Source organism: Pseudomonas sp. NPDC007930 (assembly GCF_042958985.1).
In the GTDB taxonomy this organism is placed as follows: domain Bacteria; phylum Pseudomonadota; class Gammaproteobacteria; order Pseudomonadales; family Pseudomonadaceae; genus Aquipseudomonas.
Genome location: NZ_JBIBKC010000013.1, coordinates 54,100 through 108,982, shown reverse-complemented (window position 1 = coordinate 108,982; position 54,883 = coordinate 54,100). Strand labels below are relative to the sequence as shown.

Here is a 54,883-nt window from a genome sequence, read left to right as displayed (position 1 = left end):
GGCAAGGTGCGCGAGCTTGAGAGCTACCACGGCATCCTGGCCTGCGTCAGCGCCGGCAGCGGCCTGGCGATCATGCCGCGGAGCATGCTCGACAGCATGCCGGGGTCGGCGGCGGTGAGCGTGTGGCCGATGGGCGAGGGGTTCAGCCACCTGGCGACCTGGCTGGTCTGGCGCCGGGACGCGCGGTCGCGCTGCCTGGAGGCGTTGGTGCAGGTGTTGGCGGCACCGGGGGAGGCGCAGAGCGCGGCGTAGCCGCCGCTTGGCAGCGCGGTGCTGGTTGTGGTTGCGTGGTGCTTGAAATGTGAGTAATTATGCACATTAACTGGATGAGCCCCCTAAAAGTGCAGAATTATTCACATGCCGATGATTTATAACCCACTGGCGCTGGGCAGCCGCCTCGAGGCCCTGCGCAAAAAACGCAAGTTGAGCCAGGATGACCTCGCCAGCCAAGTCGACTGCTCACGGCGCACGATCATGAACCTCGAAGCCGGTGCCAACGTCTCATCGCACACGTTGTTCCGTGTGCTCGAGGTGCTGGGGCTGGCCTTGGACCTGGGCGATCGCCGGGTGGATATGCGCGCCTTGAAGGCCCTGCGCGAGCACGGCGAATGAAGGTCAAGCGCGTCGGCGTATCGGTACCCCAGGCGCCTGGCGGGCGCGAGGTGGGGTACCTGGCCAAAAAGGCCCAGTACATTTTTGATTATGCCAGCGGCGCCGGGCCCAGCGAAGAGATTGGCATCGCCTATCCAGGCATTGAAGCGCCCTTCGTCACGAACTACCTGCAGCCGATTTTCACGATGAACTTCCCGGAAGGGTACCTGGCTGAAAAAATCCGCCAGCGCATGGCGAAGACGCCCTACAACGATCTTTATGTGCTGTCTTTGATCGGCGATAACCAAATCGGCAGGCTCAGTTACAGCACCGACGAGCACGCGGCGATACAGCGGCCCGCGCAAGTGGGGTTGAAGGCGATCCTCAGCGCGCCCAAGGCCGACGACGTGTTCTCGTATCTGGTGGAAGAGTACTTTGCTTCCGGCGTATCCGGCGTGCAGCCAAAGGTGTTGGTGCCCGACAAAGACAACCTGGGCGACGGTGAGCGTAAAACGCTGATTGCCTCGAACTTGATCGTCAAGGCTGGGCTGGACGAATACGAAGGGCTGTCGCAAAACGAATTCCTCTGTATGGAGGCCGCCCGCTTTGCTGGTTTGTCCGTGCCGGACTATTACCTGTCCGATAATCGTGAACTGTTCGTGATGAAGCGCTTCGACTTGGAGGGCACATCACGGCTGGGCTTTGAAGACATCTCAGTGCTGCTCGACATCCCCAAAGACACCACCGGCAACTATAAGTACACCCAAAGCTACAGCACCATCGCCGATGTGCTCGCGGCGGTATGCCCGGAGGACCCGCGCCAGCCGGCGAGGTTTTTTGAATACTTGTGCCTGTGCGTGATGGTCCGTAACGGTGACGCGCACTTGAAGAACTTCGGTGTGCTCTACAACGACCCCAGTGATCCCACCGGGCGCAGGCTGTCGCCGATTTACGATGTCACCACGACTTCTATCTACCCCAGCTACGATGCCAAGCGCTTGCGTAATAGCTACGATCGCACCATGGCGTTGCCGTTGGTCACCGGGGGTGGCCGTGACAGGGCCTACCCTGACCGAAACACCTTACTGGAATTTGGCCGCCGAGCCTGCATGGTGTCTAACCCCGAGGCCGTGTTGGAGCGGGTAGCGGAGGGCATGGGCCAGGCGTTGCGGGCTAACAAAGACCGTGTAGAGCGCGCGGTGTTCGAGCAACTTCAGGCCGAGTGGGACATGGGGCGGTTTATCGCCCTGAACCCATCCACCGCGCGGTAAAACCCACGGCTAGCGCTGCGCGCTCTGGCGCATCGGCATCCGGTCAATGGTGTCGAACAACGCCTTGGGCTCCACATCCCCCTGCTGGCGCACCTTCACCCCGCCGTCTTTGCCCACCAGCAACACCTGGGTGGGCCCGTCGGCCTTGGCGTTGAGGGCGTGCAGCAGGGCCTGGGTCTCTGCAGGTGGCAATGGTTGGCCGTTGCGCTGGCCGCTGCCGGCCACCACGGTGTACAGCACCATTTCGCGCTCAGCGAAGGCCTCACGGTTGGCGGGCTGCTGCAGCGCGCGGTCGAGTTTGAGCAGGGTCGGGTCCTGGGCGTGGCTGGCGACCACCACCAGCGGGCGGCTGTGCCAGCGTTCGCCGTCGAGCGGGCTGGCGGCCTGGGCGGCGCCGGCCAGCAGGCAGGCGCCGAGTATGGCCAAGGGGCGGGTGCGCATGGGCGGCCTCCTTCATGGGTGTAGGCGGTAGACCGCTGCCGGCCGGTGCGGGTTGGGCCGCCACGACCAGCGGCGCAGCGTGCAGGTACCTGGCCTGGGCATAGCCCTATAACCCATTGGCATTTCGCCAGCGCTTGCGCATTGCCTACGGTGATGGCACACGGCAACCGCAGCGGGAGCCGCCCATGGTTTCGACACGGGCCGCCCGGCCCTCTGGAGTCTGATGTGAAATGGCTACACACCCTTAGCGCGCTGCCCCTGCTGGTGGCCTTCGCCGCCCAGGGCGCGGAACCGGTTACCCTGCGGGTGGCCGACCAGAAGGGCAACATGCGCGCGCAGTTGGAGGCCGCCCACGCCCTGGAGCACCTGCCCGGCTACCAGATCCAGTGGGCCGAGTTCCCCGCCGCCGCGCCGCTGGCCGAGGCCTTGAACGCGGGCGCGGTGGATGCCGGGATCATCGGCGACGGCCCGTTGCTGTTCACCCTGGCCGCCGGCGCGCCGGTCAAGGCCATCGCGGTAGACAAAGCCGACCCCTATGGCACCGCCGTGCTGGTGCCGCAAGGCTCGGCCCTGAAAGGCGCCGCCGACCTCAAGGGCAAGCGCATCGCCACCGGCCGTGGCTCGATCGGCCACTACGTGGCGCTCAAGGCGCTGGCCAGCGCGGGGCTGACCGCCAAAGACGTGGAATTCAAGTTCCTCACCCCGGTAGACGCCAAGATCGCCCTGGCCAACGGCTCGGTGGATGCCTGGGCGACTTGGGAGCCCTATACCGCCCAGGCCGAAACCGTCGACCACGCCCGTGTTCTGGTCAGCGGCCGTGGCCTGCTGGCCGGCAACAGCTTCCTTGCCGCCACCGACAAAGCCCTGGCCGACCCCGCCCTGCGCGCAGCGTTGCAGGACTACGTCAACCGCGTGACCGAAGCCCAGCGCTGGGGCTACCAGCACCTGGACAGCTACTCCCAGACCCTGGCCGGGATCATCGGCTTCCCGGTGCCGGTGGCGCGCTTGCAGTTCGAGCGCCGCCAGCAGCACTGGGAGGCCATCGGCCCCGAGGTGGTGCAGCAGCAACAGGAAGTGGCCGACTTTTACCACCAGAGCGGGTTGATCCCGGTGCAGGTCAAGGTGGCCGCCACCTTTGATCACGGCTTCAGCGTGCCGCCGCTGGCGCGGACCGCCGAGCGCTAGGCGAACAGGGTTCGAGGGCCTATCGCCCGGCACAGCCGGCCTCCCACCAGTTCTGTGTAAGCCATTGATTTTGGAAGCAACACAGACCCCGTGGGAGGCCGGCTGTGCCGGGCGAGGGGCCAGCCAAGGCGACTCAAGGCCGCTGCCACAACGCCGCCGGCCGTGGCGCCTCGTTCAACGCCCGGGCCCCCACTGCAACCCCGGCGCCGCGCAGCAGCAGGCCAAGCTTCTCGGCCTTGCTGGTGCCCTGGCGGCGGTCCCAGGCGTGGGGCCCGGCGTCGCGTACCTTTACCCCGATCTCACGGTACACCCCGCGCGCGGTGGCGATTGCCCAGGCTGAACGCAGCGGCAGCGCCGGCAAGCCGGCGCGGGCGGAGCGGTAGTAGGGCTCGGCGGCGTCCACCAGCCGCGCGGCCAGCCCGGCCAGCGCCTCGCGGTGTCGCGCTTCGGCCAGTTGTGGCGGCGCCAGGCCGGCTTCGGCCAGCCACGTTTCGGGCAGGTAGCAGCGCCCGGCCTGGGCGTCTTCAACGATGTCGCGGGCAATGTTGGTCAACTGGAAGGCCAGGCCCAGGTCGCAGGCGCGGTCGAGCACCGCGGCGTCGCGCACACCCATCACCTGGGCCATCATCAGGCCGACCACCCCAGCCACGTGGTAGCAGTAGCCGAGGGTGTCGTTCAGGGTAAGGTAGCGTGCGCCGCGCACGTCCATGGCGAAGCCTTCGAGATGGGCGAAGGCCAGTTCCGGGGCGATCTGGTGCTCCCGCGCCACGTACTGGAAAGCAGCGAAGGCGGGTTCCTCCATCACCTCGCCGGCATAGGCCTGGCGGGTTTGCGCGCGCAGGTAGGCCAGGCGCTGCTCAGGGCTGCGCGCATCCAGGCTGGCGCTGGCAAAACCCAGCGCCTGGCCGTCTACCACGTCATCGCAGTGGCGGCACCAGGCATACAGCATCAAGGCGCTGCGGCGGGTGGCCGGGGCGAACAGCCGCGAAGCGCTGGCGAAGCTTTTAGAACCCACGGCGATGGTCTGGGTGGCATGCTCGAGCAGCGCGGCGTCGTTCATCGGTGTGCCTCCAGCATCAACCCGGCGGTGGCCTTGGCCGAGCCGATCACCCCGGGCACGCCTGCGCCCGGGTGGGTGCCGGCACCGACCAGGTACAGGTTGGGGATCACCTCATCGCGGTTGTGCGGGCGGAACCACGCGCTTTGGGTGAGGATCGGCTCCATGGAAAACGCCGAGCCCAAGTGCGCGCCGAGTTCATCGCGAAAGTCGAACGGGGTGAAGATCCGTTGGGTCAGCAACTGGCTGCGCAAGCCCGGCATGTAGCGCTGTTCAAGGTAGCTGAAAATCCGCTCGCGCAGCTTGGGCCCTTCAACGGTCCAGTCCAGCGGTGCGTTGCCCAGATGCGGCACCGGCGCCAGCACGTAGTGGGCGCCACAACCGGGCGGGGCAAGGGAAGGGTCGGTCACGCAGGGCGCGTGCAGGTACAGCGAGAAGTCCTCGGCCAACTGGTCATGGTTGAAAATATCGTCGATCAGCCCACGGTAACGCGGGCCGAAGCACACGGTGTGGTGGGCCAGTTGGCTGTGCTGCTGGTTCAGGCCGAAATACAACACGAACAACGAATTGCTCGACCGCTTGCGCTTGAGCGCGGCGCCCTGGCGGATGCCGCGGGGGTGGTCGCCGAGCAGCCGCGCGTAGGTGTTGACCACATCGGCGTTGGACGCCGCCGCCTGCACCTCGATGCGCCGGCCATCGGCCAGGCGCGCGGCGGCGATGCGCCCCTGTTGCACCTCCAGGCGCTCGACCGGGGCGTTCAGCTCCAGCTCGCCGCCGAGGTCCTGGAACAGCCGCACCAGCGCCTGCACCAGCGCGCCGGTGCCGCCGCGGGGGAACCACACCCCCCATTGCCGCTCGAGGGCGTGGATCAGGGTGTAGATCGAAGACGTGGCGAAGGGGTTGCCGCCCACCAGCAGCGAGTGGAAGGAAAACGCCTGGCGCAGGTGGTCCTCCTCGATGAACTTGCTGACCATCCCGTACACGCTGCGCCAGGCCTGCAGCCGCGCCAGTTGCGGGCCGGCGCGGAGCATGTCGCGAAACGACAGAAACGGCACGCTGCCGAGCTTCAGGTAACCCTCGGCGAACACCGCCTGGGAGTACGCCAGAAACTTCCGGTAACCGGCCACGTCGGCCGGGTTGAAGGCATGGATCTGCCGCTCCAGGCGCGCCTGGTCGTTGTCGTAGTCGAACACCCGGCCGTCTTCCCAGCACAAACGGTAGAACGGCGCCACCGGCAGCAGCTCGAGGTAATCGGCCATCGGCCGCCCGGCCACCTTGAACAGCTCTTCGATGGCGCTGGGGTCGGTGATCACCGTGGGCCCGGCGTCGAAGGTAAAGCCTTGGTCCTGGTATACGTAGGCGCGCCCGCCGGGTTTGTCGCGGGCCTCCAGCAGCAGGGTGGGCACGCCCGCGGCCTGCAGGCGGATGGCCAGGGCCAGGCCGCCGAAGCCGGCGCCGATGACTAAAGTCCGTTTCATGTTGACGCCTTTAACCGGTCAGAATGCTTGAGCGCGGCGCGCAAGGCCTGGCGCACCGGCACCGGCGGCTTGCCGGTGAGGATGCGGGCCTTGTCGGCCAAGGTGGGCTGGCCGGCGTAAAAACGCTCGATCAGCCCTTGGGGCAAACGGTAGAAGCGCTGCATCACTTGCCAGCGCTGGGAGGGCTCACCGGCCAGAAACAGCATGCGGTTGAGCAACCGAAAGAACCGCTGCTGGCGCCACTGGCGCGCGGCGAAGCCTTGCACCTGGGCGAACAACGCCTCATGCCCCGGCAGCGGCGCGCTGGCGATCAGCTCGGCCAGGCGCACCGCGCTGGGCAGTGAATAGCCCGTGGTGGGGTGGAACAGCCCGGCGCGCAGGCCACTGCGCGGCACGCCCTGGGCGCTGGCCCAGAACGCCTCGAACTGGCCGTTGAGGGTGATCGGCAGCGTGCCGCTTTCTTCGCGCAGCAGTTGCCCGCCGTGCCAGCCGTGGCGTTCGGCGTAGGCGTGGATTTCCCGCCGCAGGTGCGCCGGGTCCAGCCAGGGCTGGTCGATGTAATGGGTGTCTTCGATCAGCAGGCGGTCGGCCGCCAGCGGCAGCACGTAGAAGAACCGGTAGCCTTCGCCCTGGTCGACGCAGGCGTCCATCAGCAGCGGCCACTGCACGCCGTGGGGTTCGGCGAACTTCCATTCCTGGCCAATGAATGCCTGGTAGCCCAGTTGCAGGTGCGCCGACGGCGCGGCGCCGCGGCCATCGATCACCGCGCCGGCGCTGAGGGTCTGGCCAGTGGCGAGTTGCACGGTGTCGGGGGTAACCCGGCTCACCGCCGTGGCGCACATCAACTGCGCGCCCAGCGTGCGCTGCAACACTTGCGCGAGGCGCTCGGAGGTGACGCTGCAGTACGCCCCGGGCAGGCGCCGTTCGAAGGCCGGGAAACGCACTGCGTAACCCGGCCAACGGTGGCTCACCAGCGGCGCCAGCCAGTGCTGCTGGGCGTGGGTGAGGTCCGCGGCGTGGAACGACCAGGTGTGGTTGCCGCCTGGCCGCGGCGCTTGTTCGATCAGCAACACCCGCGCCTGGGGTTGCACCTGGCGCAGGCGCAGGGCGATCAGGCCGTTGGCCAGGCCGGCGCCGATGAGGATCAGGTCCCAGTCGGGCCGGCGGCTCATGCGGCATGCTCCGCCAGCACCGGGCGCTGGCTGGCCAAGGCTTGCTCGGTGATCAGCGCGGCACCGGCGGCGCCAGGCAGTTGATGCAGTTGCTGGGCCAGTTGCTCGAGGGCGGCGGTGTGGCCGCCGGGCGCCAGCAACTGGCGCAGGTGCTCGGCCAGCGCGCCACCGCGGCTGAAGCGCGAGGCGCGCCGGCCAATGCCATGGTACGCCACCCGCGCGGCCACCCCGGGCTGGTCGAAGGCGATCGGCACTGCCAGCACGGGGGTGCGCGCGGCGATGGCGTCGATCACCGTGTTCAGGCCGCCGTGGCTGACCACCGCCTGGGCCTGGCGCAACGCCTGGCGCTGGTCGGCGAAGTCGGTGACCCAGGTCGCGCCCTGTTCGCGCAGCGCCTCGGCCTGGGCGGCGTCAAGGCCGCCGCAGTGGGCCACCAGCACTTGCGCGCCGACCTCGCGGCAGGCCCGGGTGATGCTGCGCAGCACGCCATAGCGCTGGCCTTGCAGGGTCCCCAGCGAAGCGAACACAAACGGCCGGGCCGGGTCCACCGGCCAGGCTGGGGCGCCGTCGAGGCGGGCCAGCGGCGGGCGCAGTGGGCCCACGGCATGAAAGCACGGCGGCAATTGCGCCCGCGGGAAGTCCAGCCCCAGTGGGGTCTGGCTCAACTGCGCCAACGGCGACAGGCACTCATCCAGCGCCCGCCGTGGGGCCAGGCCAAAGCCGTGGGCGTGGCGGGCGATCACATCGCCGTGGCCGCGCATCAGCCAGTCGTACACCCGCTCGCTGCTGCGGTACAGGTGGCGGGCGCGCTCGCTCTGCTCGAAGGCAAAGGGCATCACCGGCAGCGGCAAGCCGGGCTCGCGGTTCACTGGCAGCGCGCAGGCCACCGACACGAACGGCAGCCCCAGGCCCTCGGCCACCAGCCCGCCGGCGGCTTCCATCTGGTCGGCGATCACCCCATCGGCCTGCAAGCGGTCGAGCGCCGCGGGCAGCTCGCGGCAGAGCATGTCGGTAGTGGCGCAGAGGTCAGCGATCACCCGGCGGATCGACAACCCCGACGGGTTGGCGGCGTGGCGCAGGGTGCGCGCCAGGCTGCCGGCCGGGTGGCTGGCCAGGCCAACCGGTTCGAAGCCGATCCGTGGGTCGCTGAGCAGCCCGGCGGCTTCGAACTGATGAATGAACGTGACCCGGTGGCCGCGCTCGAGCAACGCCTGGGCCAGCGCCTGCAATGCGCGGAAGTGGCTGAACAGCGGCGGTGCGATCACCGCGTAATGGCTCACCGGGCGGGCCCTTGGGGCAGTAGCGTGGCGTGCTTGAGGGCGGCCAGGTCAGCGCTGCCGGTGCAGAAGCACGCCACCCGCAGTTGCTCGGTCAGGATATTGAAGTGCTCGACCACCGCGTCGCTGGAATCACACGCGGCGCTGAGCACCGCGGCGGCCTGGCCGACCAGCTCAGCGCCCAAGCGCAGCGCCTTGGCCGCCTCGATGCCGTCGCGGATCCCGCCCGAGGCGATCAGTGGCATGCCGGGCAAGCGCTGGCGCACCGCGTGCAGCGCCTGCGCGGTGGGGATGCCCCACTGGGCGAAGGCCATCGCCACCTGCGCCGCCTGCGGCCGCCGCGCGCGCTTGCCCTCGACTTCGGCCCAACTGGTGCCGCCGCTACCGGCCACGTCGAGCATGCTTACGCCCACCTCGGCCAAGCGCGCCGCCACCGCGGCGGACAACCCAGCGCCGACCTCCTTGACCACCACCGGCACTTCGCCGTGGCGCACCACCTCGGCGATGCCGGCGAGCACCCCGTGCCAGTTGCGGTCGCCTTCCGCCTGCAGGGCTTCCTGCAAGGGGTTGAGGTGGATGATCAGCGCGTCGGCGCCGATCATGTCGACTGCCCGCCGCGCGTAATCCAGGCCCTTCGGCCCGCGCACCTGGGCGCCGCCGAGGTTGGCCAGCAGCAGGATGTCTGGAGCGGCGCGGCGCAGTTCGCGGGTCAGGCCCCAGTCCGTTTCCCCCTCCAGCGCCACCCGCTGCGAGCCCACCGCCATCGCCAGGCCCAGGTGCTGGGCGGCTTCGGCCAGGTGGCGGTTGATGTCGCGGGCGCGGCTGGCGCCGCCGGTCATCGAGCTGATCAACCACGGCGCGCGCAGCGGCCGGCCCAGTACCGTAGATGCCAGGTCTATGGCGTCAAGATCGAGTTCGGGCAGGGCGCAATGCTCAAATTGCCAGTGTTCGAATCCATTGGCTGGCGTAACCCGTGCTTTTTGACGGTCTAGAACGATATCAAGGTGATCGTTCTTGCGGTGAACCAGGTCGAAATCCATGCTTGGGGTCCAGGGAGTATTTCGGTCGATCGAGCTGTCCGTTGTACACGGAGTTGTACAAGGCGGGCAGAGGTGCAAGGCTCGTACAACACACTCTAGTATGGCAACGGCGCGCCGCAGGCGTTCCGTGCCACGTGCAGGGCCAGGTGTAAACGCCGCTTCGGTGTTTCGCGAACAGGGAAGGGAACGATGACAGCCACCGCTCATCAGGCCTTGAGCCACGCCAGTGAACTGCTGGCCATCCGTGACGCTGTGCAACGCCGCCTCGATCAACTGCTGCCGCCCGGCAGCGAGCACGATCTGGTCAGCGCGGCGATCCGCGAGAGCGCGTTGGCCCCGGGCAAGCGCCTGCGCCCGTTGCTGATGCTGCTGACCGCGCGCGACCTGGGCTGCCAGGCCAGCGGCGTGCTCGACCTGGCCTGCGCGGTGGAGATGGTCCACGCCGCCTCGTTGGTGCTCGATGACCTGCCCTGCATGGACGACGCCGCGACCCGCCGTGGGCGGCCGACGGTGCACCGCCAGTTTGGCGAAGACGTGGCGATTCTCGCCGCGGTGGCGTTGCTCAGCCGCGCCTTTGGGGTCATCGCCGCCGCTGAAGGCGTGCGCCTGGGCTGCAAGGCCGAGTTGGTGGCGCAACTGAGCACCGCGATCGGCGCCCAGGGCCTGGTGGCGGGGCAGTTCCAGGACTTGCGCGAGGGCGCCGCGCAACGCGGCGAGGAAGCCATCGCACGGACCAACGAATTGAAAACCGGGGTGCTGTTTGGCGCCACCTTGCAGATGGCGGCCATCGCCGCGGGCGCCGGCCCGCGTGTGCGCGATGCCCTGGGCCATGTGGCCTGCGACCTCGGCCAGGCTTTCCAACTGCTCGATGACCTCGCCGACGGGCGCCCGGACACCGGCAAGGATTGCCACAAGGACCTGGGTAAATCGACCCTGGTCGCGCTACTGGGGGCCGACGCGGTGGCGCGGCGCTTGCGCGGCCACCTGCACAGCGCTGACCGCTACCTGGCGGCGGCCTGTGGCGAGCGGGTGCAAACCCGGCAGTTCATGCGGGCGTGGTTCGAGCAGCAGTTGGTGGGGGTGGCTTAGGGCCCTTCGCCCGGCACAGCCGGAGTGCCGGACCACGGCCTCCCACCAGATTTGTGTAAGTACTTGATTTACGGGGCAACACAGAACACGTGGGAGGCCGGCTATGCCGGGCGATAGGCCTAGAAGCTCATGCACAAAATCAGCAGAGCTCACAGATTCATCCCTTCTTTAAAGCCGTGAAATTGCTTAAGTGAACAGCATTACGGCACAGCCGGCCTCCCACGGGGCCTGTGTTGTCCCGTAAATCAAGTACTTACATAAATCCGCGAAGGGCCCTCAACCCAAGGTCACGGTAAAACAGCACCCCTGCGGTTCACGCCCGGTCAGCTCGACCCGCCAGCCTTGGTCGAGGCAGATCCTCTGCACCAACGACAGCCCCAGGCCCAGCCCTTCGCCGCGTTTTTCATCACCGCGCACGAATGGCTGGAACATCGCATGGCGTTTTTCTTCCGGGATGCCAATGCCGCTGTCTTCCACCTTGAAGCCGCCTTCCTGCACCGTGAGGCGGATAAACCCCTCGTCGGTGTAGTGCCAGGCGTTGCGCAGCAGGTTGCCCATCACCGACAGCAACAGCGTCGAATTGTAAGACTGGGGCCCGCTGGCCTCATGGTGGTACTCGAACGCCAGGCCCTTTTCACGGATCGCCGGGCCCCAGGTATCGACTGACTCTTCGCTGGCCACCTTGAGGGTGGTCACCTCGGTGCGCAGCGACGGCGCGTCGTAGTCCCGGGCCAACAACAGGAAGGTGCTGACCAACTGGTCCATCTGCTCGGTGGCACGGGCCATGCGGCTGAGCTGGCGGCCCATGCGCGGGTCGTCGCTGTGTTCATCGCCCAGCGCCCGGCACGCGGCCTCGAGGGTTTGGATTGGCAGTTGCAGCTCGTGGCTGACGTCGCTGGTGAACTGCTGCTCGCGGCGCAGGGCGTCGGCCAGGCGGGTTTGGGTCTGGTTGTACGAGGCGGCCAGTTCGCCGACTTCGTCTTGCGCCCAGTTGCCGCTGGCCGGCGGCGCTTGGTCCACCGGCAGGTTGCTGGCGCGGCGCACCTGGGTGGCGAGGGTGGTCACCGGGGCGATCACCCGCCGGGCGATCAGCCAGCCCAGCAGCACCGCCAGCGCCACGCTCAGGCTGAAACCGGCTACCGCCACCGAGTAAAGAATGCGTTGGCGCTGCATCAGGCTCTGCTGGTTGCGCAGCAGCACGTACTTGCGCCCGTCGACTTCCTCGACCGCGGCGTAGTAGCCGTCGTCGCCCGAGCCCACCTCATGGAAGCCCCGCGGCAGGGCCTCAAGGTTGGCCGGCAGGGCGAGGTCTTCGCGCCCGCCCTGCACGTAGAAGAGTTCGTCTTTTTCCGGGCGGTGCACCCAGGCATCCTGGTTGTCGAGCAGCAGTTGCCGGCGCAGGTTGCCCGACAGGCTGAGCTCGGTCAGGCGCCCTTCGACGACCTTTTCACTGACCACGATGCCGATGGCGAAGGTGCCGGCCACGAAGGCGCTCATCGCCGCGAAGGCAATGACGATCCGCTTGCTGAGCGTGTATTTGAAATCCATACAGCGGGTGATCACACAGTGCGCTGAAAACGGCGCGAAGCGTCGCTGCTCGGGCGTGAGGAGGAAGTGATACCTGTGTGAAAAATTTGTGAAAAACCGCCTGCAATCAGCGTATTGAACCTGTTACAGGCTTGATCGCTCAAACCCAGTAACCAGGCCTAGCAAGGAGCAACCCCCACGATGGCCCCCGCCCCGGAACCGTATGCGTTGTGGTTGCAGGCTTTTGCCGAGCGGCCCAACCCCCTGTGTGACGCCGCCCCGCTCAGGGCCCTGATGCAACAATGCCAACGCCAGGGCCTTGACCAACTGCCGCGCCCGGCCGCGGGCAACACCTTGCAGCGCTGGCGGGTGCTGGCCGAAGTCGCCGGTTTCGACCTGGCCTTGGTCAAGCTGTTCGAAGGCCACACCGACGCCCTGGCGATCCTCGCCGAGCTCGACGCCAGCAGCCTGGCCGGGGAGGGCATCTGGGCGGTGTGGGCCGCCGAGCCGCCGCAGGCGCGGGTGACCATTACCGAGCGCCACGGCAACCAGGTGCGCCTGGCCGGGCGCAAGGCCTGGTGCTCCGGCGCGCGGCAGGTCGACCATGGCCTGCTCACCGCCTGGGACGAACACAACCGCCCGCAACTGGTGGCGCTGGCCATGGCCCAGCCAGCAGTGGAAGCCACCGCTGACGGCTGGCAGGCGGTGGGCATGGGCCCGACGGCGAGCGTTGAAGTGATACTGGACGGCGCCCACGCGCAGGCGGTGGCCGGCCCCGGCGAGTACCTGTCGCGGCCTGGCTTCTGGCACGGTGGCGGCGGCATTGCCGCCTGCTGGTATGGCGCGGCGATGACCGCCGGGCATTATTTGCGTGAGCACTGCGCGCAGCGCCCCGGCGAGCCCCATGCGCTGGCCCACCTGGGCGCGGTGGACGCCCATCTGGGCGCGGCCAGGGCGGCGTTGCAGCACTGCGCCGAATGGATCGATGCCCAGCCGGCGCTCGATGCCCAGGTGCCGGTGCAACGGCTGCGGGCGATCACCGAGCACAGCGTCGAACAGGTGCTGCGCCACGTGGGCCGGGCGCTCGGCGCCACGCCGTTCTGCCGCGACCCACGCTTCGCCCGGCTGATGGCCGACCTGCCGGTGTTCGTGCGCCAGAGCCACGCCGAACGAGACCTGGCCGGCCTCGGCCAGGCCATCGCCGAACAACCGGCGCAGCGGTGGGCGCTATGAGCGCCGGCGCTGAAGAACGCCCGTTTGGCGTGGCCGGCACGCCCCTGGCCAGTTGGCACGCCAGCCCTGAGCTGGCCCAGGTGCCGGTGGTCAGCCTCGGCGAACTGCTGCCGCCCGGCGCCCGGCTGGTGGTGGCCGCGCCGCACCCAGACGACGAAGTGCTGGCCTGTGGCGGCTTGCTCGCCGCGCTGGCGCCACGGCCACAGGCGGTCACCTTGCTGTCGGTCACCGACGGCGATGGCAGCCACCCCGGCTCCAGCCTGTGGCCGCCGGCCCGCTTGCGCCACGAACGGCGCCAGGAAAGCACCCGCGCCTTGACCCGCCTGGGCTACGACACCCGGGTGCTCGACTGGCACCCGTTGAGCCTGCCCGACGGTGAGCTGGCCGCCTGCAAAAGCGAACTGCTCGAACACCTGTGCGCGCACCTGAACCCCAGCGACCGGCTGCTCAGCACCTGGCGCCACGACGGCCATTGCGACCACGAAACCCTCGGGGAGGTGGCGGCCCAGGCTGCGCGGCTGACCGGCGCGGTGTTGATCGAAGCGCCGGTGTGGGCCTGGCACTGGGCCAAGCCCGACGACCCGCGGCTGCCCTGGGCGCGCGCGCGCAAGTTCATGCTCGATGAGCACACCTTGGCGCGCAAGCGCCAGGCCATCGCCGAACACGCCACCCAACTGCACGCCGACCCCAGCACCCAGGCCCCGCCGGTGCTGGCCCCGGAAACCCTTGGGCGGCTGCTGCAGCCCTTTGAGCTGGTGTTTATATGAATACCCCCGCGGAATACTTCGAGCGCCTGTTCGAGGGCAACGACGACCCCTGGGCGTTTCGCCAGCGCTGGTATGAACAGCGCAAGCGCGACCTGACCCTCGCCAGCCTGCCGCGCCAGCGCTACGAACGCGCCTTCGAGCCGGGTTGCGCCAACGGCGAACTGAGCCTGGCCCTGGCCGGGCGCTGCGACGAGTTGCTGGTGATGGACCTCAACGCCCGCGCCGTCGAGTTGGCCAACCAGCGCTTGGCCGAGTTCCCGGCCGCCCAGGCGATGCAGGGCCACCTGCCCGGCGACTGGCCGGGTGGCAGTTTCGACCTGATCGTGCTCAGCGAGGTGGGTTATTACCTGGCCGAGGCGGCCTGGCGCGAGGTGATCGAACAGGTGCTGCGCAGCCTCAGCCCCGGCGGTTCGGTGCTTGCCTGCCACTGGCTGCACCCGATCGACGGCGCGCCACAGCGCGGGCGCCAGGTGCACCAGCTGCTGGATGAAGGGCTCGGGCTGCACAAGGCGGTGAGCCACCAGGAGGCAGACTTTGTGCTCGAGGTGTGGTGCGGGGTGCCTTGCGCGGTAGACCTGGATGAGCCAGTGCTGGAAGGTTGAGGGCCCTTCGCCCGCCTGTGCCGTAATGCTGTTCACTTAAGCCATTTCACCGCTTTACGGAAGAGATCAATCTGTGAGCTCTGCTGATTTTGTGCATGAGCTTCAGGGCCCATCGCCCGGCACAGCCGGCCTCCCACCAGATGTGTGTAAGTACTTGATTTAAGGGGCAACACAGAACTGGTGGGAGGCCGGCTGTGCCGGGCGAAGGGCCAGTCAGGTCATGCGCTCAGCAAAACCATTTGAAAAAATCAGGGCTTTTTAACCCCGATTTAGCGCTCTGATTGCTTAAGTGAACAGCATTACGGCTGTACCGGGCGAAGGGCCCTGAAGCGAACCCCTAGGCCACCCGCACCCCAACATCCCCCACCCCTGGCAGCGCCGCCATCAGCCGCACCGGGATCGCCTTCGCCGCCGGCACCTTGCTGCGCTCGGCGTGGTGCCACAGCGGCAACAGCGGGTTGCACTCGGGGTAATAGCCGGCGCAACTGCCCTGGGGGATGTCGTACGCCAGGATTTGCAGTGGCCCCACCTGGCGCGGCACTTCAGGCTCTACCGCAGTGTGCACGCTGACCCAATCGAGGGCGGCAAAGCCGAGCCGGGCGATGTCGTCCGGGTGCATCAGCAGCACCTTGCGCGTGCCTTTGACCCCACGAAAGCGGTCGTCATAGCCATAGATGGTGGTGTTGAACTGGTCGTTGCTGCGGATCGTCATCAGCGTGAGCACTTCCCGCCCGGGCACCGCCACGTCGTTGTCTTCGCCAAGGGTGGCGGGGGTGATGAACCGCGCCTTGCCGTGTTCGGTGTGCCACTGCCGGTCGCAGGCCGGCAGTGGCCGGCGAAAGCCCCCCGGTTGCGCCATGCGCGCCTCGAGGTTGGCGAAGATTGCCGGGTACACCTGGGCAATCGCCGCGCGGATCAACCGGTAATCCTCGCGCCAGGCGCCCCAGTCGAGCTTGGGGTTGGGCGCCAGGGTGGCCTCGGCCAGGCCGGCGATGATCGCCACCTCAGACAACAACTGCTCGCTGGCCGGGGTGCCGTGGCTGTGCCAGCCGTGGATGAACCCGGTGCTGTCTTCGGTGCTGTAGGCCTGGGCCACGCCACCTTGCAGGTCGAGTTCGGTATGGCCCAGGCACGGCAACAGCCAACTGTCGGCGCAGGTCACCAGGTGGCTGCGGTTGAGCTTGGTCGCCACCTGCACGTTCAGCTGCAGGCGGCGCCAGGCCGGCTCCATGCGCGAGGTGTCGGGGATGGCCCGAAGGAAGTTACCGCCCAGGCCAATAAAGGCCTGCACGCTGCCATCGAGAATGCCTTCACAGGCATCGACGGTGGCCAGGCCCATTTGCTCGGGTACCTCGATGCCCAGGTGCTCGGCGATCAAATGCTTCGGCACCTTGGCGGGGTCTTCAGTGATGCCCACGGTGCGCTGGCCTTGCACGTTGGAATGGCCGCGCACCGGGCAGATGCCAGCGCCGGGCTTGCCCAGGTTGCCACGCAGCAGCAACAGGTTGACCAGCATCTGGATGGCCTGCACGCCGAGGCGGTGCTGGGTCAGGCCCATGCCGTAGACCATGATCACCCGCTCGCTGCGCGCGTACACCGCGGCGCTGGCCTCCATCGCCGCGCGGCGCAGGCCACTGTGGCGCTCCAGCGCCGGCCATTCCCAGCGGCGCACGGCAGCGATGAACTCGACCATGCCTTCGGTGTGCTGGGCAATGAAACGCTGGTCGAGCACGCCCGCGCGGCCCTCGGCCAACGCCGCGTCGTCCAGCGCGAGCAGCGCCTTGGCGATGCCGGCCAGGGCCGCCAGGTCGCCGCCGGGCGCCACCTGGTGGTATTGGGTGCTGACCTGGGTGCTGTGCGGGCCGAGCATCTCGCTGGGCGATTGCGGGTTGACGAAGCGTTCCAGCCCACGCTCGCGCAGCGGGTTGAAGGTGATCACCGGCACCCCGCGCTGGCGCGCCTCCTGGATCGGGTGGAGCATCCGCGGGCTGTTGCTGCCCACGTTCTGGCCGAAGAACATCAGGCAGTCGGCCAGGGCGAAGTCGCCAAGGGTGACCGTGCCTACCGGTACGCCGATGCTTTCTTGCAGCGCCACCGAGGTGCTTTCGTGGCACATGTTGGAGCTGTCGGGCAGGTTGTTGTGGCCGTAGGCGCGGGCGAACAACTGGTACATGAACGACGCCTCCAGCGAGGCGCGGCCGGAGGCGTAGAACACCGTGCTGGGCGGTGCCAGGGTTTTCAGCCGGGCACCGATGGCGGCGAAGGCTTCGTTCCAGCTCACTGGCCGGTAGCGGTCAGTGGCCGCGTCGTAGCGCAGCGGCTCGGTGAGGCGGCCCTGTTGCTCCAGGTCATGGTCGGGCCACTGCAGCAGTTCGCTGACCGCGTGCTCGGCAAAAAAGCTCGCGCCGGCCCGGCGCTGGGTCAGTTCCCAGGCGGTGGCCTTGGCGCCGTTCTCGCAAAACTCCAGCGCGTGGGTATGCCCAGGCTTGGCCCAGGCGCAACTGACGCAGGCAAAGCCGCCGGGTTTGTTCTGCTTGTAAAGCGCCGCGGCGCCGTGGGCCATGGCTTGCTCGCGCCAGAGGATGGTCATCACCGAGCGCGCCGAACCCCAGCCGCCGGCCGCGTGGGTGTAGGGGCGAAAGCGGGGAGGGCTGGGCATGGGCAGGGCGCCTGTAGGGGTGTTGAGTTTTGACGCCGGGGGCTTGGGAGGAGTTCGAAAGGTTTGCCGGCCCCTCGCCCGGTACAGCCCACCCGGCCACCCTTTGGTGCGCGCCACCACCAATTGCGCAAAAAGGGTGCGCGCCGGCCCAGGCCTGAGTTGCCCAATAGTCATCCAGGGCTTCGCCGAGGTGCTCAATACGCAACTGTAAAGCCGGCATTGGGCGAGCAAAGCTGGGGTTTTTCACGTTGGCCCATTACTTGCTGAACAACCGCAAGTTTCCCATTAGGCAACCGCCAGCATGCCCTTACCGCCCAAAGCCCCATCGCGCACCATCGAAACCCCCGCCCTGGGCATCGACGGCTTCAACGTCGGCAGCCGCCTGCGCGCGGCGCGCCAGGCCAAAGGCCTGTTGATCGAAGAGGTGGCCCAGCGCGTGGGCGTGAGCAAGTCGTTCATCAGCCGCTTCGAGCGCGATGTGGTGCAGGCTTCGGTCGCCACCTTGCTGCGGGTGTGCGAAGCCATCGGGATCAAGCCGGCCGAGCTGTTCTCGCCGCCGGCCACCGCCTTTGTGCCGGCCGGGGAGGGCACGCCGATCAGCCTGGGCGGCGAGAAGATGCGCGAGTACCTGATCGGCGGCGCCGGCAACGAACACATGATGGCCCTGTACTCGGTGATCGAGCCAGGCGGCGGTTCGGGGCCGGAGCCCTACACCCTCAAGGCCGACAGCGACATGGTCCATGTGCAGAGCGGGCAGCTGGAGCTGCGCGTGGGCGAAGACACCTACCTGCTCAAGGCCGGCGACACCCTGACCTTTCCACCGTCGGTACCGCACACCTGGCGCAACCCCTCGGCCGAACACACCTGCACCGCGCTGTGGGTGATCGTGCCGCCACCGAGCTGAGCGCCCACACCGTCCTGCCCCCACCTCACACCCAAGGAACACTTCATGGCTTACAACAAACTGTGGGCGGCCGCCGCCCTGATGGCCCTGGCCGCCAACGCGCTGGCGAGCGAGCGCATCACCATCGCCACCGACGCCACCTTCCCACCGTTCGAATCGGTTGACGCCCACGGCAAGCTGGTGGGCTACGACATCGAACTGGCCGAGGCGGTGTGCAAGGAGGCCAAGCTCGACTGCAACATCATTGGCGCCGCCTGGGAAGGGATGATCCCCGGGCTGATCAGCAAGAAGTACGACGCACTCATCTCGCAACTGACCGTGACCGACGCCCGCCGCAAGGTCATGGCCTTCAGCGACGTTTACGAGCTGCCGACGTTTCGCTTCGTCGCCCGCCAGGACGCCCACCTGGACGTGAGCCCCGAAGGCCTCAAGGGCAAGGTGATCGCTGTGCAGACCGGCACCCCGATGGACGCCTACGTGACCCGCAACTACCCCGGCAGCACCATCAAGCGCTACGCCAGCGGCAGCGAGCCGTACCTGGAACTGAGTGCCGGCCGCGCCGATGCGCACATGAGCTATGAAGCGCAGATCCTTCACAGCTTCCTGGCCAAGGACGAAGGCAAAGGCTTCGAGCTGGTGGGCCCACGGCTGACCGGCAAAGACGCGCCGGAGTTCGGCGAAGGCGTGGCGATCGCCATCAACAAGCACAACGGCGCGCTGGTCGAGCGCATCAACGCAGGCCTCAAGGGCGTGCGCGACAGCGGCCAGCTCGACGCGCTGAACGCCAAGTACTTCGGGCAGTAAGCACATGCTCGGCGATTACCTGTTCAGCGTGCTGGCGGCCGGGCTGGTGAGCCTGCAACTGGCTGCCCTGGCGTTGCTGCTGGCGCTGGCGCTGGGGCTGGCCGGGGCCTTTTGCAAGCGCTCGCGCAGCCGCGCGTTGCGCCTGCTCGCCGGGCTGTACACCACCCTGGTGCGCGGGGTGCCAGACCTGGTGCTGATGCTGCTGGTGTACTACAGCCTGCCAGCGCTGCTGAACCAGGGCTTCGACGCGCTGGGCTGGGATTACAGCGTGGAGTTCAGCCCGTTCGCCGCCGGCTGCGCCACCCTCGGGCTGATTTTCGGCGCCTACATGACCGAAACCTTCCGCGCCGCGCTGGCCGGCATCCCCCGCGGCCAGCTCGAAGCCGCCCAGGCATATGGGCTGAGCCGCTGGGGCACCCTGCGTTGGGTGCTGCTGCCGCAGATGGCGCGGCTGGCCTTGCCGGGCATCACCAACAACTGGCTGGTGCTGGTCAAGGCCACCGCGCTGGTGTCGCTGCTGGGCCTGCAAGACATCATGTTCCGCGCCCGCGGCGCCGCCGAGGCGACCGGCAAGCCGTTCACCTTCTACCTGGTGGCCGGCGGCTTTTACCTGGCCGTGACCGTGTTGTCGCTGGCCGCGCTGCTGTGGCTGGGCCGGCGCTACAGCGTGGGCGTGAAGGGGCTGGCGCGATGAACTGGGAAGTGATCGCCGAGAACCTCGGCCGCTACGCAGAGGGCACCTGGCTGACCCTGCAACTGACCGTGCTCGCCCTCGGGCTGGCCTTTGCCCTGTCGTTGCCGCTGGCACTGGCGCGCACCTCGGCGCGGCGCTGGCTGCGCCTGTTGGTGGGTGCCTACACCCTGGTGTTTCGTGGCACGCCGTTGTTGATCCAGTTGTTCCTGATCTACTACGGCCTGGCCCAGTTCGGCGCGCTGCGGCAAAGCTTTTTATGGCCGTGGTTGTCGAGCCCGCTGGTGTGCGTGCTGCTGGCGTTCGTGCTGAACACCTGCGCCTACACCACCGAGATCTTCGCCGGTGGCCTGCGCCATTTACCCCCCGGCGAGATAGAAGCGGCGCGGGCCTACGGCATGGGCCCTTGGACCCAGGCCCGGCGGATTCTGCTGCCTGCCATGCTCAGCCGCTCGCTGGCGTTGTACGCCAACGAGGCGATCATGATGCTCCACGCCACCTCGCTGGCCAGCACCGTCACGTTGATGGAAGTCACCGGCGTGGCGCGCAACATTACCCTCAATTACTACATCCAGTTCGAGCCCTACGTGACCGCCGGGGCCATCTACCTGGCGCTGACCTTCGTGCTGGTCGGCGCTTTGCGCCTGGCCGAACGGCGCTGGGCCGCTTACCTGCAGCCGCGCCGCGGCTGACCGTTCAACCTTTGCAAGAGTGACTGTAGCGATGAGCAGCAAACGTGGTTTCGACCTTCTCGGCGTGCCTTTCGATGGCGAGTCGACCCTCGGCTGGCCCGGTTCGCGCTATGCGCCGGGCAAGGTGCGCGAGGCGATCAAGTGGATCAACATGCGCATCCAGCAGGGCCAGGTGTACTGCCTGGAAACCGACAGCTTCATGGACGTGGGCGAGCAACTGCTGCTCGATTGCGGCGACGTTGCCATTCACCCCCACGACACCCTGAAAACCTTCGACGCCACCACCGCGGCGGTGGCCCAGAGCATCGCCGGCGGCCGCGTGCCGATCGTGATCGGCGGCGATGACAGCCTGTTGTTCCCGGTGGCGCGCGGGGTGCACCAGGCACTGCCGGGGCGCATTGGTATCATCCATTTCGACGCCCACCTCGACCTGATGGACGAAAGCCCCAAGCAGGGCCGCTACAGCCAGTCCAGTGGCATGCGCCGGGCACTGGAGCTCGAGCGCATCGCCGCCACCGATTGCATCCAGGTGTGCGAGCGGCACTTCAACTTCCCCGCCTCGGGGCAGTTCAAGCATGCCCAGGACCTGGTCCACATCAGTGCCCGCGATGCCCTGCGGCTGGGGCCGGTGGCCACGGTCGAGCGCATCCTGGCGCGGGTCGGCGGCGCTGACCACCTGTACCTGTCGTTCGATATCGACGCCATCGACCCGTGCTACGCCCCCGGCGCCGGTGCCCACGAGCCGGGCGGGATCAGCTCGGACGAGGCCCTGCAGATGATCGAACTGCTGGCCCCGCACTGCGCGGCGATGGCCATCACCGAGGTCAACCCGACCACCGACGTCGGCACCATGACCTCGACCCTGGCGGCGTACCTGGCCTTTACCTTCGCCGTGTACGGCAGCCAGAAACCCTGAGGCCAGAGGGGCCGCAACGGGTAACATAGGCGCCGGTACTAAAATGTAGCGGCGTGTATCCGTTACCCGTTTTCTCCTTTCCAGTGTGGGCCCCTGCGGTATGTTGCAGAAGCGTGATCGTTTTACCGGCTGGGGCCTGCGCCCCACGCTGCGGCTTGGCTTATTGTGTTGCGGCGCCAGCGGTTGGGCGCACGCCGCCACCGAAGAACTGGCGCCAACGGTGGTCACCGGCAGCTACACGCCCACCGCCAGCTTCGACCTGCCGTTCTCGGTGAATACCGTCGACCTGGCCCAGGGCACCGATGGCCAGTTGGGGGTCAACCTCTCCGAAGTACTGGGCAAGGTGCCCGGGCTGGTGGTGCAGAACCGCCAGAACTACGCCCAAGACCTGCAAGTGTCGGCCCGTGGCTACGGCGCCCGCTCAGCGTTCGGCATCCGCGGGCTGAAGCTGCTCAGCGACGGCATCCCGGCCAGCACCCCCGACGGGCAGGGCCAGGCCGCCACCCTCAACCTCGACGTCGCCGAGCGCATCGAAGTGCTGCGCGGCCCGGCCGCGACGCTTTACGGCAGCAACGCCGGCGGGGTGATCCAGATGTTCAGCCGCGACGGCCATGGCCCGCTGAAGGTGGGCGCCGAAACCACCGTGGGCAGCGACGGCTTCAGCAAGAACCACCTCTCGGCCGAAGGCGGCAACGCCAACGCCGGCTTTGTGCTAGACGCTTCGCGGATGGACACCGACGGCTACCGCGACCACAGCGCGGCGCGCCGTGACCAAACCTTTGGCAAGTTCACCGTCAAGCCCGATGAAGACTCGCGCCTGGCGCTGATCTACTCCAGCCTTGAGCAAAACAACACCCAAGACCCCCTTGGCCAAAGCTGGGCCGCCTACCAGGCAGCCCCTCGCTCGGTGGCCAGCGCGGCCGAGACCTATAACACGCGCAAAAGCATCGACCACCAGCAGCTAGGCATGAACTACGAGCGCTACTTCGGCGACGCCACCCTGCAGTTCAACCTGTACGCCGGCCAGCGCCATGTGCTGCAGTACCTGTCGTTGCCGCGCACGGTGGTCGCGAACAGCCAGCGCGGCGGCGGCGTGGTCGACTTCGACCGCCGCTTCGAAGGCGGCACCCTGCGCTGGGTGCAACCGCTAAGCGGGGCCCCCGGCGACCTGACCCTGACCGTGGGCGCCGATTACGACCGCAGCCAGGACGACCGCCGCGGTTACCAGAACTTCAGCGGTATGCAGTTGGGCGTGAAGGGCGCGCTGCGCCGCGACGAAACCGACACCGCCAGCAGCCTGGACCCTTACGCCCAACTGCACTGGGAGCTGGGCCGCTGGACGATGGAGGCCGGCGTGCGCCACGCCACCATGACCCTGGACGTCGCCGACCAGTACCTGGCCAATGGCGACAGCAGTGGCTCGAAAACCTACCAGCGCAACACTCCGTCGTTGTCGGTGATGTACGCCTTCACCCCGGCCTTGCGCGGCTATGTGAGCGTGGGCAAGGGCTTCGAAACCCCGACCCAGGCCGAGATGGCCTATGCCCCGGGGCTGGCCGAAAGCTTCAACTTCGGCCTCAGCCCAGCCACCAGCACCCAGTACGAGATTGGCCTGAAGGCGCGGCTGAACTCGGCCACCCGGCTGGAAGCCGCGCTGTTCGAGATCCACACCGACGATGAAATCGTGGTCGCCAGCGCCACCGATGGCCGCACCAGCTACACCAACGCCGGGCGCACCCTGCGCCGTGGGGTAGAGATCAGCCTGCACAGCGAAATGGGCGAGCACTGGCAGGCCAACCTGGCCTACACCCGCACCGATGCCACCTATGCCGAGGCCTTCGTGCAGAGCGGCAGCACCATCGCCCAAGGCAACCGCCTGCCGGGGGTGCCGCTGAACAACCTGTTCGGCGAGCTGGTATTCAGGCCCCGCGAAGGCATCAGCATGGGCCTGGAGGGGCAGTACCGCAGCGAGGTATACGTCGAAGACAGCAACCAGCAAAAGGCCGCGCCGGCCTACACGGTGTTCAACTGGCGCACGCGCTTCGAGCAGCATTACGGCCACTGGGCGTTCCACCAATTGCTGCGTTTGGACAACCTGCTCGACCGCCAGTACGTGGGCTCGGTGATTGTCGGCGACAGCAACCAGCGCTATTACGAAGCGGCGCCGGGGCGCTCGTGGTATGCGGGGGCGGGGGCGGAGTATCAGTTCTAGAGGAGAGGGGGCTCATGCTGCGCCAACACCCGCAAGCCACGCGCCGTCACCTTTACATCGACGAAACACAGCTCATCGGCCGCCTCGGCCCGGGTGGCGGTCACGCATTGGTTGGCCAGCAAATGCATCAAGGTGTCGACCCGCCCGCCGCTGATCACGCCTTCGCCCTGGGCGATTTCCTCGAGCAGTACCCGGTCGCTCTTGAACATCCACTGCATCGGCCATTCCCCTGAACGTACGCGGCCCGGCTGGGCGCGCTTCGTGGTGTCAGAGCGTTGCCGAGGCGGCAGAGTGCCATGAGTGCGGCGAGAATTGTGAGCGGGTTGGCAAAAAATGCCTTCAGGGCCCATCGCCCGGCACAGCTGGAGTGCCGGACCACGGCCTCCCACCAGTTCTGTGTTGTCACGTAAATCAAGTACTTACACAGATCTGGTGGGAGGCCGGCTGTGCCGGGCGATGGGCCCGGCAACCCTCAAAACGCCCGGCTCACCTGCACCATCCCCACTTGCTGAGCCAGCCCGGTACGGGTCTGCGCCGTCCACGACAGCGCCAGTTGGGTGCCGCCCTGGCTTTGCGCGGTGAACTCCAGGCCGCCGCGCAGCACCCAGGCGCCGAGGTCCTGGCCGCTGGTGCTGAAGCGCTGGTCGGGCGCGCCGGCATAGCGCGCGGTGACCTGGTTGGGCTGGTTGAGCACGTCGTAGGCCACCCCGGCGCGGGCGCTGAACTGCGCGCTTGGGCTGAGGGCATGGCTGAGCCGGGTGTCGAAGCCCAGCAGCAGTTGGTCGGTGCTGCGCGCGTCGACCTTCAACAGCAACGGCGCCAGGCTTTGTGGGCCTTGCTCGCGGTAGGCCGGGTCGTTGATGCGCAGGTAGTCAGCGCTCAGGCTCGGGGTGAGGGTGGTCGCCTCGCTCAGGGCAAAGCGCTGTGACAGCGCCGCGCCGCTGCTCAGCACCTGGCTGGTGAACTGGCTGCGCGCCTGGCCGCTGGCGCCGCCAAAGGCCAGGTCGCGGCGGCCGCTGTTGCTGCTCTGGCCCATGCCGGCGTGCAGGTCGAGTTGCAGGTCGGCGTCCAGCCGGTGGCTGAGGTAAGCCTCGAACTGGTACAGCTCGAGCTTCGCGCGCTGGGCGCCGCCACCCTCGGCGGCACCGGCGGCACTGTTGCCGTAGGCGAACGCCAAGCCCACCCGGGTGCTGCTGCTCAAGGCGCCGTCGGCGCCGAGCAGGGTGCCGCCGCTGCTGGCCAGTTGGCCGCCGCGTTGGCTCGCGGCCAGTTGCCCACCGAACGGCTGCAACCACAACCCGCTGCTGGCGCTGGCGCCCGGCCAGGCTGGGGAGGCGGGGGTGGCTTGCAGGCGGCTGCGCAGGCTGGCGGTGATCTGCTCCTGCATGAACTGCGCGGCCGGCAGGCTGCTGGTCAGCGGCAGGCTCTGGCTGATGGCGTTGGCCACTTCGGCCTGGCTGGTGGCGCTGGCAAAGTACGGCGCCAGGGCACTGCCACTGCCCTGGGCGAACTGTGCGTCGAGCACCCGCGCCGCGCCGCGCGCCGCGGCATTGTTGGCCACCGCCGCCTGGGCCGCGCCGGCGGCCTTGGCGCTCAGGGCAAGGTCAAGGGTATTGCCGTCTTTCACCCCGTTGAAGTTGAACAACTGCGAGTTACTGCTGACCTGGAAAGTGCCGTCGGAGGCCAGCGTGCCGGCGCTGATCACATCGTTCAGGCGCGCCACGTTCAGCGGCTGGGTGGGGTTGCTCACATCGACGAACACCTTGGCCTGGCTGGGCAGCGTGGCGGTGCCAGTGACCACCAGCTTGCCGTAGGTCTGGCCGTCGGCCACGCGGGTGCTGAAGGTGGCGCCGGCGGTTTGGCTGTAATCGCCCTTGATCGTCGCCACCGCCGCGCGCGGCGGCGCATCCGGGTTGGCCGGGTCGATGCCGGAGGCTGCCACGGCCAGGGTGCCGGCGTTGCTGAACTGGCGCACCTCGAACAGGTTGCCGTCTTGCAGGGTGACCGTGCTGCCTGGGGTCACCTGTACGGTCTGCCGGTGGGCGCGGACGATGCCCTGCAGCAGCAGGGTGTCTTGGCCGCTGAGGCGGATCAACGGCACTTGGGAGTCATCGTCGATGTACAGCGCGTAGCCGCCGGGGTACTCGCCCAGCACCTGGCCACTGAGGGTGATGCCGCCGTCGATGCCGGAATTGATCACGTTGATCGCGGTGATGGCGTTCACGCTGCCGCTGTGGATCAACTGGCCGTCGATGTGGCTGTCTTGCACCTGCAAGCCATGGCCGGTGTCGCTGTTGCCGCGCAGGTTGCCGCTGTTGTTGAAGTCACCGCTGACCAGCGTGTTGGCCAGCAGGAACACGCCGTCGCTGCCGCCCTGAACGGTGCCGCGGTTGCTGAAGCTGCCCAGGCGGCTGGCCTCGATCACCACCCCGGCCGGGCCGGCGAGCACGCCGGTGTTGACGATGCCGCCGGTGACGGTGCTGTTGCTCACCACCAGGCTGAGGTTGTTCGCGGCGATCCGGCCGCTGTTGAGCAGGCTGCCGCCGACGGTTACGTTGCGCAGCAGCAGGCCGTTGTCACCGCCTTGCAGCAGGCCGCTGTTGCTCAGGTTGCCGCTGATCTGGCTGTCGAACACGCGCACGGCGGTGCCGTCGGCAGTCACTTGGCCACTGTTGAGCAGGTTGCCGGCCAGCGTGCTGCCGTTCTGCACGGCGATGCCGGCCCCTAGCGCCTGTATGCTGCCGCTGTTGGCCAGGTTGCCGCTGAGGCTGCTGGCATCGAGGAGGATGCCGGCGTCGCCCCCGATGATGCTGCCACTGTTGGCCAGCCCGCCGCTGATCTGGCTGGCATTGGCCCGCACGCCGAGGGCGCCTTCAAGGTTGTCCTGGGCATTGATCAGCCCGGTGTTGATCACCCCGCCGGCCACTTGGGCGGTGTCGAGATCGATGCCGCGGTGGGCGGTGATGCTGCCGCCGAGGTTGCGCACGCCCTGGCGGCTGACCACGGCGTTGTCGACCTGCAGGCCGGCGCTGCCGTCACTGAACAGCGTGCCGCTGTTGTACACCCCGGCCACCGTGGAATTGAAATGCACCCCCAGCGCCGCTTGCGGCCCCTCGGTTTGCACCACGCCGCCCTCGAGGCGGATGCCGCCGCTGTTTTGCACCAACCCGCGTACGGTGGCCGAGTACAGCCCCAGGCCGTCGGCGCTGGCCTGCAGGTTGCCGGCGTTGAGCACCTGGCCGCTGACCTTGCCGTTGACCAGCATCGCGTTGCTGGCGTTGACCTCGGCGCGGTTGATCACATCACCGGCCACCTGGCTGCCGCTCAGCTCGATGCCGGTATCCGCGGCGCTGATGCTGCCGCTGGTGAGCAGGCTGGCGCCCAGGCGGCTGTTGACCACGCGCACGCCGTCAGTGCCGGCGTTCACGCTGCCGCTGCTGCGCACGCCGCCGCTGAGGGTACTGCTGGTCACCGCCAGGCCGTAGCTGCCAGCGTTGAGGGTGCCGGTAGACGCCACCTCGCCGAGCACCTTGGAGGCGGTGATCGCCAACGCCTGGCCGGCGCTCGCGGTAAGGCTGCCGCTGTTGAGCACGTTGCCCTGCACCGTGCTTTCGAGCGCTTGCAGGCCGTAGTCGGCAGCCTGGATGTTGCCGCGGTTGAGCAGCGCGCCGACGATGCTCGAATGGATGCCCAGCCCCGAGCCGGCCACCGCGCCGCCTTGCAGCAGGCCGTTGTTGGTCACGCCACCGCTCAGGCGGCTGCCGTCGATGCTTACCGCGCTGCTGCTGGCGCTGCCGTTGGCGATGAGCTGGCCGCTGCTGTAGTTGATCAGGCTGCCACTGAGCTGGCTGTTGCTGATCGCCAGCGCCGGGCTGCCGCGCAGGCTGCCGGCGTTGAGCACGCTGGCCGCGCCGTTGAGGCCGCTGATGCTCAGCGCCGGCGCGCCACTGCTGGTCACGCTGCCGGCCTGGGTGATGCGCACCTTACCGGGGCTGCTGATTGCACAGGGCCCGGCGGTGGCGGTGCGCACCGTAAAGCCGCCGCTGCCGCTGCCGCTGCAGGCGCCCCAGGCCGCCGGGGTGGCCAGTGCCACCGCCAGGGCCACGCTGTGTGAAAGGGGGGCACTGCACGCACTACGCCCGTTGAGGTTCAACCGTCCCATGGTCCACCCCCGGCCTGCGCCGTTCTTGGAAGTGGGTTGGGTATAGTTGCGCCGGTTTAGTGTGTCAAAGCTGAAACATGCTTCAGCGATCAGGCGGCAGACAACCGGTACGCCCCGGCCCGCCATAGGCTCAGTAGCCCCAGCGCGGCCATCGCCACCCCCACCCACAGTGGCGCGCGCAGGCCAAAGCCGGCGTCGATCGCCGCGCCCCCGGCCCAGCTGCCAAAGGCCAGGCCCGCGGTGATCACCGAGCTGTGCAGGGTGTTGACCAACGCCCCGGGTTCGGCGGCTTTCATCACCCGCGCGACCATCGCCGGGTTCAGCGCCACGCCGGTCAGGCCCAAGGCGATAAAGCACACCAGGCCCAGGCCGCGCTGCTCACCGGCCAGGGCGATACCGGCCAGCGCCAGCATCAACAGCAGCAGGCCCCAGGCCTGGGCGCTGAGGGTGTGGCGGTCAGCGATGCGGCCGACCACGGCGTTGCCGACCAAGTTGCCCAGGCCGTACAGCGCCAGCAGCGCGGCGACCTGGCCGGGGGCAACGCCGAGCACCTGGATGAGGATCGGCGTGCAATAGCTGAAGGCGGCGAAGGTGGCGCCGATGATCAAGCCACTGGTGGCGTAGGCCGCCCACAGGCTGCGGTTGCGCAGGTCGGCCAGTTGCTGGCGCAGCGGCGCGGCGCTGCCCGGCGGCGTGGCCGGCAGGCGCCAGGCGCCCAACGCGGTGCAGGCACTGGCCAGCAGCACCACCAGCCAACTGGCGGCGCGCCAGCCGAAGTGCTCGGCGGCCCAAGTGGTCAGCGGCACCCCGGCCACTGGCGAGAGCATCAACCCGGCCAGCACCACCGAGGCAGCGCGGCCGCGCGCGGCGGGCGCGACCAGCCCGGCGCAGAGGGTCATGCACAGGCCGATGCAGGCGGCGCTGGCCACCCCCATCAGCGTGCGCGCCAGCGCCAGCAGCGGGTAGCTCTCGGCCAGCGCGGCCACCGCGCCGGCGCCCACGTACAGCGCCAACAGGCCGACCAGCGCGGCTTTGTTGCCGACCTTACAGGCCAGCAGCAGCACCGTCAGCGGCGGCCCGCCGAGGGCCATGCCCAGGGCGTAGAAGGCGATCAGGTTGCCGACCTGGGCGAGGCTGACCGAAAACGCCTCGGCCAGTGCCGGCATGATGCCGGCGACCATGAACTCGGCGGTGACCAGCGAGAAGATCGTCAGGCCCAGCAGGTAGACGGTAGGGGGCAGGGTAGAGCGGGTGGCCATGGGAGGGCTCCTGTGTAGACCGGGCCACACCCTAGGGATTGTTGAGTGATGGGTCAAATAACGTTGGGGTATGAAGGGTGGTGTAAAGGTTAAGGGCCCTTCGCCCGGCACAGCCGGAGTGCTGTTCACTTAAGCAATCAGAGCGCTAAACCAAGGGTAAAAAGCCTTGATTTTTCTAGGTGGTTTTATCGAGCGCATGACCTGACTGGCCCTTCGCCCGGCACAGCCGGCCTCCCACCAGATTTGTGTAAGTACTTGATTTACTGGGAAACACAGAACTGGTGGGAGGCCGTGGTCCGGCACTCCGGCTGTGCCGGGCGAGGGGCCCTGCAGCCGGTCACACCGGCACATCCCCCAGGATCGTCGCCCGGTGCATCACCCGCCGCTGCGGCCGGTAGTCGTCGACCGCGTAATGCTGGGTCACGCGGTTGTCCCACAGCGCCAGGTCGCCGGCCTGCCATTGCCAGCGCACGCAGTATTGCGGCTGGGTGGCGTGCTGGTACAGCAGCTTGAGCAGCGCCTCGCTCTCGTGGCTTTGCAGCTCGTTGATCGCCAGGGTAAAGCCTTCGCTGATGAACAGCGCCTTGCGCCCGGTCACCGGGTGAGTGCGCACCAGTGGGTGGCTCACCGGTGGGTGGCGGCGGCGGGTGGCTTGCCAGCGTTCCAGCGCTTCGGGCGTGTTGCCGAAGCGCGCCAGCGGGAAGGATTTACTGAAGTCATGGGTCGCGCTCAGGCCATCGAGCAACCGTTGCAGCGGCGCGCTCAGGCCGTCGAAGGCCGCCGTGCCGCTGGCCCACAGGGTATCGCCGCCGTAGGCCGGCACCTGCCGGGCGAGCAGCGCCGCGCCCAACGCCGGGGTGGGCAGGAAGGTCAAGTCGGTGTGCCACAGGGCGTTGTCGCGCACGTCGGTGACGGCGGTGTCGAGGATCAGGATTTCGGGTTGTTCGGGCACGTTGGGGTAGATCGGGTGCACATGCAGCTCGCCAAAGCGCTGGGCGAAGCGCGCGTGTTGCGCCGGGCTGATGGCCTGCCCACGCAGGAACAGCACCTGATGGTTGAACAGCGCCTGTTCCAGTTGCTGCTGGGTGCTGGCGCTCAGCGGCTGGCGCAGGTCCAGCCCCTCGATTACGGCGCCGATGGCCGGGTTCAACGGCCGTACGGTAAAGGTCATGGTCACGCCTCGTAGTGTTGCCAAAGGCTCAGTGGGATTGCCCGTGCCAGGGCACCAGCTTGCGCTGCAAGGCGCGCAGGCTCAGTTCCAGGGCGAAGGCGATGATGGCGATCAGCAGGATGCCGAGGATCACCACGTCGGTGACCAAAAACTGCGCCGCCGACTGCACCATGAAGCCCAGGCCTTCGGTGGCAGCGATCAGTTCGGCCGCCACCAGGGTCGACCAGCCCACCCCCAGGCCGATACGCAGGCCGGTGAGAATGTCGGGCAGGGCGCTGGGCAGGATCACGTGGCGCAGCACCTGCCAGCGGCTGGCGCCCAGGCACTGAGCAGCGCGGATCCGCGCCGGGTCGACGGTGCGCACGCCGCTGGCGGTGGCGATGGCGATCGGGGCGAAGATCGCCAGGTAGATCAGCAGCACCTTCGACAACTCGCCGATGCCACACCAGATCACGATCAGCGGCAGGTAGGCCAGCGGCGGTACCGGCCGGTAGAACTCGATCAGCGGGTCGAAGATGCCGCGGGCGATGCGGTTGCGGCCCATCGCCAGGCCCAGCGGGATGGCCGTGAGCAGCGCCGCCAGCAGGGCCAGGCCGATGCGCGCCAGGCTGGCGCCGAGATGGTGCCACAGGCTAACGTCCATGTAGCCCTCGTGCAGCAGCAGCCAGGCACGCTCCAGTACTGCCTGTGGCCCGGGTAAAAACAGCGGCTCGACCCATTCATAACGGGTTGCCACCCACCATAAGGCCAGCAGCGCCAGCACCGTGGCGGTGCTGATCCAGCGGGTCCCGAGGGGGCGTGGCGGGCGCCGTGGGGCGGCGGTTTCGGCGGCCTTGGCCGGCAGTTCATAGGTGCTCATCCGCGTGGCTCCTGTTCGGTTTGCTGGGCGAACACCTGGGCCAGCACATGCTCGCGGGTGCGAATGAACTCAGGGTCGGACTTGATCGCCCGGGCTGGCTCGCCGGCGCCGTGGCGGCGGCCAAAATCCAGGCTCAGGCGCTCGACGATGCGCCCCGGGTGCGGTGCCAGCAGCACCAGGTCGGTGGCGAGGAACACCGCTTCTTCGATGTCATGGGTGATCAGGAACACCGGCTTGGCGGTGCGCTGCCACACGCTGAGCAGCAGCTCTTGCATCTGTTCACGGGTGAAGGCGTCCAGCGCGCCAAACGGCTCGTCCATCAGCAGTACCCGCGGCTCGGCGGCCAACGCCCGGGCCAGGCCGACCCGCTGGCGTTGGCCACCGGACAGCTCCCAGACCTTGCGCTGTTCGAACCCAGCCAGGTTCACCAGCGCTAGCAGCTCGCGGGCGCGGGCCTCGCGCTGGGCCCGTGGCGCGCCGGCCAGGCGCAGGCCGAAGGCAACGTTCTCGAGCACGTTCTGCCAGGGCAGCAACACGTCGTCCTGGAACACCACCCCGCGGTCGGCCCCCGGCCCGTGTACGGCAGCGCCGTCGAGGCTGAGGCGGCCGGCGCTGGGGGCGACGAAGCCGGCAATCAGGTTGAGCAGGCTGGTCTTGCCGCTGCCCGAGGGGCCCAGGGCGACCAACAACTGCCCAGGCCCCAGTTGCAGCGAGAGGTCTTGCAGTACAGCTTGCGCCGCGCCCGGGTAATGGGCGCTGACGCGGTGCAGTTCGAGGGTCGCCATGGGGGCCTCACTGGATGTATTGGGCGCTGACGTACGGGCTGTAGTCGGGCAGTACGGCGTCGAGTTTTTTCTGCTCTTTGAGGAAAGCCGCGGTGGCGGCGATGTCCTTGGCGGTACCACCGCCCAGCAGCGCGGCGCTTTTTTGCGCGGCGGCGTCGGGGTAGGCAGAGCCGGCCAGCAGTTCAGGTACATCGGCGGCGTTGGAGCCGGTCAGCTTGGCGATGGCCTTGACCTGCGGCGAATCGGCGGTCCATTCGCTTTTGTGCGCGGCGTAGTCGGCGTAGGCCTTGAGGGTGACCCCGGCGAACTGGGCGATCACCTCCGGGTGCTGCTCGGCGTAGTCCTTGCGCGCCACCCACACTTCGAAGGTCGGCGAGCCCCAGCGGCCGACTTCAGCGGCGTCGGTCAGGGTGGTGCCGGTTTTCTTGATTTCGCCCAACGCCGGCGACCATACAAAGGCGCCGTCGATGTCGCCGCGCTTCCACGCCGCGGCGATTTCCGTGGGGTTGAGGTTGACCACTTTGACGTCCTGGGTGGTCAGGCCCCAGTGCTTGAGCGCGCCGAGCAGGCTGTAGTGGGAGGTCGACACAAACGGGGTGGCGATGGTCTTGCCCTTGAGGTCTTCGGGCTTGCTGATACCGCTGCCGTTGCGCACCACCAAGGCCTCCGAGGCGTTGATCTGCGCCGACACGATGAACGCCACCAGCGGCACCTTGCGTGAGGTGGCGGCGGCCAGCGGGCTGGAGCCCAGGTTGCCGATCTGCACATCGCCCGAGGCGAGCGCGGCGACCACTTCAGGGCCGGCATTGAAGCGCCGCCAGTCAATCGACTGCCCGGTGGCTTTTTCGTATTCGCCGGCGGCCTGGGGCACCTTGCTCGGGTCGGTGCCGGTCTGGTAGCCGATGGTCAGGTTGGCGGCCTGGGCGGTGAACGCAGCGCCGGCGAGCAGCACGGCGGTGAACAACTGGCGAGGCAGAAAGGGCGAGGGCATGGTGCGATGGGCCTTGTTCGGGTGGGAATGGGGCCAATCTATTCGATCTAAAAAAACCTTCGCCAATACCATTTGGTTCTACATATATGTTTCACCCAGAGGTGCTGAAACGGCTCGGCGGCCGCGCCAGGCCCAGGTGCTCGCGCAGGGTGCTGCCCTGGTATTGCTGGCGAAACAGCCCGCGCCGTTGGAGCTCGGGCACCACCAGGGCCACGAAGCTGTCGAGCCCCTCGGGCAAGTACGGCGGCATGATGTTGAAGCCATCGCAGGCGCGGCTCTCGAACCAGTGTTGCAGGTCGTCGGCGACCTGGCTGGGGGTGCCGGCCAGCACCCGGTGCGAACGGCTGCCGCCAAAGCGTTGGCCGAGTTGGCGCAAGGTCAACCCTTCGCGCTGCGACAGCGCCTGCACCAGCTTGAAGCGGCTCTGGTTGCCACGGACCTCGCGCACCTCGGGCAGGGGTTCGTCCAACGGGTACTGGGAGAGGTCGTGGTTCATGCTGTCGCTGAGCAGCGCCAGCCCGGCCAGTGGGTGCACGTTGGCCTCCAGCTCGGCGAAGCGGGCTTCGGCCTCGGCCTGCCTGGCGGCCACGAACGGCATCACCCCGGGCATGATCTTCAGCGCGCCCTCGGCGCGCCCCTGCTCGCGCAGGCGCTGTTGCACGCGCTGGTAAAAGGCCTGGGCCTGGCCGAGGTCGGGTTGCGCGGTGAAGATCACATCGGCCAGCTCGGCGGCGAAATCCTGGCCGGTGCTGGATGACCCTGCCTGGATCAGCACTGGCCGGCCCTGGGGTGAGCGTGGCAGGTTCAGCGGGCCGCGCACGCTGAAGTGCTCGCCCTGGTGGTCGAGGTAATGCACCTGGGCCGGGTCGGCGAACTGCCCGCTGGCGGCGTCGTGCAGCAGCGCGCCGTCTTCCCAGCTGTCCCAGAGGTCCAGCGCCAGGCCGACGAACTCGCGCGCGCGGCGGTAGCGGGCTTCATGCTCAAGGATGGGTTCGGCGCCGAAGTTCAGCGCCTCGCCGTCGTTGGTCGAGGTGACCACGTTCCAGCCGATGCGGCCTTCGCTCAAGTGGTCGAGGGTGGCGAAGCGCCGGGCCAGGTTGAAGGGGTCATTGAAGGTGGTCGAGGCGGTGGCGGCCAGGCCGATGCGCGAGGTGGCGCCGGCGAGCAGGCCGAGCAGGGCGACTGGGTCCAGGCGCGGCCCGGCGAGGTAGCGCACACTGGCGTCGAGGTTGTTGCCGTAGCGGTCCGACAGCGCCAGGCGGTCGGCGAAAAACAGGTAGTCGAACTTGCCGCGCTCGGCAGTTTGCGCCAACGCGGTGAAGTACCCCGGGCGGGTCAGGTTGGCCGGGTCGGCGCCGGGCAGGCGCCAGGCCGCGGCGTGGTGGCCCACGCCCATGATGAACGCGCCCAGGTGCAGTTGCCGGCTCATGGCTTGACCTCCACCGCGGCCTCGGCGACCTTCACCGGCTGCGGCAGCAGGTGGTAGCGGTAAAAGGTGTCGGCCACCTGTTGCTGCTGCTTGAGCACCTGCTCGCTGAGCGGGTAGTGCACGCCCCACGGCTGGCGCGCCAGGGCTTTTTCCCAGACCGGCAGCGGCACCCGGGTGTCGTCGCTGAGCAATTTGGCCACCTCTTGCGGGTGGGCCTTGGCGTATTGCTCGGTCGCGTCGAGTTGCTCCAGTACGGTGGCCAGCACCTTGGGGTACTGCTGGGCGAACGGCTTGGGCGCGATATAAAAGCTGTACTGCGCCGGCAGGTCGCGGGCGCGGATCACCGCGCGGGCATGGCTGGAGATTTCCGTGTCGGCCAGGCGTGGGTCGGGCACCACCCAGGCGTCGACATCGCCGCGCTCGAACGCGGCGCGGCCTTCGCTGTAGCCCAGGTAACTCTCCTGGATGTCGGCCAGGCCCAGGCCGGCTTGGTCCAGTGCGCTGAGCAACAGGTACTCGCCCGCCGAGCCCTTGGCCACGGCAATACGCTTGCCCTTGAGGTCTTTGAAGGTGCGCGCGCTGGCGTGCGCGGGCACCACGATGGCGTAGTTGTCGGCGTAGGGTTCGCTGTAGCCCACATAGGCCACCGAGGGCGCGGCGCCGGCCTGGGCGAACACTGGCGGGGTGGCGCCGACAAAACCCAGGTCGATGCTGCCGGCATTGATACCCTCCACCAACGGCGGGCCGAAGGCGAACTCGTGCCAGCTTACCTGCACGTGGTGCGCGGCCAGGGCTTTTTCCAGGGTGCCGCGGCTTTTCAGCAGCACCAGGCTGTTGCCCTTCTGGTAGCCGATGTGCAGTTGCTCGGGGTAGCCGGCGTCGGCCCAGGCGTGGCTGGCCAGGGCGGTGGCGATCAGGGCGGTGGCCCAGCGCAGGGAAGGTCGTTTCACAGGGGCAGCCTCAAGGCGGAAAAGAGCCCGGACGCTAGCGCGGCGCCAGCACCGCACGGAAATGGCGAAAGCGCCTAAGGCTATTCGAAAACGATCCGTGCAACCCTGGCGGCGGCGCCACGGTCTACCGGGCGAACCCCTCTGAGGTTGCGCCATGGCTACCCCCTCGAACCCCGCGGTGCTCGCGCTGATCGGCAACACGCCGTTGGTGCGGGTAACCCGCTTCGACACCGGCCCCTGCACGCTGCTGCTCAAGCTGGAATCGCAAAACCCCGGCGGCTCGATCAAAGACCGCGTCGGCCTGGCGATGATCGACGCCGCCGAACGCGACGGCCGCCTCAAGCCCGGCGGGGTGATCGTCGAGGCCACCGCTGGCAACACCGGCCTGGGCCTGGCCTTGGTCGGCCGCGCCAAGGGTTACCGGGTAGTGCTGGTGGTGCCGGATAAAATGGCCACGGAAAAGGTGCTGCACCTGCAAGCCATGGGCGCCGAGGTGCACATCACCCGCTCTGACGTCGGCAAGGGCCACCCCGAGTATTACCAGGACATGGCCGCGCGCCTGGCCAAGGGCATCGCCGGGGCGTTCTTCGCCGACCAGTTCAACAACCCGGCCAACCCGCTGGCCCATGAAACCAGCACCGCCCCGGAAATCTGGGCGCAGGCCGAGCACGCCCTGGACGCGATCGTTGTCGGCGTGGGTTCGGCTGGCACGCTCACCGGGTTGACGCGGTTTTTTGCCCGGGTGCAGCCGCAACTGGAGATGGTCCTGGCCGACCCGGCCGGCTCGGTGGTCGCCGAGTACAGCCGCAGCGGCCGGGTGGGCACGGCCGGCAGTTGGGCGGTGGAGGGCATCGGCGAGGATTTCATCCCGTCGATCGCCGACCTGTCCGCGGTGCGCCGGGCCTATTCGGTGAGCGACGCAGACAGCTTCGACCACGCCCGCCAACTGCTGCGTGCCGAGGGCATTCTCGGCGGCTCCTCGACCGGCACCCTGCTGGCCGCGGCGCTGCGTTACTGCCGCGAGCAGACCACGCCCAAGCGGGTGGTGAGTTTTGTTTGCGACACCGGCACCCGCTACCTCTCGAAGGTTTACAACGACCAGTGGATGACCGACCAGGGCCTGCTCGCGCGCCCCCGCTACGGCGACCTGCGCGACCTGATCGCGCGGCGCTTCGAAGACGGCCGGGTGATCAGCGCCGGCCCCCAGGACACCCTGCTCACGGCCTTCCAGCGCATGCGCCTGGCCGATGTGTCGCAACTGCCGGTGCTGGTCGATGGCCAGCGCCTGGTGGGGGTGATCGATGAGTCAGACATCCTCCTGGGCGTGCAGCGCGACCCTGGCCACTTCAGCCGCGAAGTCGCCAGCGCGATGACCGCCACGGTGCACACCCTGGCGCCCACCGCCAGCCTGGCCGAATTGCAGGCCGAACTGGCCCGCGGCTGGGTGGCGGTGATCGCCGACGCCCAGGGGTTTTACGGGTTGATCACCCACACTGACTTGCTCAACCACCTGCGCAGGGCCCAGCCATGAATAAACGCCACGCCGCCTTCGCCACCCGGGTGATCCACGCCGGGCAACAGCCTGACCCCACCACCGGCGCGCTGATGCCGCCGATCTACGCCAACTCCACCTACGCCCAGCAAAGCCCCGGGGTGCACAAAGGCCTGGATTACGGCCGCTCGCACAACCCCACGCGGTTTGCCCTGGAGCGCTGCGTGGCAGACCTTGAAGGCGGCACCCAGGCGTTCGCTTTCGCCTCCGGGCTGGCGGCGATCGCCGCGGTGCTCGAATTGCTCGACGCGGGGGCCCACGTGGTCTCCGGCAATGACCTGTACGGCGGCACCTACCGCCTGTTCGAGCAGGTGCGCCGGCGCAGCGCCGGGCTTGAGGTGAGTTACGTCGACCTCACCGACCTGCGCGCGCTGGAGGCGGCGCTGACCGAACACACCCGCCTGGTGTGCATCGAGACCCCGAGCAACCCGCTGCTGCGCCTGGCCGACCTGGCCGCGATCGCCCAGCTGTGCCGGGCCCGCGGCATCCTCTGCATGGCCGATAACACCTTCGCCAGCCCTTGGGTGCAGCGCCCGCTGGAGCTGGGCTTCGACCTGGTGGTGCATTCCACCACCAAGTACCTCAATGGCCATTCCGACGTGATCGGCGGGGTGGCGGTGGTGGGCGCCAACCCCGAGCTCGCCGAACGGCTGGGGTTTATCCAGAACGCGGTGGGGGCGATTGCCGGGCCGTTCGATGCGTTTCTGACCCTGCGCGGGGTGAAAACCCTCGCCCTGCGCATGGAGCGCCACTGCAGCAATGCCCTGGCTCTGGCGCAGTGGCTGGAGCAACACCCGAAGGTGGCGCGGGTGCATTACCCCGGGCTGGCGTCGCACCCGCAGCACGCCCTGGCGCAGCGGCAGATGCACGGCTTCGGCGGGATGATCGCGCTCGAGCTGGCCACTGACCTGGCCGGCGCCCGGCGGTTTCTTGAAGCGGTGCAGGTGTTCGCCCTGGCTGAAAGCCTGGGCGGGGTGGAAAGCCTGATCGAACACCCGGCCATCATGACCCACGCCAGCATCCCCGCCGAGACCCGCGCGCGGCTGGGCATTGGTGATGGGCTGGTGCGGCTGTCGGTGGGCGTGGAAGCCGTGGAAGACCTGCAGGCGGACCTGGCGCAGGCGTTGGCGCGGGTGTGAGGTAGGCATGCCCTGGCTGGCCCATCGCCCGGCACCGCCGGCCTCCCACCGGGTTCTGTGTTGCTCCGTAAATCAAGTACTTACACCAACCTCGTGGGAGGCCGGCTGTGCCGGGCGATGGGCCCTAAAACCTCACCCACAACCGCAAAACCGCAACAATCCCCAACGAAACTTTCATCCCCAGCGGACCTTGCATTCACAGCCGCCTCGCTAGGGTAGCCACCTTCATGCTGCGTACCCGGCCAGGCCGGTGCTCGGTCCCGGCCCTGCACTGTTCTGGAGTCACGATGAAAGCCACGCCCTTTGCGTTTCCACGCCTGCCCAAGGCGCTACCCGCCGGCTCGCTCTGGCTGGCGGCGCTGCTGTACCTGGCTGGGGTATGGATGATGCTCGATGACCGCTGGCGGCCACTGCCCGAGCTGCCCGCCAGCCTCAGCCCGGCGGCCTTCGCCACGGCCTGGGCGGCAGGGCAGGTGATCGTGCTGATCCGCCACGAAGAACGCTGTGACCGCTCCAGCAACGCCTGCCTGGGCCCGGCCGACGGCATCACCCAGGCCGGCAGCTCCGAGGCGGCGCGGCTGGGCGTGGCCTTCAGCGAGCTGGGCCTGGCCTTCAGCGACCTCTACCACAGCCCCGCCACCCGCACCACGCAAAGCGCCGCGTCGATGTTCGGCGGCCGCAGCCTGGCCCGGGATTGGGCCGCGCAGTGCCGTGAGGGCGGTTTGCAGGTGTTTGGCCAGAACAAGGCCCGCCAGCGCAACCTGGTGGTGGTCACCCACAGTGAATGCATCGACGGCATCCTCGACGCCCTGCGCCAGGACGACGACAACATCGGCTATGGCAGCGCGCTGTTCCTGCGGGTTGCCGCCGACGGCAGCATCGCGCCGCTGGCGCTGATCGGCGCACAGGCGTGGATCGCCCAGGCGGCGGTGGCGCGCTAGGCTTCGCAACGCTTCTTTTACCTCTGCCCAACCGGGCATTGACCCTGGCCTGGCTACAGTGCCCCCCTCGCATCGCGGCCATCCCGGCGCGCGGAGCCTGGGAGGCAACATGAAACACGGCACTTTTAACCTGCCCGGCGCCGCCGCCTTATCGAAAAAGGCCCGGCCGGGAGTGTCTCTGTGGCTGGCGGCACTGCTGTACGCACTGGGGGTGTGGGCCATGCTCGGCCCCCACTGGCAGCCGCTGCCCAAGCTCGCCAGCCAACTCGACACCGCCAGTTTCGGCCGCGCCTGGGCCGCCGGCCAGGTGATCGTGCTGGTGCGCCATGAACAACGCTGCGACCGCTCCAGCCACGCCTGCCTGGGTCCGGCCGACGGCATCACCGAGGAGGGTGACCACGAAGCCGCCGCCCTCGGCGCGGCCTACGCCCACCTCGACCTTGCCCGCGCCGACCTCTATCACAGCCCGCGGGCGCGTACCGCGCAAAGCGCCGGGGCGATGTTCAGCGCGCGCAGCCTGCCGCGCGAATGGGCCGCCACCTGCAACGGCCAGTGGCAGCAAGCCCTGCGCGACCATAAAGAGGCCGGGCGCAACCTGGTGGTGGTGACCCACAGCGAATGCATGGGCCGCACCCTCAAAGCCCTGCAAGTGCGCGCTGGCGACCCAGGCTATGGCAGCTCGCTGTTCCTGCGGGTGGGCGCCGATGGCTCGCTCACACCCCTGGCCCTGCTCGACGCCCCGGCCTGGATCGGCCAGTGGCAACCCCGCTGATACCGCTTACCCGAACGAGAACCCCGCATGCGCTTTTACCTCTACAACCTGGGCATCCCGCTGCTGTGCGCGTTGGCGATCTTCGTCGCCTTCGACCTGACCGACCTCGACCTGCACCTGAGCAACCTGCTCTGGGACCCGGCCCAAGGCAGCTTCCTCTATGGCCACAACGAACTGTTCGAGCGTGTCACCCACAAATGGGCGCGCATTCTGCCGGACTGGGTGGGCGAGGGCGCGGTGATCGGCCTGCTGGCGTCGCTGGTGTGGCCGTTGCTCGCCCGGCTGCTGCCGCCACCACGGCTGGCGCGCCTGCAAGGCCAGCGCCTGGGCCGCACCCTCAAGGCCGCCGCCAGCCTGCGCCGTGATTGCCTGTACATCACCCTGGCGTTCGCCCTCAGCACCGGGCTGATCCACTATTTCAAAAGCCACACCGGCATCTATTGCCCGGTCGAAACCGTGCTCTACGGCGGCAGCGAAGCCAAGCTCGAGTGGTACCGCACCTTCCGCCTTTTCGCCGAAGCCGGCAGCGGCCGCTGCTGGCCCGGCGGGCATGCCTCCAGCGCCTTCAGCCTGGTCGCGCTGTACTTTGTCGCGCGCCGCCACGGCTGGGCCCACTCGAGCCTGTTGCTGCTGGTGATCGGCCTGCTCGGCATGCTGTATGGCACCACCCGCGTGCTGCAGGGCTGGCACTTCATGTCGCACACCCTTTGGGCGGCGGTGATCGTCTGGCTGCCCAGCTTCGGCATGGCCCTGGCCTGCTATGGCCGGGCCGCGCTGGAGCAGCCCCTGGCGCGGCGGCGTGAACGCAGCGTTGGAATATTCCCGATCGGGAATAATGGCTGAGCATTGACCCAGGCAGTGGCTAATCTTCCCGATCGGGAATAGAGGACCTTCGCCATGTTCCACCTGACAGAACCCACCGAATTAGGCCGCGCGCTGCAGGGCGCCCGCCAAAACCTCGGCCTAACCCAGGCATCGCTGGCATTGGCTGCAGGTGTTGGCGTGCGCTTTGTCGTCGACTTGGAAGCCGGCAAACCCACCGTGCGGCTAAGCCACGTTTTAAAAGTGATGAATGCCTTGGGCGGGGAGTTATGGTTCAAGGCTTTCGACGAGACTGAAGCGTTGTGGGATGTGCCGCATGCCCCATGAGCTCGACGTATGGCTAATGCAGTTCAGTTAAGCCATTTCACGGCTTCATGCAAGGGATCAATCTGTGAGTTCTGCTGGTTTTGTGCAGGAGCTTCAGGGCCCATCGCCCGGCACAGCCGGCCTCCCACCAGATGTGTATTGCCCCGGAAATCAATGATCACACAAATCTGGTGGGGGGCCGTGGTCCGGCACTCCGGCTGTGCCGGGCGATGAGTGCGTAGGTAACCGTTATCTACCCCCCGCCATCAAAACCCTTGCCGGTTTTCCGCCACGCCCCCACGCGCCGTTTTTTAATTGGCGGTGCCACCCCTTTTACACCCCACCGCCCGTAGCTTTTTCAGATCACCGGCACCAGGCGTTGCCAAGGGGGTGCCGCTAGAACATTAAGTTTTAACTTTAAAAGTGAAATAAAACCGCCACGAATCGCGCAACTAACTTTGCACTAGCCGGGCGCCAAGCTTTGCCCTAGCGCGGTCGCCAGTTAAAAAGTGATGGCAGGATGATGCGCCACTAACGCAGCCTCGCGCGTGTGCTTTGTTGGCGCCATTATCCTGCCGTGCTTGTCGTAACGGTTCACTGGCGCACACTTTTTGGCGCACAAAAATAATTAAAATATTTTTAAAAAAGGTAGTGGCGTATTGCAGGCACCTGTAGTTAGATGCACCCACTTCTTATCCACTGCCTTACAAAACCCATGAAGTGTATCGCCCTGATCACTGCGATGGCGTTGCCGCTGTGCCTGGCCCCGATGGCGTTCGGGGAGGGCAGCGTCAGCCCCACGCAAACCCTCAACCAACACCGCGCGCTGAGCCGCGACGATGTTGGCGGGTTGGTGGTCGGGCAGACCGTGACCATGAACGGTCGCGCCTTCTACGACAGTTTTGCCTCGGCATGGAGTGAGAAAGACGAGGCGGGCCGTTTCAGTGTGTCGGTCACCGAGCGCCCTACGGCGCGGCTGGGCAGCCAGGTGTTCATCAATTACGGCAACCGCCGGATGATGCAGCTGTTTCTCCCAGCCAACCGTAGCCAGATCCCCGCGTTGGGGGCCGAGGCCGCGGAGCAGGTGTTCCAGGGCATCCTCGACTACCAGTTGACGCAATTTTTTGGCGACCCAGACCTGGGCCGCGACGAGCTATGAAAGGATGCAGCCATGAAGTGCTTGACGAGCGTATTGCTGGGCCTGGCCCTGTTGCCCTGTGTATCGCTGAGCGTACAGGCCAGCGAGCTGGTGTACACCCCGGTCAACCCTTCGTTTGGCGGTAACCCCCTCAACGGGCCGGTGCTGCTGAACCAGGCGAACGCGCAAAACCACTTTACCCAGCATTCCTCCAGTGGCAGCAGCGCCAGTTCGGCGAACAGCGCGTTAACTCAATTTAACAGCATGCTGCAAAGCGCGATCTTGAGCCGTGTGTCTTCGGCGGTGACCTCGAGCATTGTGGGCACCGACGGCAAGCTGATCCCCGGCACGGTGGAAACTACCGACTTCACCATCACTATTACCAACTTGTCTGCTGGCGTATTGCAAATTACCACCACCGATAAAACCACGGGCCAGACGACCTCGTTCCAAATCAACCAATAATTTTGCTGTCGCTCTCGCTGTAGAAAAAAGCTGTTGTATGCGGTTGCACTACAACGTCGGGGCGCGTTCGCCCAAAAAAACATGAAAAACCTAACTTCGGAAAAAAGGAAGCTCCCATGAACGCTCGTAAATCCCTTATCGCCACGGCTGTACTGGTTGCCCTGTCGGGCGCTGCCCATGCTGATTTCAACGGCTCCGTCACCACCAAGCAGGACGGCAGCAAGAACGGCCTGGCCGTCGACCAAGCCACCACCGGCAACTCCAAGGTAGAAGTGACCCAGCTCGGCAAGAAAAACGTTGCCGGTACCACCGCCGCCGCGCTGAACCAGACCGCCAACAACAGCAGCCTGGCCGTTTGGCAGGAAGGCGACAAGAACACCGCCGCGGCCACCCAAACCGGCCATGACAACCTGTCGAGCGTTAGCCAGGTTGGCAACAGCCAGAGCGCGGCCATCGTTCAGGGCGGTGCGATCAACAAGGCCTACGCCACCCAACAGGGCAGCAACGGTGCCAGCGCCACCATCAACCAGGTCACCGACGGCAATGGCAACAACAGCTATGCCGAAACCTACCAGGTCAGCAGCAATGGCGGCGTAGCCACCATCAACCAGCTCAACAGCAACAACTACGCCAAGGTCTACCAGAACTACACCCTCGGCACCACGGGCACCATCACCCAGTCCGAGAACAACCACGTCGCCAACATCGACCAGCAAAGCACCCTGTGGGGCACCGCTGGCATCACCCAGGCCGGCAACCAGCAAACCGCGCTGGTGGCCCAGTCGGGCAGCCTTGGCGTCGTCGCCAGCGTTGACCAGAAAGGCGGCAACAACAACGCCACCGTTCGCCAGCAAAACGGCAGCGGCCTGGCGTTCGCCACCGTCAAGCAGGACGGCAACAACCTGGCCGGCACTGTGACCCAGGACAACGCCAAGTTCGCCAACGCCGAGCTGACCCAGACCGCGGGCTTCAACACCGCTGCGATCAGCCAGGCTTCGGTGCTCGGCGCGTCGGCGATCGCCGAGCAGAAGGGTGGCAACGACAACCAGCTGTACGCCAACCAGACCGGTTCGGCGATCGTCGCCAAGCTGACCCAGGACGGCAACAACAACTACGCCAGCACCAACCAGAGCGGTGCGTACAACGACATCACCCTGACCCAGAGCAACAGCGGCAACGTCGCCTACATCAGCCAATCGGGCGTTGGCACCGGGGCTGACCGCAACATCGTCAACGTTGCCCAGAGCGGCGCGGGCTTCTACAACGCCTCGGTTACCCAACTGGGCGGCGCCGGCAACAGCGCTTCGGTCACCCAGCACTAATACCCGCGGTACCCCGCCGGGTTCCGGCGGGGTTTTTTTACGGAGTAACACCATGCGCGCCCGCTCGCTTTCATTGATGATCATCGCCGCGGTAGTCATAAGTGGCTGTGCCACTTCGCGCCCGGCGGGCACGATTTCTCCCGCTCAGATTTCCCCACCCACCCACAGCACCCGGGACCTGGTGCGGCTGCCGCCACCGGCGGGGCCGATTTCGGTCGCGGTGTATGGGTTGCGTGACCAAACCGGCCAGTACAAACCTTCGCCGGACAGCTCATTCTCCACCTCGGTGACCCAGGGCGCGGCGTCGTTGCTGGTCACCGCGCTGCGCGATTCGCGCTGGTTCAAGCCGGTGGAACGCGAAAACCTGCAAGACCTGCTCACCGAGCGCAAGATCATCCGCGCCCTGGAAAGCCCGCAAGACAAAGCCCAGGTGCAGTTGCCACCGCTGCGCCCGGCCAACCTGATCATCGAAGGCGCGATCATCGCTTACGAGAGCAACGTGCGCACCGGCGGTGCCGGCGTGCGTTACCTGGGCATCGGCCCGTCCGACACCTACCGCCAGGACCAGGTCACGGTCAACCTGCGGGCGATCGACATCCGCACTGGCGACATCATCCAGAGCGTGACCACCACCAAGACGATTTTCTCGATCCAGGTGGATTTCGGCGTGTTCAAGTACGTGTCTTACCAGCACCTGCTGGAGGTCGAGACCGGCTTTTCGCAGAACGAGCCGGTGCAGCAGTGCGTGCGCGAGGCCATCGAGAATGGCTTGATCCACCTGATCGCCCAGGGGGCGCGTGATGGCAGTTGGAACCTGAAAAACCCCGACGACCTGAACAAGCCGTTGTTGCAGAGCTACCTGCAGGCCTACGACGAACAAACCACGTTGTCGCCGAGTGGCCCTGGGGCCAACCGCAAGGCTGCTGACGGAGAAGCCCATGGATCGTAACTTCAAGCACGCTTTGGCCGCTGCCCTGGCCGCCGCCGCGCTGCTGGCCTGCGCGCTGGCCCAGGCCGCCGACCTGGTGCCCGACGCCCGCTACGCCGGCATTCGCCCCAACGGTAGCAAGGTCGACATCACCCAGATCGGCAACGACCACACCGTGACCGCCGACCAGAGCGGCCGCGGCCAGCGCCTGGTCGCGGTGCAAAGTGGCGTGGCCAACACCGCCACGCTCAACCAGGGCGGCGCCTACAACGCTGCGTTGGTCAGCCAGTACGGCTACAACAACTACGTGCAGTTGGACCAAAGCGGGCGCAACAACCAGGCCGCGGTGCTGCAGGCCGGGGTGGCCAACCAGGCCAGCGTGGTGCAAAGCGGCGCCTACAACCAGGCGTTCGTCGGCCAATACGGCAGCGGCAACCAGGCCAGCGTGACCCAGAACGGTTTTGGCGGCAAAGTGGTGGTGACCCAGTACGGTAACAACGGTAAAGCCAGCGTAACCCAACAGTGAGCGCCATGATCGACTACAGCCACCTGGCAGTGTTCATCGACAGCCAGCGCGACGGCGCGGCGGTGATCATCCGCCCGCGCCTGGCCAACCCGCAGCCACTGGCCCTGCGCTACCGGATGACCGTCACCCAGCAGAGCAGCGCCGGCACCTCGAATATCGCCCAGGGCGGCGAACTGCGCAGCGATGCCAGCGCCGGCAGCGTGCGCCTGAGCGTGCCGGCGGGGGCAACCTGCCAGGTGCACCTGGAGGTGTTCGACGAAGACCGCTTGATCAAGGCGCTGGAGGCGCCGTGTGAGGGCGGGTAGGGCCTATCGCCCGGCACAGCCGGAGTGCCGGACCACGGCCTCCCACCCAGGTTTGTGTAAATCATTGATCTTTAAGGCAACATAGACCCCGTGGGAGGCCGGCTGTGCCGGGCGATGGGCCGGCCGGGCTTTAGGCAAACACGAAATACTTGCGCACCGTCTCGACCACTTCCCAGGTGCCTTTCATCCCGGGCTCGATCACGAACACGTCTCCGGCCTTCAGGTGCACTGGCGCTTCGCCGTCGGGGGTGATCACGCAGTAGCCGTCGAGGAAGTGGCAGTATTCCCACTTTTTGTAGTCGACCTCGAATTTGCCCGGGGTGCAGATCCACGTGCCCATGATCTTGCTGCCGTCGGCCGAGGTGTAGGCGTTGAGGTTCACTGTGTGCGGGTCGCCGCCGATGCGTTTCCATTGGGTGGCATCGAGCACGGGGGTAGGGCAGGTTTCGCGCAATACGGTAATGAAGTCGCTCATGGCGGGCTCCGCTGAAGGGGTGGCCCACCAGCCTAGGGCTTGGGCGGCGCCGCCACGTGTCTGGGAACGCCCTTTATTGGCCAGCCGCCACCGCCGCCGGCGCGTTGACCAGGTAACGCGCGTACTTGTGCACGAAGCGCCGGGTGCGCTCATGGCGCGGTTGGTGGAACAACTGCCGCGGCGGCCCTTGCTCGACCATCTGGCCTGCGTCCATGAAGATCACCCGGTCGGCCACCTCATAGGCAAAGCCCATCTCGTGTGTCACCACCACCATGGTCATGCGCCGCCCGGCCAGCTCGCGCATCAGCCCCAGTACCTCTTCCACCCGCTCTGGGTCCAGCGCCGAGGTGGGCTCGTCGAACAGCAGCACCTTGGGCTTGAGCGCCAGCGCCCGGGCGATGCCCACCCGCTGTTGCTGGCCGCCAGACAACGCCACCGGGTAGGCCTGGGCTTTGTCGGCCAGGCCCACCTCGGCCAGGTGCCGCAGCGCCAGCGCGTCGGCGGCCTGGCGGCTTAACCCGCGGGTCAGGCGCAGCGGCTCGCTGATGTTGCGCAGCGCGGTGAAGTGGCGGAACAGGTTGTAGTGCTGGAACACCATGGCGGTTTTACCGCGCAGGGCCTGGGCCTGGGCCTCGCTGATGTGCGGCGCGGTCACCGTGACATCGTCGATGCGCAGGGTGCCTCGCTGGGGCTGCTCGAGCAGGTTCAGGCAGCGCAGCAGGGTTGATTTGCCCGAGCCGGAGGGGCCGATGATCGCCACCACCTCACCCTCGGCCACCTCCAGCTGCAGGCCGCTGAGAATGGCCTGGCCAGCATAGGCTTTATGCAGGTCGTGTACCTCGATCATCGTTCAGCTCCGCTGGTAGGGCCGGCTCGCCCGGCGTTCCAGGCGTGCCTGGAGGAAAGAAAACAACACCGTCAGCACCCAGTAGATCAAGCCCACGGCCAGGTAGGCTTCGAGGAACTTGTAGCTGGCAGCGGCCATGATCTTGGCCTGGGCGAACAGGTCGACCACGCCGATGGTGAAGGCCAGCGAGGTGTCCTTGAGGATCAGGATGAAAAACGTGCCGGCCGGCGGCAGGGCGATCCGCGCTGCCTGGGGCAGCACCACGCGCCAGTAGGCCTGGCGCCGGCTCATGTTCACTGACAGCGCGGCCTCGTACTGGCCAGGGTCTACCGCCATCAGCGCCGAGCGGAACACCTCGGCCAGGTAGGCGGCGTTGCGCAGGCTCAGCGCGAGGATCACCGCGGTCATAGCGTTCATCGCGCTCAGTGCCGGCAGCAACTGCGGCAAGCCGAAGTACAGGATGAAAATCTGCACCAGCGCCGGCACCCCGCGCAGGAACGACACCAGCACCAGCAGCAGCGGATAGAACAGCGGCAGCCGGCGCTGGATCACCGCGGCGAAGGCCAGGCCACAGAGTACCGCGAAGAGAAACGACAGCACCGCGATAAACAGCACCACCGGCAGGTAGTGCAGCAGTTCCGGCACGATCGCCAGCAGGTAGGAAAAATCGATGTGCATGCCAGCCTCTAGTGGAACACCGGCAAGCGGTGCAGGTTGAAGGCGCTCACCGATACCGGCGCCGGGCGCCCGAGTAGCAGCGCCGTGGCGGCCTCGCCGATCGCCGGGGCGAGCTTGAAGCCGTGGCCGGAAAACCCACCCACCAGCAGCACCCCGGGTTGCCCGGGCGGGTGGCCGATCACGGCGTGGCTGTCGGCGCTGTAGGCATCCAGGTGGCCGCTGCTGCGCACTGGGTCTGGGTCCAGGCCGTTGAGAAAATGCTGGATCACGTGGCGGGTGTCGGCCAGCTCAGCCTCGCTGATGCGCAGGTCGACCTGGTCGGGGTGCTCGACCACATGCCCGGGTGTGCTGATGCCGACCTTGACCATGCTGCCTTCAAGGCTTGGTACGCCAAAACTGAAGTAACCCTGGCTGCGCCGGGTGAAGATCGGAAAGCGCTCAGGGCTGAACGCGGCGATGTCGCGGGCGGGGAACCACGACAGAATCAGCTTGCGGGTGAACACCGGGCTGCCCAGTGCCGGGTACAGCCGCTTGACCCAGCCGCCGGCGGTCACCAGAACTTTGTCGAAGCGCTGCCAGGCACCGGCCAGCTCCAACCACACGCCGTCGCCACGTTGCTCGACGCGCGCCACGGGGCTGTGCCCGTGCACCTCGGCACCGAGGTCGCGGGCGCGGCGCAGGGCGCTGGTGACTGCCAGCTCCGGGCGCAAGTAGCCGGATTCGCGATCGAAAATCACCACTTCGTCGTCGCTGAAGCGGTGTGCGGGAAAGCGCGCCCTGGCCTCGGCGGGGGCCAGCCGTTGATGGTCGATGGCGAACTGCTCGATGCTCTGCAGCACCCGGGCAATCGCCTCGTCGGCCGGGTGGCCAATGGTCAGCCCGCCGTTCAGGTGCAGCAGCGCCTGGCCGGTCTGGGCTTCAAGCTCACGCCACAACACCCGCGCGCGCTTGAGCAGCGGCACGTACTGCGGGCCTTCTTTATAGGCGGTACGGAACAGCCGGCTTTCGCCGCCTACTCCGGTACGCGCGTCGGCCAGGCCGAACTGCTCGAAGCCCACCGCCTTAACGCCCTGTTGCGCCAGTTGCCACAGCGCCAGGCTGCCCATGGCGCCAAGGCCGATTACCGCCACTTTCATTGGCTCACCCGCCATTGCCCATGGGCGTCCAGCAGGTGGGCGGCGCTGGCGTTCTGGCGCGCCTGTTGCGGGCTTTTACAGCCTGGGATCACGCTGGCCACCGCCGGGTTGCGCAGGCACCAGGCCAGGGCCCACTGGGCGATGGGCACGCCCTTGGGTACCTCGTCCCGGGCGACCTGCTGGGCCTCGCGCAACCAGCCCTGCACGCTGGCGGCGTCGTGCTGATGGCGCACGTCGTGGTCGCCAAAGGTCGCCCCGGGGGCGTACTTGCCGCTCAGGTAACCGCTGGCCAGCGGCACCCGCGCCAGCACCCCGAGGCCATCGGCCTGGGCCTGGGGCAGGGCGTGCTGCTCGGCGCCACGTTGCAGGCGGTTGTACACCACCTGCAGCGCCGCGGCGCCGACCCCGGCGGCGGCCTGCACCTGGGCGGGGTTGCCGTTTTTATCGACCGACACCCCCAGGTGGCCGATCTTGCCGGCCTGCTGCTGGTCACGCAACAACTGCCAGAGTTCGTCGTTGAAGAACACGCTGTCGGCCCCGGAATGAAATTGGTACAGCTCGATACGCTCGCTGCGCAAGGCGCGCAACGAGGCCTCCAGTTGCCCGAGTACTTCGCGCGGCTGCCAATGCTGGCTGCGCTGGAACGGCCCATGAAAGTGATGGCCGAACTTGCTTGCCACCACCCAGTCGCTGCGCCGGCGCCGCGCCAGGTAGTCGCCGATGCGGCGCTCGGCCAGGTGGTCGCCGTAGCACTCGGCGGTGTCGATCAGGTTCACCCCTTGCTCGGCGGCGGCATCGAGAATGGCGTCTACCGCCGCCTGGCTGAAGGGTTCGCCCCATTCGCCGCCGTATTGCCAGGTACCGATGCCGATCACCGAAACCTTCAGCCCGGTGCGGCCCAGTGGCCGATAATGCATGGCAAAGCCCTCAGGCGTAGAAGCCGGGCACCGGCAACTCGCCCTTGAGCGCATGGCGCCCGAGGGTGAGCAGCTTGTACTCGGCAGGGTTGTGCAGGGTGTGGGTGCGCACATTGCGCCAGAAACGGTCATGGCCGTAACGGCTGGCGGTGGCGCGCGCGCCCATCACTTCGAATACCCGGCTGGTGATGCCGAGCGCTACGCGCCCGCCAAACACGTTGGCCGCCGCCACCTGCAGGCCGGTATGGCCGCGCTGCTCGGCGCTGAGCGCCAGGCCTTGGGCGAACGCTTGGTCCCAGGCGGCGCTGGCGCGCTCGGCCAGCGCCCGGAAGGCCTCAAGCTCGGCGGCGAACTCGCCGTACTGGCGAATGACCAGCGGGTCGTCCTCGGCCCGCTCCACCCCGGCGGTGTGCCACGGCCGCGACTGCTCGCGGGTATAGCGCGCCGCCTCGGCCAGGGCGCCCTCGGCGCTGCCGAGAAACACCTGGGTGAGCACCAGTTGGGCGAGGATCGGCCCCAGGGTATTGAACGCCAGCACCTCGCCTTCGGCGCCCACTGGCGCGCCGCTGAGCACCTGGCCATCGCTGACCCACACCTGGTCATAGCTGACGGTGCCGCTGCCGGTCTGGCGCTGGCCAATGGCGTCCCAGTCGTTGTGGATGCGCAGGCCTTCGGCGTCGGGGCGGATCACCGCGCGCAGCAGGGTGTCGGGGTCGCTTTCCAGGCGGAAGGTGATCACCAGGCGGTCGGCATAGGGCGACCCCGAGGTGAACTGCTTAACCCCGTTGAGGCGATAGCCGCCGGCCTCGCGGCGAGCGAGCACGCGGCGGTCCAGCGAGTTCAGCGCGTTGCCCCAGAACCAATGGGCCTTGGCGCTCTCGCGCTGGAGGGCGGCAAATTGCTCGGGGCTGGCGCAGGTTTGCGTGACCAACTGATCGAGAAAGTGGTAGCCAAACAAGTGCGCCAATGAGCCATCGACCCGAGCGAAGCGCCGTACCACCTCCAGCGCCAGCGACCAGGGCGCGCCCTGGCCGCCGTGCTCGCGGGCGATCAGCAGCGTCAGCAGGCCGCTGTCACGCAGCAGCGCCACTTCGGCATGGGCATTGCCGCCGGCCTTGTCACGGGCCACGGCGGTGCTGGCAAAGTGCGCGGCCAGGCGCTCGGCGCTGGCCAGCGCGGCGGCGGCATCGGCGGCGGAGATACACTGGCTCATGGCTTGGATACATCCGTGCCCACCCACTTGGCCGACAGCCGGGTCAGCGTGCCGTCTGCGGCCAGCGCAGCCAGTGCCTGGTCGAAGCGCGCGGCAAAAGCCTGGTCGTCCGGGGTGTTGCGGAACGGGAAGGCCTGCTGGATTTCGTACAGTTTTTTCTCGCTGCCCAGTTGCAGCGGCAGGTTCTGCGCCTTGATCTGCACCAGCGCGGTGATCTGGCTGTCGATGAAGGCGTCAAGCCTGCCGTTGGCGACATCGCCATAGACGCCGCTGTTGTCCTGGTACGTTTTAACGGTGAAGGGGTTGCCGTGCTGCTCGTTCCACTGGCTGGCGTACTGCTGCAGGTTGTTGCCGAGCATGGCGCCGAGGGTTTTGCCCTTGAGGTCGTCGAGGGTATGGATCGGGCTGCCGTTTTTCACCACCAACTGCGCGCCGCTGTAGGCGTAGGGGGTGGAGAACAGGTATTTCTGCTTGCGCGCTTCGGTCACCGAGACCAGGTTGGCGATGGTGTCGATGCGCTGGGTGTCGAGCATGCCGAACAGCCCGCTGAACTCAGCGGTCGTCCACTCAATACGGTAGCCCAGCTTGGCGCCCACGGCGTTGAGCACATCCACGTCGTAGCCGGCCAACTGGCCGGAGGCATCGCGCTGGGTGAACGGCGGGTAGGCGCCGGAGGTACCCACGCGCAGCACGGTTTGGCTGCTGCCGCCGGCAGCGGCCTTGGCGCTGCTGGCGGCGGGTTTGTCGCAAGCGGCCAGCAGTACAGCGGCGCCACTGAGCAGGAACAGGCCCGCCAGGCGGGTGAAGGCAGATGCGGTCATCGACAATCTCTAGGCAGTAGGGTGGGCAGGCAGGCGCTGGGCCACCTGGCGGTGAAAAAGCGGCAGTTCTTGCAAGGGGTAGCGGAAGCTCAACAGCAGCATCTCGATGCCCAGTGCCTCAAGCTCGGCAATGCGCGTGGCGACCTGTTCGTAGGAACCCACCAGCCCGGTGCGCAGGCCTTCATTGATCGCCACGAAGCTGGCCAGGCCATCGTCATCGCGCCACATGCCCTGGGCTTCCTTGGCTTTTTCGCGAAACTGCTCGATGGCTTGGGTATCCGCGGCGGCGAGAATCTGCGCCAACTCGGCCTGGGCCTGGGCGTCGCTGTCACGGGCGATCACAAAGGCGTTCACCGAGAAGCGCACGCGCCGGCCGTGCTGGCGGGCGATGGCACTGACCGCGTCGATCTGCTCCTTGAGCCGGGCGTGGGGCGCGCCGTTGATGAAGTACCAATCCGAGTGCTCGCCGGCCATCTGCTGCGCGGCGGCAGAATTGCCACCCTGGAAGATCGCCGGGTAGGGCCGCTGCAAGGGCCGCGGGCGTTGGGTGGCGTCTTCGATCGGGTAGAAGCGCCCGGCGAAGCTGAAGCGCTCATGCTGCCAGAGGCCCTTGAGCACCTGCAGGTATTCGCTGGAGCGCTGATAGCGCTCGGCGTGTTCACCCCATTGGGCGCCGAGGCTGTGCTGTTCTTGCTTGAACCAGCCGGTGACCAGGTTCACGTGCCAACGGCCCTGGCTGATGTGATCGAGCGTGGCGCCCATCTTGGCCAGGGTGGCCGGCGGCACGAAGCCCGGCAGGATCGCGCTGATTACCCGCAAGTGTTGGGTGTGGCTGGCCACGGCGGCCGCCAGCACCAGCGGGTCGAGCTGCCCGGGGGCGCTCTCGGGCTGGCCGTGGGCGGCCAGGTAGCGCACCGGGAACAACATACCGAAGAACCCGGCGGCGTCCGCGGCCTGAGCCAGGGCCAGGTTGTAGGGGTAGCTGGCATCGAGGTTCTGCTCGACCTCGGCGCGCAAGAAGCCGCCGTTGCCGCTGGTGGCCCAGGTTGAATACTGCATGGGTGCAGCCCTTGAACTGTGACGTGGGCTGACGGTAAGGCGCGCGCTGGCTGAGGCTAAAGACCGATTGGTGCTGGCCTGAGCACCATTGGGTATTGGCACCGCGCAGGCTGGCCGGGGTAGTGGAGCCGGCCAGGCTTATGCATATTCCGCAATGCTATTTGGCGGCGTTATGCCAGCTGATTACCGTGGCGTGGCCAACCCAATAAGGACTTGCCATGCGCCTGCGTTTCAATGCTGTCACCGTTACCCTGTTTGCCGCGCTGCTGGGCGCGGGCTCCCTGGCCCAGGCCGCGGCGCTGAAGATCGGCACCACCGCGGCCTTTGCCCCACCCCTGGAAACCGCCGTGGCCGAGGCCAGGAAGCAAGGGCTGGAGGTTGAACTGGTCGAGTTCAATGACTGGGTCACGCCCAATACCGCGCTGGCCAACAAAGACCTCGACGCCAACTACTTCCAGCACATTCCGTTTCTGGAAAACGCCAACAAGACTGCCGGCCTCAATCTGGTGCCCGTGGCACCGGGGATCATCAACAACATCGGCCTGTATTCGAAGAAATACACCCGCCTGCAAGCGCTGCCCGACGGCGCCAAGGTGGCCATCGCCAACGACGCCATCAACGGCGGCCGTGGCCTGTTGCTGCTGGAAAAAGCCGGGCTGATCAGCCTCAAGCCGGGCGTGGGCTACAAGGCCACCCTGGCCGACGTGACCGCCAACCCCAAGCATTTGCAGATCGTCGAGCTTGAAGCGGTGCAACTGGCGCGGGTACTCGACGACGTCGACCTGGCCCAGGGTTACCCGCACTACATCCGCCTGGCGAAAACCATCGACCCGAACGCGGCGCTGCTGTTCGACGGGCTGGACCACCCCGAGTACGTGATCCAGTTCGTCGCCCGGCCGGACAACCAGAGCGACCCGCGCCTGAAGCAGTTCATCGACCTGTACCAGCACTCGCCGGTGGTGAAGCAGGCGCTGGACAGCGCCTATGGGAAGTTGTATCAGCCTGGCTGGTGAGGGCCATTCAAGGCGAAGGCGTGATGTCTGCCTTGAACCACTTCTCCGACAGCCGCTTGACCGTGCCGTCGGCCAGCGCCGCCGCCAGCGCGCCGTTGAACTGCTCCTTCAGCGCGGTATCGCGCTTGCGAAACGCCAGCGCCTCGCCCGGGCCCCAGATCGGCCCGCCGAGGGTTGGCCCGGCCATCTTGATCCCCTGGTTCTCCGGGCTGGCCAGCGCTGAAGAGAAGAACGTCACGTCGTCGAAGGCAAAGTCGATGCGCCCGGCGTTGAGGTCCATCATGTGCTCGCCGGACTTGGTGTACACCTGCACCCGCGCCACGTCGCCAAAGTTCTGGTTGATGAAGTCGGTGTAGGCGGTGCCCGACTGAATGCCAATGGTCTTGCCCTTGACCATCGCCCGCAGTTGCTCGATGGCGGCGGCGTCCTGGGTTTTGTCGCCGCTGAGCTTGATCACCGACTGGCTTTGCGCCTGCAACTCGGCGCTCGGCGCGGCGCTGACGAACACCGCCTGGGTCGAGGCGTAGGGGCTGGAGAAGTCGACGATCGCCTGGCGCTCCGGGGTGATCACGATGGCATCCATCAGCATGTCGAATTTGCCGGCATTGAGCCCGGCGATCATGCCGTCCCAGTTCTGTGCCTGCAGCGGGCAGTCGAGCTTGAGGCGCGCGCAGAGGTCTTTGAGCAGCTCGGGTTCGAAGCCGGCGATCTCGCCGCTGGGCAGGGTGGTGTTCCACGGTTCGTAGGCGCCTTCGGTGGCGACCCGCACGGTGGTCCATTCGGCCGCCTGGGCGGCCAATGCGGTACTCAGAAGGGCGCAAGTGACAAGCGCACGCACAGCGGTTGAGAAGTCGTTCATCAGGTTCCCCATCAGGTTCAAGGCACGGCAGGGGTCAGTAGGGTTACAGCCGGTTTTTTTATTGTTTTGCTCGGTGTTGGCTAGGCGGTGCGGCCGTAGAAGCCTAGCTGCTCTTCGGCGCTGAACAGCACGCCGGGGCGTTCATAGTAGGAAAACACCGCGACCATGCGCTCGCGGGCGCCACGCACCGGGGTCACCCGGTGGGCGGTGTTCTTGCCGCGGAACACATTCAACGTGCCGGCTTGCAGCCGGAGGGTCCGCACGTGGGCGTCGCGGCCTTCGAGCAGCTCGGCGACGCCAGCGTAGTTGGGGTCGTTGTCACTGCGCAGGTCTGTGCGGTACTGGAATTCGCCGCCCTGGTCGGGGGCTTGCAGCATCAGCGTGGTGGTGAATTCGGAGCGGTCGAAGTGCCAGTTGAGGGTTTCGCCCTCGCGG

Annotated in this window: 54 protein-coding genes (2 of these 54 running past the window's edge); 27 read left to right on the top strand and 27 right to left on the bottom strand. The window is 67.3% G+C overall.

Annotation, left to right across the window (positions count from 1 at the left end):
- The 3 genes from ACFZCE_RS21885 to ACFZCE_RS21875 form a co-directional block, all read left to right on the top strand.
- Window positions 1-252: the 3' end of a LysR substrate-binding domain-containing protein gene (locus tag ACFZCE_RS21885; RefSeq protein WP_390942619.1), read on the top strand. 627 nt of this gene lie to the left of the window's left edge; 252 of the gene's 879 nt are visible here — the last part of the coding sequence; the start codon falls outside the window, past its left edge; its stop codon occupies window positions 250-252.
- 105 nt (window positions 253-357) lie between these two features.
- The gene (locus ACFZCE_RS21880) at window positions 358-612 is read left to right on the top strand and encodes a helix-turn-helix domain-containing protein (RefSeq protein ID WP_390942618.1); all 255 of its coding nucleotides are present in this window, start codon (window positions 358-360) and stop codon (window positions 610-612) included.
- The gene (locus ACFZCE_RS21875; protein WP_390942617.1) at window positions 609-1,862 is read left to right on the top strand and encodes a HipA domain-containing protein; all 1,254 of its coding nucleotides are present in this window, start codon (window positions 609-611) and stop codon (window positions 1,860-1,862) included. The genes ACFZCE_RS21880 and ACFZCE_RS21875 overlap by 4 nt, the downstream gene beginning before the upstream one ends.
- A gap of 9 nt (window positions 1,863-1,871) precedes the next feature.
- Here ACFZCE_RS21875 and ACFZCE_RS21870 read toward each other — a convergent pair whose 3' ends face one another.
- Window positions 1,872-2,303 (bottom strand): DUF4174 domain-containing protein, encoded by a 432-nt coding sequence (locus tag ACFZCE_RS21870; RefSeq protein ID WP_390942616.1) that lies wholly within the window; start codon window positions 2,301-2,303, stop codon window positions 1,872-1,874.
- 225 nt (window positions 2,304-2,528) lie between these two features.
- Between ACFZCE_RS21870 and ACFZCE_RS21865 the strand changes: the two genes are divergently transcribed.
- Window positions 2,529-3,488 carry an aliphatic sulfonate ABC transporter substrate-binding protein gene (locus ACFZCE_RS21865; RefSeq protein WP_390942615.1) on the top strand — a complete coding sequence of 320 codons (960 nt, stop codon included), beginning with the start codon at window positions 2,529-2,531 and terminating at the stop codon, window positions 3,486-3,488.
- 133 nt (window positions 3,489-3,621) lie between these two features.
- Here ACFZCE_RS21865 and crtB read toward each other — a convergent pair whose 3' ends face one another.
- Genes crtB through fni form a run of 5 tightly spaced genes read right to left on the bottom strand, consistent with a single transcriptional unit; the run spans window position 3,622 to window position 9,512 of the window.
- Complete coding sequence (crtB, locus tag ACFZCE_RS21860) at window positions 3,622-4,548, bottom strand: 15-cis-phytoene synthase CrtB (protein ID WP_390942614.1); 927 nt, start codon at window positions 4,546-4,548, stop codon at window positions 3,622-3,624.
- The gene (locus ACFZCE_RS21855) at window positions 4,545-6,023 is read right to left on the bottom strand and encodes a phytoene desaturase family protein (RefSeq protein ID WP_390942613.1); all 1,479 of its coding nucleotides are present in this window, start codon (window positions 6,021-6,023) and stop codon (window positions 4,545-4,547) included. Before ACFZCE_RS21855 ends, crtB begins: the two co-directional genes overlap by 4 nt.
- The gene (gene crtY, locus ACFZCE_RS21850) at window positions 6,020-7,195 is read right to left on the bottom strand and encodes a lycopene beta-cyclase CrtY (RefSeq protein ID WP_390942612.1); all 1,176 of its coding nucleotides are present in this window, start codon (window positions 7,193-7,195) and stop codon (window positions 6,020-6,022) included. The genes ACFZCE_RS21855 and crtY overlap by 4 nt, the downstream gene beginning before the upstream one ends.
- Entirely contained in the window at window positions 7,192-8,475 is a 1,284-nt protein-coding gene (locus ACFZCE_RS21845) for a glycosyltransferase (RefSeq protein WP_390942611.1), read from the bottom strand. Before ACFZCE_RS21845 ends, crtY begins: the two co-directional genes overlap by 4 nt.
- Window positions 8,472-9,512, bottom strand: a complete 1,041-nt coding sequence (gene fni / locus ACFZCE_RS21840; RefSeq protein ID WP_390942610.1) for a type 2 isopentenyl-diphosphate Delta-isomerase — start codon at window positions 9,510-9,512, stop codon at window positions 8,472-8,474. Before fni ends, ACFZCE_RS21845 begins: the two co-directional genes overlap by 4 nt.
- 189 nt (window positions 9,513-9,701) lie before the next feature.
- On the opposite strand from fni, the gene ACFZCE_RS21835 reads away from it, so the two are divergent.
- On the top strand, window positions 9,702-10,601 hold the full coding sequence (locus ACFZCE_RS21835) for a polyprenyl synthetase family protein (protein WP_390942609.1): 900 nt from the start codon (window positions 9,702-9,704) through the stop codon (window positions 10,599-10,601).
- A gap of 276 nt (window positions 10,602-10,877) precedes the next feature.
- Here ACFZCE_RS21835 and ACFZCE_RS21830 read toward each other — a convergent pair whose 3' ends face one another.
- The gene (locus ACFZCE_RS21830) at window positions 10,878-12,149 is read right to left on the bottom strand and encodes an ATP-binding protein (protein ID WP_390942608.1); all 1,272 of its coding nucleotides are present in this window, start codon (window positions 12,147-12,149) and stop codon (window positions 10,878-10,880) included.
- Between the two features lie 180 nt (window positions 12,150-12,329).
- Between ACFZCE_RS21830 and ACFZCE_RS21825 the strand changes: the two genes are divergently transcribed.
- The 3 genes from ACFZCE_RS21825 to ACFZCE_RS21815 are packed head-to-tail and all read left to right on the top strand — an operon-like array spanning window position 12,330 to window position 14,730.
- Entirely contained in the window at window positions 12,330-13,361 is a 1,032-nt protein-coding gene (locus ACFZCE_RS21825; protein ID WP_390942607.1) for an acyl-CoA dehydrogenase, read from the top strand.
- On the top strand, window positions 13,358-14,128 hold the full coding sequence (locus tag ACFZCE_RS21820) for a PIG-L family deacetylase (RefSeq protein WP_390942606.1): 771 nt from the start codon (window positions 13,358-13,360) through the stop codon (window positions 14,126-14,128). The genes ACFZCE_RS21825 and ACFZCE_RS21820 overlap by 4 nt, the downstream gene beginning before the upstream one ends.
- Complete coding sequence (locus tag ACFZCE_RS21815; protein ID WP_390942605.1) at window positions 14,125-14,730, top strand: methyltransferase domain-containing protein; 606 nt, start codon at window positions 14,125-14,127, stop codon at window positions 14,728-14,730. The genes ACFZCE_RS21820 and ACFZCE_RS21815 overlap by 4 nt, the downstream gene beginning before the upstream one ends.
- Window positions 14,731-15,067: 337 nt before the next feature.
- On the opposite strand, the gene ACFZCE_RS21810 is transcribed toward ACFZCE_RS21815, so the two are convergent.
- Window positions 15,068-17,389, bottom strand: coding sequence for an FdhF/YdeP family oxidoreductase (locus ACFZCE_RS21810; RefSeq protein WP_390942604.1), 2,322 nt, complete (start codon window positions 17,387-17,389; stop codon window positions 15,068-15,070).
- 301 nt (window positions 17,390-17,690) lie between these two features.
- On the opposite strand from ACFZCE_RS21810, the gene ACFZCE_RS21805 reads away from it, so the two are divergent.
- From ACFZCE_RS21805 to ACFZCE_RS21780, 6 genes are all read left to right on the top strand, one after another.
- Window positions 17,691-18,293 carry a cupin domain-containing protein gene (locus ACFZCE_RS21805; RefSeq protein ID WP_390942603.1) on the top strand — a complete coding sequence of 201 codons (603 nt, stop codon included), beginning with the start codon at window positions 17,691-17,693 and terminating at the stop codon, window positions 18,291-18,293.
- Between the two features lie 45 nt (window positions 18,294-18,338).
- Complete coding sequence (locus tag ACFZCE_RS21800) at window positions 18,339-19,097, top strand: transporter substrate-binding domain-containing protein (protein ID WP_390942602.1); 759 nt, start codon at window positions 18,339-18,341, stop codon at window positions 19,095-19,097.
- Window positions 19,098-19,101: 4 nt separating this feature from the next.
- Window positions 19,102-19,791: an ABC transporter permease subunit gene (locus tag ACFZCE_RS21795; protein WP_390942601.1), complete on the top strand. Its 690-nt coding sequence runs from the start codon at window positions 19,102-19,104 to the stop codon at window positions 19,789-19,791.
- On the top strand, window positions 19,788-20,480 hold the full coding sequence (locus ACFZCE_RS21790; protein ID WP_390942600.1) for an ABC transporter permease subunit: 693 nt from the start codon (window positions 19,788-19,790) through the stop codon (window positions 20,478-20,480). The genes ACFZCE_RS21795 and ACFZCE_RS21790 overlap by 4 nt, the downstream gene beginning before the upstream one ends.
- Before the next feature lie 31 nt (window positions 20,481-20,511).
- Window positions 20,512-21,396 (top strand): arginase family protein, encoded by an 885-nt coding sequence (locus ACFZCE_RS21785; RefSeq protein WP_390942599.1) that lies wholly within the window; start codon window positions 20,512-20,514, stop codon window positions 21,394-21,396.
- A 100-nt stretch (window positions 21,397-21,496) separates the two neighbouring features.
- Complete coding sequence (locus tag ACFZCE_RS21780) at window positions 21,497-23,608, top strand: TonB-dependent receptor domain-containing protein (RefSeq protein WP_390942598.1); 2,112 nt, start codon at window positions 21,497-21,499, stop codon at window positions 23,606-23,608.
- On the opposite strand, the gene ACFZCE_RS21775 is transcribed toward ACFZCE_RS21780, so the two are convergent.
- The 9 genes from ACFZCE_RS21775 to ACFZCE_RS21735 form a co-directional block, all read right to left on the bottom strand.
- Entirely contained in the window at window positions 23,605-23,826 is a 222-nt protein-coding gene (locus ACFZCE_RS21775) for a hypothetical protein (protein ID WP_390942597.1), read from the bottom strand. The two genes, ACFZCE_RS21780 and ACFZCE_RS21775, sit on opposite strands and share 4 nt — an antisense overlap.
- A 254-nt stretch (window positions 23,827-24,080) precedes the next feature.
- Entirely contained in the window at window positions 24,081-27,770 is a 3,690-nt protein-coding gene (locus ACFZCE_RS21770; RefSeq protein ID WP_390942596.1) for an autotransporter domain-containing protein, read from the bottom strand.
- 89 nt (window positions 27,771-27,859) lie between these two features.
- The gene (locus ACFZCE_RS21765) at window positions 27,860-29,029 is read right to left on the bottom strand and encodes an MFS transporter (protein ID WP_390942595.1); all 1,170 of its coding nucleotides are present in this window, start codon (window positions 29,027-29,029) and stop codon (window positions 27,860-27,862) included.
- Window positions 29,030-29,366: 337 nt separating this feature from the next.
- Window positions 29,367-30,200, bottom strand: a complete 834-nt coding sequence (gene tauD / locus ACFZCE_RS21760) for a taurine dioxygenase (protein WP_390942594.1) — start codon at window positions 30,198-30,200, stop codon at window positions 29,367-29,369.
- A 28-nt stretch (window positions 30,201-30,228) separates the two neighbouring features.
- Window positions 30,229-31,059, bottom strand: a complete 831-nt coding sequence (tauC, locus tag ACFZCE_RS21755; protein ID WP_390942593.1) for a taurine ABC transporter permease TauC — start codon at window positions 31,057-31,059, stop codon at window positions 30,229-30,231.
- Window positions 31,056-31,844, bottom strand: a complete 789-nt coding sequence (tauB, locus tag ACFZCE_RS21750; protein ID WP_390942592.1) for a taurine ABC transporter ATP-binding subunit — start codon at window positions 31,842-31,844, stop codon at window positions 31,056-31,058. Before tauB ends, tauC begins: the two co-directional genes overlap by 4 nt.
- 7 nt (window positions 31,845-31,851) lie before the next feature.
- A complete protein-coding gene (tauA, locus tag ACFZCE_RS21745; protein ID WP_390942591.1) occupies window positions 31,852-32,835 on the bottom strand; it encodes a taurine ABC transporter substrate-binding protein in 984 nt (327 codons plus the stop codon).
- Between the two features lie 91 nt (window positions 32,836-32,926).
- Window positions 32,927-34,264: an NtaA/DmoA family FMN-dependent monooxygenase gene (locus ACFZCE_RS21740; protein ID WP_390942590.1), complete on the bottom strand. Its 1,338-nt coding sequence runs from the start codon at window positions 34,262-34,264 to the stop codon at window positions 32,927-32,929.
- Complete coding sequence (locus ACFZCE_RS21735; protein WP_390942589.1) at window positions 34,261-35,214, bottom strand: aliphatic sulfonate ABC transporter substrate-binding protein; 954 nt, start codon at window positions 35,212-35,214, stop codon at window positions 34,261-34,263. Before ACFZCE_RS21735 ends, ACFZCE_RS21740 begins: the two co-directional genes overlap by 4 nt.
- A gap of 154 nt (window positions 35,215-35,368) precedes the next feature.
- Between ACFZCE_RS21735 and ACFZCE_RS21730 the strand changes: the two genes are divergently transcribed.
- The 12 genes from ACFZCE_RS21730 (at window position 35,369) to csgH (ending at window position 45,430) form a co-directional block, all read left to right on the top strand.
- Window positions 35,369-36,745 (top strand): pyridoxal-phosphate dependent enzyme, encoded by a 1,377-nt coding sequence (locus tag ACFZCE_RS21730; RefSeq protein ID WP_390942588.1) that lies wholly within the window; start codon window positions 35,369-35,371, stop codon window positions 36,743-36,745.
- Complete coding sequence (locus ACFZCE_RS21725) at window positions 36,742-37,905, top strand: aminotransferase class I/II-fold pyridoxal phosphate-dependent enzyme (protein WP_390942587.1); 1,164 nt, start codon at window positions 36,742-36,744, stop codon at window positions 37,903-37,905. Before ACFZCE_RS21730 ends, ACFZCE_RS21725 begins: the two co-directional genes overlap by 4 nt.
- Window positions 37,906-38,192: 287 nt before the next feature.
- A complete protein-coding gene (locus ACFZCE_RS21720; RefSeq protein WP_390942586.1) occupies window positions 38,193-38,846 on the top strand; it encodes a histidine phosphatase family protein in 654 nt (217 codons plus the stop codon).
- A gap of 172 nt (window positions 38,847-39,018) precedes the next feature.
- The gene (locus ACFZCE_RS21715; protein WP_390942585.1) at window positions 39,019-39,618 is read left to right on the top strand and encodes a histidine phosphatase family protein; all 600 of its coding nucleotides are present in this window, start codon (window positions 39,019-39,021) and stop codon (window positions 39,616-39,618) included.
- A gap of 27 nt (window positions 39,619-39,645) precedes the next feature.
- Window positions 39,646-40,461, top strand: coding sequence for a phosphatase PAP2 family protein (locus ACFZCE_RS21710; protein WP_390942584.1), 816 nt, complete (start codon window positions 39,646-39,648; stop codon window positions 40,459-40,461).
- A gap of 54 nt (window positions 40,462-40,515) precedes the next feature.
- The gene (locus tag ACFZCE_RS21705) at window positions 40,516-40,767 is read left to right on the top strand and encodes a type II toxin-antitoxin system Y4mF family antitoxin (protein WP_390942583.1); all 252 of its coding nucleotides are present in this window, start codon (window positions 40,516-40,518) and stop codon (window positions 40,765-40,767) included.
- A gap of 694 nt (window positions 40,768-41,461) precedes the next feature.
- Complete coding sequence (locus ACFZCE_RS21700; RefSeq protein WP_390942582.1) at window positions 41,462-41,905, top strand: CsgE family curli-type amyloid fiber assembly protein; 444 nt, start codon at window positions 41,462-41,464, stop codon at window positions 41,903-41,905.
- A gap of 12 nt (window positions 41,906-41,917) precedes the next feature.
- Window positions 41,918-42,349 carry a curli assembly protein CsgF gene (locus ACFZCE_RS21695; protein ID WP_390942581.1) on the top strand — a complete coding sequence of 144 codons (432 nt, stop codon included), beginning with the start codon at window positions 41,918-41,920 and terminating at the stop codon, window positions 42,347-42,349.
- A gap of 116 nt (window positions 42,350-42,465) precedes the next feature.
- Entirely contained in the window at window positions 42,466-43,671 is a 1,206-nt protein-coding gene (locus tag ACFZCE_RS21690) for a hypothetical protein (protein ID WP_390942580.1), read from the top strand.
- 52 nt (window positions 43,672-43,723) lie between these two features.
- Complete coding sequence (locus tag ACFZCE_RS21685) at window positions 43,724-44,620, top strand: CsgG/HfaB family protein (protein ID WP_390942579.1); 897 nt, start codon at window positions 43,724-43,726, stop codon at window positions 44,618-44,620.
- Window positions 44,610-45,125: a curlin-associated protein gene (locus ACFZCE_RS21680; RefSeq protein WP_390942578.1), complete on the top strand. Its 516-nt coding sequence runs from the start codon at window positions 44,610-44,612 to the stop codon at window positions 45,123-45,125. The genes ACFZCE_RS21685 and ACFZCE_RS21680 overlap by 11 nt, the downstream gene beginning before the upstream one ends.
- Window positions 45,126-45,130: 5 nt before the next feature.
- Window positions 45,131-45,430 carry a curli-like amyloid fiber formation chaperone CsgH gene (gene csgH / locus ACFZCE_RS21675; protein WP_390942577.1) on the top strand — a complete coding sequence of 100 codons (300 nt, stop codon included), beginning with the start codon at window positions 45,131-45,133 and terminating at the stop codon, window positions 45,428-45,430.
- 130 nt (window positions 45,431-45,560) lie between these two features.
- On the opposite strand, the gene ACFZCE_RS21670 is transcribed toward csgH, so the two are convergent.
- From ACFZCE_RS21670 to ACFZCE_RS21635, 8 genes are all read right to left on the bottom strand, one after another.
- Window positions 45,561-45,905, bottom strand: a complete 345-nt coding sequence (locus ACFZCE_RS21670) for a cupin domain-containing protein (protein WP_390942576.1) — start codon at window positions 45,903-45,905, stop codon at window positions 45,561-45,563.
- Between the two features lie 73 nt (window positions 45,906-45,978).
- Window positions 45,979-46,752, bottom strand: coding sequence for an ATP-binding cassette domain-containing protein (locus ACFZCE_RS21665; protein WP_390942575.1), 774 nt, complete (start codon window positions 46,750-46,752; stop codon window positions 45,979-45,981).
- A 3-nt stretch (window positions 46,753-46,755) separates the two neighbouring features.
- The gene (locus ACFZCE_RS21660; protein WP_390942574.1) at window positions 46,756-47,430 is read right to left on the bottom strand and encodes an ABC transporter permease subunit; all 675 of its coding nucleotides are present in this window, start codon (window positions 47,428-47,430) and stop codon (window positions 46,756-46,758) included.
- An 8-nt stretch (window positions 47,431-47,438) separates the two neighbouring features.
- Entirely contained in the window at window positions 47,439-48,566 is a 1,128-nt protein-coding gene (solA, locus tag ACFZCE_RS21655) for an N-methyl-L-tryptophan oxidase (RefSeq protein ID WP_390942573.1), read from the bottom strand.
- Window positions 48,563-49,483, bottom strand: a complete 921-nt coding sequence (locus ACFZCE_RS21650; RefSeq protein ID WP_390942572.1) for an aldo/keto reductase — start codon at window positions 49,481-49,483, stop codon at window positions 48,563-48,565. The genes solA and ACFZCE_RS21650 overlap by 4 nt, the downstream gene beginning before the upstream one ends.
- Before the next feature lie 10 nt (window positions 49,484-49,493).
- A complete protein-coding gene (locus tag ACFZCE_RS21645; RefSeq protein ID WP_390942571.1) occupies window positions 49,494-50,696 on the bottom strand; it encodes an acyl-CoA dehydrogenase family protein in 1,203 nt (400 codons plus the stop codon).
- Entirely contained in the window at window positions 50,693-51,517 is an 825-nt protein-coding gene (locus ACFZCE_RS21640) for a transporter substrate-binding domain-containing protein (RefSeq protein ID WP_390942570.1), read from the bottom strand. Before ACFZCE_RS21640 ends, ACFZCE_RS21645 begins: the two co-directional genes overlap by 4 nt.
- A 9-nt stretch (window positions 51,518-51,526) precedes the next feature.
- The gene (locus ACFZCE_RS21635; RefSeq protein ID WP_390942569.1) at window positions 51,527-52,576 is read right to left on the bottom strand and encodes an LLM class flavin-dependent oxidoreductase; all 1,050 of its coding nucleotides are present in this window, start codon (window positions 52,574-52,576) and stop codon (window positions 51,527-51,529) included.
- Window positions 52,577-52,794: 218 nt separating this feature from the next.
- Between ACFZCE_RS21635 and ACFZCE_RS21630 the strand changes: the two genes are divergently transcribed.
- Complete coding sequence (locus ACFZCE_RS21630) at window positions 52,795-53,589, top strand: MetQ/NlpA family ABC transporter substrate-binding protein (protein ID WP_390942568.1); 795 nt, start codon at window positions 52,795-52,797, stop codon at window positions 53,587-53,589.
- 7 nt (window positions 53,590-53,596) lie between these two features.
- Here the strand turns inward: ACFZCE_RS21630 and ACFZCE_RS21625 are convergent, their stop codons facing one another.
- Together ACFZCE_RS21625 and ACFZCE_RS21620 are read right to left on the bottom strand one after the other, a co-directional pair.
- Window positions 53,597-54,388: a transporter substrate-binding domain-containing protein gene (locus tag ACFZCE_RS21625; RefSeq protein WP_390942567.1), complete on the bottom strand. Its 792-nt coding sequence runs from the start codon at window positions 54,386-54,388 to the stop codon at window positions 53,597-53,599.
- 140 nt (window positions 54,389-54,528) lie between these two features.
- Window positions 54,529-54,883 carry the end of a 2OG-Fe(II) oxygenase gene (locus tag ACFZCE_RS21620; protein WP_390942566.1) on the bottom strand. It continues 434 nt past the right edge of the window, so 355 of the gene's 789 nt are visible here — the last part of the coding sequence; the start codon falls outside the window, past its right edge; the stop codon is at window positions 54,529-54,531.

What these genes read in the sequence shown, in the direction of transcription:
- fni (WP_390942610.1), bottom strand. Translation starts at nt 9,512, where the DNA reads ATGGATTTCGACCTGGTTCACCGCAAGAACGATCACCTTGATATCGTT.
- ACFZCE_RS21635 (WP_390942569.1), bottom strand. Translation starts at nt 52,576, where the DNA reads ATGCAGTATTCAACCTGGGCCACCAGCGGCAACGGCGGCTTCTTGCGC.
- ACFZCE_RS21700 (WP_390942582.1), top strand. Translation starts at nt 41,462, where the DNA reads ATGAAGTGTATCGCCCTGATCACTGCGATGGCGTTGCCGCTGTGCCTG.
- ACFZCE_RS21640 (WP_390942570.1), bottom strand. Translation starts at nt 51,517, where the DNA reads ATGACCGCATCTGCCTTCACCCGCCTGGCGGGCCTGTTCCTGCTCAGT.
- ACFZCE_RS21795 (WP_390942601.1), top strand. Translation starts at nt 19,102, where the DNA reads ATGCTCGGCGATTACCTGTTCAGCGTGCTGGCGGCCGGGCTGGTGAGC.
- tauD (WP_390942594.1), bottom strand. Translation starts at nt 30,200, where the DNA reads ATGACCTTTACCGTACGGCCGTTGAACCCGGCCATCGGCGCCGTAATC.
- ACFZCE_RS21830 (WP_390942608.1), bottom strand. Translation starts at nt 12,149, where the DNA reads ATGGATTTCAAATACACGCTCAGCAAGCGGATCGTCATTGCCTTCGCG.
- ACFZCE_RS21720 (WP_390942586.1), top strand. Translation starts at nt 38,193, where the DNA reads ATGAAAGCCACGCCCTTTGCGTTTCCACGCCTGCCCAAGGCGCTACCC.
- ACFZCE_RS21800 (WP_390942602.1), top strand. Translation starts at nt 18,339, where the DNA reads ATGGCTTACAACAAACTGTGGGCGGCCGCCGCCCTGATGGCCCTGGCC.
- tauB (WP_390942592.1), bottom strand. Translation starts at nt 31,844, where the DNA reads ATGGCGACCCTCGAACTGCACCGCGTCAGCGCCCATTACCCGGGCGCG.
- ACFZCE_RS21875 (WP_390942617.1), top strand. Translation starts at nt 609, where the DNA reads ATGAAGGTCAAGCGCGTCGGCGTATCGGTACCCCAGGCGCCTGGCGGG.
- ACFZCE_RS21730 (WP_390942588.1), top strand. Translation starts at nt 35,369, where the DNA reads ATGGCTACCCCCTCGAACCCCGCGGTGCTCGCGCTGATCGGCAACACG.
- ACFZCE_RS21820 (WP_390942606.1), top strand. Translation starts at nt 13,358, where the DNA reads ATGAGCGCCGGCGCTGAAGAACGCCCGTTTGGCGTGGCCGGCACGCCC.
- crtY (WP_390942612.1), bottom strand. Translation starts at nt 7,195, where the DNA reads ATGAGCCGCCGGCCCGACTGGGACCTGATCCTCATCGGCGCCGGCCTG.
- ACFZCE_RS21815 (WP_390942605.1), top strand. Translation starts at nt 14,125, where the DNA reads ATGAATACCCCCGCGGAATACTTCGAGCGCCTGTTCGAGGGCAACGAC.
- ACFZCE_RS21660 (WP_390942574.1), bottom strand. Translation starts at nt 47,430, where the DNA reads ATGCACATCGATTTTTCCTACCTGCTGGCGATCGTGCCGGAACTGCTG.
- ACFZCE_RS21680 (WP_390942578.1), top strand. Translation starts at nt 44,610, where the DNA reads ATGGATCGTAACTTCAAGCACGCTTTGGCCGCTGCCCTGGCCGCCGCC.
- ACFZCE_RS21855 (WP_390942613.1), bottom strand. Translation starts at nt 6,023, where the DNA reads ATGAAACGGACTTTAGTCATCGGCGCCGGCTTCGGCGGCCTGGCCCTG.
- ACFZCE_RS21825 (WP_390942607.1), top strand. Translation starts at nt 12,330, where the DNA reads ATGGCCCCCGCCCCGGAACCGTATGCGTTGTGGTTGCAGGCTTTTGCC.
- ACFZCE_RS21765 (WP_390942595.1), bottom strand. Translation starts at nt 29,029, where the DNA reads ATGGCCACCCGCTCTACCCTGCCCCCTACCGTCTACCTGCTGGGCCTG.
- tauA (WP_390942591.1), bottom strand. Translation starts at nt 32,835, where the DNA reads ATGCCCTCGCCCTTTCTGCCTCGCCAGTTGTTCACCGCCGTGCTGCTC.
- solA (WP_390942573.1), bottom strand. Translation starts at nt 48,566, where the DNA reads ATGAAAGTGGCGGTAATCGGCCTTGGCGCCATGGGCAGCCTGGCGCTG.
- crtB (WP_390942614.1), bottom strand. Translation starts at nt 4,548, where the DNA reads ATGAACGACGCCGCGCTGCTCGAGCATGCCACCCAGACCATCGCCGTG.
- ACFZCE_RS21870 (WP_390942616.1), bottom strand. Translation starts at nt 2,303, where the DNA reads ATGCGCACCCGCCCCTTGGCCATACTCGGCGCCTGCCTGCTGGCCGGC.
- ACFZCE_RS21690 (WP_390942580.1), top strand. Translation starts at nt 42,466, where the DNA reads ATGAACGCTCGTAAATCCCTTATCGCCACGGCTGTACTGGTTGCCCTG.
- ACFZCE_RS21630 (WP_390942568.1), top strand. Translation starts at nt 52,795, where the DNA reads ATGCGCCTGCGTTTCAATGCTGTCACCGTTACCCTGTTTGCCGCGCTG.
- ACFZCE_RS21695 (WP_390942581.1), top strand. Translation starts at nt 41,918, where the DNA reads ATGAAGTGCTTGACGAGCGTATTGCTGGGCCTGGCCCTGTTGCCCTGT.
- ACFZCE_RS21670 (WP_390942576.1), bottom strand. Translation starts at nt 45,905, where the DNA reads ATGAGCGACTTCATTACCGTATTGCGCGAAACCTGCCCTACCCCCGTG.
- ACFZCE_RS21835 (WP_390942609.1), top strand. Translation starts at nt 9,702, where the DNA reads ATGACAGCCACCGCTCATCAGGCCTTGAGCCACGCCAGTGAACTGCTG.
- ACFZCE_RS21805 (WP_390942603.1), top strand. Translation starts at nt 17,691, where the DNA reads ATGCCCTTACCGCCCAAAGCCCCATCGCGCACCATCGAAACCCCCGCC.
- ACFZCE_RS21785 (WP_390942599.1), top strand. Translation starts at nt 20,512, where the DNA reads ATGAGCAGCAAACGTGGTTTCGACCTTCTCGGCGTGCCTTTCGATGGC.
- ACFZCE_RS21770 (WP_390942596.1), bottom strand. Translation starts at nt 27,770, where the DNA reads ATGGGACGGTTGAACCTCAACGGGCGTAGTGCGTGCAGTGCCCCCCTT.
- ACFZCE_RS21810 (WP_390942604.1), bottom strand. Translation starts at nt 17,389, where the DNA reads ATGCCCAGCCCTCCCCGCTTTCGCCCCTACACCCACGCGGCCGGCGGC.
- ACFZCE_RS21740 (WP_390942590.1), bottom strand. Translation starts at nt 34,264, where the DNA reads ATGAGCCGGCAACTGCACCTGGGCGCGTTCATCATGGGCGTGGGCCAC.
- ACFZCE_RS21725 (WP_390942587.1), top strand. Translation starts at nt 36,742, where the DNA reads ATGAATAAACGCCACGCCGCCTTCGCCACCCGGGTGATCCACGCCGGG.
- ACFZCE_RS21780 (WP_390942598.1), top strand. Translation starts at nt 21,497, where the DNA reads ATGTTGCAGAAGCGTGATCGTTTTACCGGCTGGGGCCTGCGCCCCACG.
- ACFZCE_RS21705 (WP_390942583.1), top strand. Translation starts at nt 40,516, where the DNA reads ATGTTCCACCTGACAGAACCCACCGAATTAGGCCGCGCGCTGCAGGGC.
- ACFZCE_RS21645 (WP_390942571.1), bottom strand. Translation starts at nt 50,696, where the DNA reads ATGAGCCAGTGTATCTCCGCCGCCGATGCCGCCGCCGCGCTGGCCAGC.
- ACFZCE_RS21710 (WP_390942584.1), top strand. Translation starts at nt 39,646, where the DNA reads ATGCGCTTTTACCTCTACAACCTGGGCATCCCGCTGCTGTGCGCGTTG.
- ACFZCE_RS21775 (WP_390942597.1), bottom strand. Translation starts at nt 23,826, where the DNA reads ATGCAGTGGATGTTCAAGAGCGACCGGGTACTGCTCGAGGAAATCGCC.
- csgH (WP_390942577.1), top strand. Translation starts at nt 45,131, where the DNA reads ATGATCGACTACAGCCACCTGGCAGTGTTCATCGACAGCCAGCGCGAC.
- ACFZCE_RS21685 (WP_390942579.1), top strand. Translation starts at nt 43,724, where the DNA reads ATGCGCGCCCGCTCGCTTTCATTGATGATCATCGCCGCGGTAGTCATA.
- ACFZCE_RS21880 (WP_390942618.1), top strand. Translation starts at nt 358, where the DNA reads ATGCCGATGATTTATAACCCACTGGCGCTGGGCAGCCGCCTCGAGGCC.
- ACFZCE_RS21790 (WP_390942600.1), top strand. Translation starts at nt 19,788, where the DNA reads ATGAACTGGGAAGTGATCGCCGAGAACCTCGGCCGCTACGCAGAGGGC.
- ACFZCE_RS21650 (WP_390942572.1), bottom strand. Translation starts at nt 49,483, where the DNA reads ATGCATTATCGGCCACTGGGCCGCACCGGGCTGAAGGTTTCGGTGATC.
- tauC (WP_390942593.1), bottom strand. Translation starts at nt 31,059, where the DNA reads ATGAGCACCTATGAACTGCCGGCCAAGGCCGCCGAAACCGCCGCCCCA.
- ACFZCE_RS21665 (WP_390942575.1), bottom strand. Translation starts at nt 46,752, where the DNA reads ATGATCGAGGTACACGACCTGCATAAAGCCTATGCTGGCCAGGCCATT.